Origin of the sequence: Streptomyces sp. NPDC005799 (genome assembly GCF_040630525.1) — a bacterium.
GTDB lineage: Bacteria > Actinomycetota > Actinomycetes > Streptomycetales > Streptomycetaceae > Streptomyces > Streptomyces griseorubiginosus_B.
Window position 1 is genome coordinate 56761 of record NZ_JBEXXQ010000024.1, and the last position, 47806, is coordinate 104566.

Below are 47806 nucleotides of genomic sequence, written 5' to 3' on the forward strand. Positions count from 1 at the left end.
TTTACCAGGTCGGGCAGTTCGGGTGCCCGGTCGGTCAGCGCCGTGTCGACCGACGCGAGCAGGGGGTCGATACGGGCGTGCTCGGCCTCCATGTCGTCGAGCAGGGCGAGGTCGCGGGGGCGCCCGGTGAGGCGTTCCCGTACCCGGGGCCACAGCTCGGCGTCCTCGGCGGTGTGGTGGATGTGCAGCTGCCGGGTGAAGTTCGCCCAGCCGGCCCGGACACCCGGCGTGTGCGCCCGGCCCTCGGCGACCGCCTGCGCGAGGCGCCCGAGATCGCGCCGGAAGGCGTCGTGCGAGGCGTACATGGCGGTGAAGTCGATGCTCATCGGGTCGCTCCTGTCGAATCGGTCTCCCGTGCGGGACTCGCGTTCAAGAGGGCGGACCGGCCGGCGAGTGTGACGTCGCTGAGACCTGCGTCACACACCTCCGGTCCGATGTCACATTCGGGCCCCCGGTTCGGGTCGAAGTAGTGAGCGCACCGACGGGGAGGTCCACGTATGTCCGAGAGTTCTGTCGATGAGGCGACCGATGTGTTCATCGGCCATCGCGAGCTGCTGTTCGGCCTGGTCTACAACATGCTGGGCAGCGTCGCCGACACCGAGGACGTGCTGCAGGAGACCTGGCTGTCCTGGACCGGCCGGGGCACCGCGGGCATCGACAACCCGCGCGCCTACCTGGTCCGCATCGCCGTCAACCACGCCCTCCAGCGCCGTGCCGTGATCACCCGCCGCCGCGAGACCTACATCGGCCCCTGGCTGCCCGAGCCCCTGGTCGCCGACGGTGACGGCGCCGAGGACCCGGCCCTGCGCACCGAGTCGGTGTCACTGGCGATGCTGGTCGTCCTGGAGTCGCTGACGCCACTGGAACGCGCGGTGTTCGTACTGAACGAGGTCTTCGGGTACGCCCACACCGAGATCGCGGAGATCATCGACCGCACCCCGGCCGCCGTACGCCAGCTCGCGCACCGCGCCCGGGGGCATGTGCACGCCCGAAGGCCGCTGTACCGGGCGCATCCACGGGTACGGCGGGAGGCGACCGAGCGGTTCGTGCGGGCGGCGCTCGGCGGGGACATCGCGGAGCTGATGGAGATCCTCGCGCCCGATGTCACGGTGTGGACGGACGGCGGCGGCAGGCGCAGGCCGGTGGGCCTGAAGCCGGTGCACGGCCGGGACAAGGCGGTCCGGCTGATCAACTCCTTCACCACCCGGGGACGCGGCCCCAGCGACCTCGACCTGCGCTACCGCCGTGTCAACGGCGACGACGCCGCCGTGCTGTTCCAGGGCGACTCCCCGTACGCGGTGATGGTCATGGATCTCACGCCCGACGGCGACCGGGTCAGCGACGTCTACATCGTGACCAACCCCGACAAGCTCACGCACGTGCACAGGGACGAGGAGGCCGGGTGAACGCCACCAAGACCCCCGGCAAGGGCGAGCGCGTCGCCGACTGGCTCGACGGCCGCCTCGGCATCCACTCGCTGGGCCGCAAGTACCTGCGCAAGGTCTTCCCGGACCACTGGTCCTTCCTGCTGGGGGAGATCTGCCTGTACAGCTTCGTCGTCCTGGTCCTGACCGGGATCTTCCTGACCTTCTTCTTCCATCCGTCGATGAACGAGGTGACGTACCACGGCGGTTACCTGCCGCTGAACGGCGTGCGGATGTCGGAGGCCTACGCCTCCACGGTGCGCCTCAGCTTCGACGTGCGCGGCGGTCTGCTGATCCGGCAGCTGCACCACTGGGCGGCGCTGGTCTTCGTCGCCGGGATGCTGACGCACATGATGCGGCACTTCTTCACCGGGTCGTTCCGCAGACCCCGGGAGATCAACTGGCTGTTCGGCTGGGCTCTGCTGTTCCTCGGCCTGTTCGAGGGCCTGTTCGGCTACTCGCTGCCGGACGACCTGTTGTCGGGGACGGGGCTGCGCTTCGTCAACGGCGCGCTGCTGTCGGTGCCGATCGTCGGGACGTATCTGTCGATGTTCCTGTTCGGCGGCGAGTTCCCGGGCCACGACATCGTGGCGCGGTTCTACTCGCTGCACATCCTGATCATCCCAGGCATCATGGCCGCGCTCGTCGTGGCCCATCTCATCCTGGTCGTGTACCACAAGCACACGCAGTTCGCGGGGCCCGGGCGGACCGAGCGCAATGTCGTCGGCACCCCGTTCATGCCGGTGTACCTGGCGAAGGCGGGCGGCTTCTTCTTCCTGGTCTTCGGCGCCCTCACGCTGGTCGCGGCGGTGGCGACGATCAACCCGGTCTGGGTCTACGGCCCCTTCCGCCCCGACCAGGTCTCCACGGGTGCCCAGCCCGACTGGTATCTGGGGTTCGCGGAGGGTCTGGTCCGGGTGATGCCGGGGTGGGAGATCACCCTGTGGGGTCACACGCTGGTCCTGGGCGTCCTGATCCCGGTCGTGGTCTTCCCGCTCCTGCTCGTCTTCATCGGGGTGTACCCGTTCCTGGAGGCGCGGGTGACCGGCGACCGGCGCGAACACCACCTTCTCGACCGCCCGCGCAACCGTCCCGTCCGTACCGGGATCGGCGCGGGCTGGATCAGCCTCTACCTGGTCCTGCTGGCCGGTGGCGGCAACGACATCGTCGCCACCCGCCTCCATCTCTCCATCAACACCGTGACCTGGACGGTCCGCGTCGCGGTGTTCGTCCTCCCGGCGATCGTCTTCGTCGTCACCCGCCGGGTCTGCCTCGGCCTCCAACTCCGCGACAGGGAGCTGGTGCTGCACGGCCGGGAGACCGGCGTGATCAAGCGGATGCCGAACGGCGAGTACGTCGAGGTCCATCAGCCCCTCACCCAGGCCGAGCTGCACACCCTGACCGCGCACAAGCGTCCCCGGGAACTGGTCGAGCACGAGCGGCAGTGACGGGGCCGCGGCCCCGTCGGGACGGCCTCCGGGGTCAGGCTGACGGAGGACGGGGTCGAGACCCTGGGCTCCGGGCGCGGATCGTCCTGGAGCGGGGCCGAGGTGCGGCGGATCGAGGCCGCCGACGTGACCGTGCGCTCCGGAGCACGGCGTCCGGTCTCGCCGGCGTGGGACTCGGTGGCCGTCCTGATGGCCGGGGACGGGGAACTTCCCCGCGGCCTTCGCCGTCCGGGTGGCTGTCGCCGACGGCGCCGAGGAGGTGGGTGTCCTCTCGGTCGCCGTCGGCGGCGTTCACGGTCGTCGGCGAACCGCCGCGCGCAGGGGCGCTCAGCCCTGGTCGGCGACGAAGGACGCCATGCGGGCCAGGGCCGCGTTCCAGTTGATCGCGGTCTCGTTGGTCGACCAGGACTGGATGTCGTCGATGTAGCAGAACTGGCCGACGCAGCCCTGGAGTTTGCTCTGTGCGTAGGGGTCCTGGATGGAGGAGTTCGGTCCGCCCGCGAGGGTCCCCCTGGGCGGGTTCGGCAGGTTCGGGTCGAGTTCGTGGGCGTACCAACGGCTGTGCTGGTTGTGCGAGGCGACCTCGCCGTAGCCGGTGACGTACGAGATGTTCAGGGCGTTGCGGCCGAGGATGTAGTCCATGCTCTGCGTCGCCCCGTCCCGGTACTTCGCGGCACCGGTGATGTCGTACGCCGTGGCCAGGACGACCGCGTTGTTCAGGACCTGGGCGCTGGAGCCCCAGTCGTAGACGTTGCCGTCGGGGGCGTAGGGCATCCCGTACGGCTGGGATGCGAGCGTGGCCAGATAGCGGTCGGCGCCCTGCACGACGGACTGGCGCACCTTGTCCCGGCCGGGGAGCTTGCTGGGCACCGTGGCCAGGTCGAGCCGCCCCGCCGCCGCCGTCCGGCCCCAGTCGAAGCCGGTCGGGCCGAAGATGTCGGCGGTGTTCACGGGCGAAGTGCGGACATAGTCGGCGAACTGCTTCTCCCCCGTGGTGAGATACAGCTCGGCCGCCGCCCAGTAGAACTCGTCGGTGGCGTTGGTGTCGTCGTAGGTGCCGCCTCCCGTGCCGTCGCTCGCGGAGGCGTACATCGCGGGATGGGCGAGCGCGGCGGTCCAGGCCCTGCGCGCGGCGGTCAGGGCCTTCGCCGCGAACGCGCGGTCGTAGGGCCGGTACAGGCGGGCCGCCTGCGCCGCGGTCGCCGCCAGGTTGAGGGTGGCCTGGGTGGACGGCGGGTGCAGCTCACGCTTCTGCGGGTCGTCGCTGGGCAGCAGTGGCAGGCCCGTCCACTGCTCGTCGTGGACCTTGTGGTGGGCCATCCCGGCCAGCGGCCGGCCGTCCGGCACCTGCATCTTCAGCAGGAACTCCAGCTCCCAGCGCGCCTCGTCGAGAACGTCCGGCACCTTGTTGCCGCTCTCCGGGATGGCGAGGGTACCGTCGCGCAGCCTGCCCGACTCGCCTGTGCGGGCCCGGAGTTCGCGTTCGTACGTGCTCAGCAGCTCCCAAGTGGCGATGCCGCCGTTGACGACGTACTTGCCGTGGTCGCCCGCGTCGTACCAGCCGCCGGTGACGTCGAGGGTGTAGTCGCAGACGCCGGGCTGACAGGGGACGTTCGAGTCGCCCTGGTTGGGCGGGACGTCGAGATGCCCGGCGGGCCTGCCGTAGCCCGGGCGCAGGTCGTCGCGGATCGCGATTCCGCTGCGCTGGGTGTAGTAGTACTTCAGCGAGTCCAGCCGCAGCTGCTCGTAGTCACCGGTGCCGATGTCGAACGGGCGGCTGGTCTCTCCGTCGGCCACCAGCGTGAAGCCCTTGCCCGGCTTGCGGTAGGCGCCGAAGTCGATGGAGTGGACGTTCTGCCCGGAGGAGACGTCGACCCCGCGCGGCACGCTCCAGCCGTGCGCCACGACGGTTCCGCCGGCGTTCTTCAGCTGCCAGGGCAGCCTGGCGGTGGCGTCGGTGACGAGGGTGGCGTTCTTCGGGCCGGAGGGCAGATAGCCGACCTGGTTGACGCGCACCCGCGGTCCCGTGTCGGGGTGGTACACCTCCGGCGGCACCCCGCCCAGCAGCGACACGTCGTCCATGCACATCCGCCACGCGTCCGCGCTGCCGCCGGCCTGGAAGGCGACCTGTGCCTGGGTGGTGTCGACGGGCGAGGTGAAGGTGTACGCGTAGGTGTCCCCGGAGACCGTCAGCTGCGGGCTGATCTCGAAGTAGGTGTCGTACGGCGACACCTGGAGCCCCACGATCGCCCGCACCACGTGCCCCTCGGGCGAACCGGAGGCCTTGAAGGCGAACCGGTACGACTCCCCCTTCACCAGGGTGACGTCGTTCTGGCCGACGGCCGCGTCCCAGCGGTTGGCGGTGCCGCCGGGGACGTCCGCGCAGAGCTGTCCGTCGGACAGGCCCGCGGTGACGTTGCTCGTCGTCCACCACGGGGCGGTGGTGGTGTCGAAGGTGCCGTTCCTCAGCTGCTCCACCTCGTCGGCCGCCGCCGGGCCGGCGGGCAGCGCGGTGAGGGTCGCGCCCAGCAGGGCGGCCAGGGTCAGCAGGACGGTTCTGCGTCGTTTCACGTCTGGGCTCCTCGGGTGGAGGGGCGGGTGACGCTCCGGAATCAGGTGGGAGCGCTCCCAGATGCGGACGCAGCTCATGTTTGTTCGCGCCATGACACTCCGTCAACGGTCCGGACGGGACGGGTTCCCGTCCGGACCGTTGCCCGGGGTCAGCCGACCGGTACCTCCAGCTTGCTGATGCGCACCGCGCCCGCGGCGGTACCCGGGTGCGCGCTGGTCATCGTCAGCCGCAGCCGGGAGCCACCGGTCGCGTCGAAGGTGATGACGGTGGGCGCGTCCGAGGCGGTGGCCCAGTCGGTCGACGCCCCGGTCACCGGCGCATACGTGTGCCCGTTCCACACGGCGACCTCGACGGAGGCGGGCAGGCCGTGGGTGGCGTCGACGGTGAAGGACACCTCCACCCGGCCGAGGTTCCGGGTGCGTCCGAAGTCGACGGAGACCCAGTCGCGCGTCCGGGCCCCGCTGAAGGCGGGCAGCAGGGCGGTGGCCGACTTGGCGAAGGCGTTGGACCAGCCGGTGGCGGGGTCGCCGTCCAGCATCGCCGCGGGGAGGGTGTCCGGGCGGCCGGAGTAACTGGCGTCCGCGTACGGGTAGTTCGGGGCCGCCGGATAGTCGGGCTCGAACACGGCGGCCGGTGTGGCCGCGACCGAGCGGGCGGGCGTGGTACGCACGGTCGCCGTACCGGTCCGCAGACCCGCCGCCCGAGCGGTCACCTTCAGGGAGCCGGGCCCGGTCCCGGAGCGGACGATCGCGAGGGCCTTGCCGTGGAAGGCGGTCCGGGTGGTGGCCTGGTAGCGCTCGGCACTTTCCTCGCGGCCGTTGTCGAGCCCGGCCAGCGAGCCGCCCTTCACGTCGAAGGTGATCAGATGCTCGGCGTCGGGCACCACCACGCCCCGCGCGTCGACGATCTCCGCGGTCACGAACACCAGGGAACGCCCGTCGGCGGCGAGCGACGTACGGTCGGCGGTGAGGCGTACCGCGCGCGCCTCACCCGCGGTGCGCAGCACGTCGGTGGCCACCGCCTTGCCGTTCCGCCGCGCCACCGCCTTCAGCTCGCCCGGCGCGTACGGCACCTTCCAGGTCAGGTGGAGCTTGCCCGCGCTGCCGTTCGGGCTGGTGTAACTGCCCGGATAGGGACCGCCGGTGACGGTCTTGTCGTCGCCGGTGGCCTCGGTGGTCTCCAGATAGGCGCGGCCGTCGGTGGTCGTCTTGGTGTCGAAGCTCCGGGTGCCGAGGGATGTCCCGTTGAGGAAGAGCTCGACGGTCTCCACGTTGGAGTACGCCCAGACCTCGACCGTGTCGCCCTCCTCGTGGTTCCAGGTCATCGGCAGCAGATGGACCATTGGCTCCTGGACCCACTGGCTGCGGAAGAGGTGGTACATGTCCTTGGGGAAGCCGGCCGTGTCGACCGCTCCGAAGAAGGAGGCCTTCACCGGGAAGACGTCGTACGGGGTCGGCTCCCCGATGTAGTCGATGCCGGACCACAGGAACTGCCCGGCGAACCACCTGCGGTCACGGTCCTTCTTGTGGCCGTACTCGCCGCTCATGGTCCAGGAGGCGAGGTTGTTGTCGTAGGAGGAGACCTCCCGCCTGCCCGGCGTGTGGTTCTCGCCGGTGTTGAGATGCTCGGGCTCCTGGTAGGTGCCGCGTGTCGAGGTCTCCGAGGAGGACTCCGACTCGAAGAGGAACAGCTTCGGGTACCTCGCGTGCAGGGCGTCCACCGACTTGGCGGTGTTGTAGTTGAGTCCGAGGCCGTCCAGCTTGGTGAGCATGAGGTCGGCCGCGGAACCGGCGGCGGGCACGGAGTGGTACTTGTTGGAGCCGATGACGACCGGCCGGGTGTCGTCGGCCGCCTTGATCGCGCCGATGATCCGGTCGGCCATCGCCAGCCCCGCGGTGGAGGTGGAGTCGGGAATCTCGTTGCCGATGGACCACAGCACCACGGCCGGTGAGTTGCGGTGTGCGAGGACCATCTCGGTGGCGTCCCTCTCGCACCACTCGTCGAAGAAGCGCCCGTAGTCGTACTTCGTCTTGCCGGTCCTCCAGCAGTCGAAGGCCTCCACCATCATCACGATGCCCAGTTCCTCGCAGACCTGGACGATCTCGGGCGAGGGCGGGTTGTGGGAGGTGCGGAAGGCGTTGACGCCCATCGACTTCATGATGGTCAGCTGTCTGCGCACCGCGTCGATGCTGATCGCGGAGCCGAGGGCGCCCTGGTCGTGGTGGAGGTCGACGCCCTTGATCTTGGTGTGGGTACCGTTGAGGGAGAAGCCCTCGTCGGGGTCGAAGCGGTACTCGCGGATGCCGAAGGTGGTGCGGCAGGTGTCGACGGTCCTGCCGCCGACGCGCAGTTCGGTCTCCAGGGTGTAGCGGTGGTGCGGGGTCGCGAAGTCCCACAACTTCGGCTTCGGGACGGTGAGTTCATGCGTCTCGGCGACCTTGTCGGTGACGGTGGCCGTGCTGGCCGCGCGGGCGACCGTACGGCCGGAGGGGTCCTTCACCGTCGAGCGGATCTCCACCTGGCTCGTGGCGCCGGACTCGTCGACCACCGAGGTCCGGGCCCGTACGACGGCCCGCTCGCCGCTGATGTCCGGCGTGGTGACGTACGTGCCCCAGCGCTCCACGTGCACCGGCTCGGTGATGACCAGGCGGGCCTCGCGGTAGATGCCGCTGCCGGAGTACCAGCGGCTGCTGGGCAGCTGGTTCTGCACCTTGACCGCGAGCACGTTCTCGGTACTGCCGTCGGTGTGCACGAGACCGCTCAGATCGAGGGCGAAGCCGGTGTAGCCGTAGGGGTGGCGGCCGACCTGGGTGCCGTTGCAGTAGACGTAGGAGTCCATGTAGACGCCGTCGAACTCCACCGAGATCCGCTTGCCGGCGAAGGCGGGCGGCAGGGTGAAGGCCAGCCGGTACCAGCCGAGGCCGCCGGGGAAGAATCCGGTGCCGCTGGTGGTGCCGTACTGGGTGGTGGGGGTCTGTTCGATGCTCCAGTCGTGCGGAACGGCCACCTCGCGCCAGGCCGAGTCGTCGTAGCGGGGGTCGGGGGCGTTCGTGTAGGCACCGGTCGGATCGGCGATGCCGCCCGGATCGACCAGCGCGAAGCGCCAGCCGTCGCGCAGGGCGACCGTGTGCCGTCCGGACGCGCCCCCGGCCGCCACGGCGGCACGGGCCGCCGGGGTGGCCAGGAGCACACCGGCCGCGGGTGCTGCGGTGGAGGCGAGCAGAACCGATCTGCGAGTGACCGTCATGGCGGCTCTCCCTCATCAGGGCCCAGAAGTACTCACAACTGATCGTGAACAAACAGATTCTGACGGGCTGCCACGCGCGCCCGTCAAGGGTGCGGGGCGGCCGTTCTGCCCCACAGGCCACAACGGCCGGAAATGGCCCTTGACGATCGCGCGCCCACCGGCCGGGGGGTTCCCGTCCGCGGCGGACGGCGACGGACTAGGCTGGAACTCAAGTGACTCACCGGTTCACTGTGAGTGTTCGCGATGGAGTGGCGGCGATGGACCCGGAGTATCCGTTCGACGATGCCGCGACGGCGCGGGTCGTCGTCGACGACTCCGGCACGCTGATCTCCTGGAACGCCGGCGCGGAGCGGCTGCTGGGCTGGCCGGCCGGCGAGGTACTGGGCCGCCCCGCCCGGAATCTGCTGGCCGACGGCACGGACGTGCCGTTGCCGCCCGACGGGCCTCGCTGGGACGGCACCGTCACTTTGCGCCACCGGGACGGACACGACATCTCCAGATGGCTGGTCGCCCACCATCGCCGGGTCCAGGACGGCAGCCCGGGCCGCTGGCTCGTCTTCAGCCCGCTGAACGGCGGTGGCCCGCCCTCCCCCGACGACCCGTTGGCCACGGCCGCCCTCATCCAGTCACCCTGTGCGGTCGCCGTCTACGACGAACGCCTGCGGCTGCGCCGGATCAACGACGCCATGGCCGAGGTCATCGGGCTGCCCGAGGAGCGCATCCAGGGGCTGCGTCTGTCCGAGATCGGCGGAAGACCGGAGAGCGACCGGCTCGAGGCCGACATGGCGCGGGTGCTCGCCTCCGGCCGGGCGGCCGACATCCAGATCTACATGCGCACCGGCGGCGAGGCCACCGCGCACGCGTGGCTCGCCCGCATGGCGCCCGTCACGGACGCCGAGGGCCGGGTGCGGGGCGTGTGTCTGGCGGCACATGACTTCACCGACAACTACCTCGCCCGGGAACGGCTGCAGTTGGTCAACGAGGCCAGCGTGCGCATCGGCACCACCCTCGACGTCACTCGGACGGCTCAGGAACTGGCGGACGTCTTCGTGCCCGCGCTGGCCGACCTGGTCAGCGTCGACCTGCTGGACCTCCAGGAGCACGGCGGTGAGCCCCCGCCCCGGCTCAGCGCGCCGATCGCCCTGCGCCGGGCCGCGCACGGCTCGGTCAACCCCGGCACACCCGAGGCCGTTCTCAAGCCCGGGCAGACGGAGCACTACCCCGCAGGCTCGCCCCAGGCCGACTCACTGGTCGCGGGCCGCACCATCGTCGCCTCGGTCTCCGAGCTCGACCAGTGGCTGAGCTGGCACAAGGCGCGCGCCGACCGGGTCAGGGAGTACGGCATCCACTCCACGATGGCCGTGCCGATGCGGGCCCGCGGACTGCCCCTGGGCGTCGCGGTCCTCACCCGTTTCCGGCGGCCGGACCCCTTCACGGCCGACGACGTGCTGCTGGCCGAGGAGATCACCACCCGGGCCGCCGTCTGCATCGACAACGCCCGCCGTTTCTCCCGCGAGCGCGAGACCGCCCTCGCCCTGCAGCGCAGCCTGCTGCCCCGCTCACTTCCGCACACGGCCGCCGTGGACGCCGCCTCCCGCTATCTGCCCGCCGCACGCGCCGGGGTGGGCGGTGACTGGTTCGACGTGATCCCGCTGTCGGGGATGCGGGTCGCCATGGTCGTCGGGGACGTCGTCGGCCACGGCATCCAGGCCTCGGCCACGATGGGACGGCTGCGCACCGCCGTACGCACCCTCGCCGACATCGACCTGGCCCCGGACGAGCTGCTCACCCATCTGGACGACCTGGTGGTGCGGTTGTCCGCGGAGTCCGGCAGCGACGGCACCGGCGAGGTCGGGGCGACCTGTCTGTACGCGGTCTACGACCCGGTGTCACGGCGCTGCACGCTGGCCCGGGCCGGGCATCCCCCGCCGGTCGTGCTGTCGCCCGGCGGCGAGCCGCAGCAGGTCGAGCTGCCGGCCGGACCGCCGCTGGGCCTGGGCGGGCTGCCGTTCGAGTCCACGGAGCTGGAGCTGCGCGAGGGCAGCGTGCTGTCGTTCTTCACCGACGGCCTGATCGAGACCCGCGAGCGGGACGTCGACGTCAGTCACCAGCTGCTGTGCGACGCCCTGTCCGGGCACGTGGACTCGCTGGACGAGACGTGCGACCGGATCCTGCACGCCCTGCTGCCCCCGGGCGGCGCGCCGGACGACGTGGCCCTGCTGCTGGCCCGTACCCGGGGGCTGCCCGCCACCCGGGTGGCGACCTGGCACATCCCCGCCGACCCGTCGCTGGTGGCGCCCATCCGCAAGCAGGTCGTCGAGCAGCTGGACACCTGGGAGCTGCAGGAGGCGGCGTTCACCGCCGAGCTGGTGGTGAGCGAGCTGGTCACCAACGCGATCCGCTACGGCGCCCACCCCATCCGGCTGCGGCTGATCCACGACGAGTCCACGCTGATCTGCGAGGTGTCCGACACCAGCCACACGGCCCCGCATCTGCGCCGCGCCAAGACGTGGGACGAGGGCGGCCGGGGTCTGCTGCTGGTCGCCCAGCTCACCCAGCGCTGGGGCAGCCGGCACACCGGCGAGGGCAAGACGATCTGGGCGGAGATCGGCCTGCTCGAGCAGGACTGAGCGCTCAGGCCCGGTCCGCCAGCCAGGGGCGGACCTGGCGGCGGGCCTCGTGCAGGCGGGACTTGAAGGTGCCGAGGGGGATCCCGGCGCGCTCCGCGGCCTCCGCGTACTCCAGCTGGCAGATGTCCCGGTAGACCAACGGCTCGACCAGCTGCGGGTGTTCGCGCTCCAGCCGCTCCAGGGCCTCCAGCAGGTCGATCCGGGAGCCGGCGATCACGCTCGTGGTGCGGGGGTCGACGGACCGGTCGGCGTCGAGAGGAGCCGGCTGCTCGGCGGCCCGTCGCTTGAGCTCCCGGTACTTCTGGCGGCAGCAGTTGGCGACGACCGTGTGCAGCCAGGTGCTGAAGCGGCTGCGTCCCTCGAAGGTGCCGATCTTCCGGGACAGCTGCAGCAGGACGTCCTGGGCCGCCTCCTCGGCGTCCTCGCGGCAGGGCAGGAAGCGGCCGCAGCGCCTGAGGATCTCGGGCCGGAGCGTCTGGAGCAGTTCCTCCAGCGCCGCCGGGTCGCCCGTGGCGGCCAGACGGGCGACTTCCTCGGTGGGCACGACCAGGTGCTCGGCTCGGGATCGATCCACGTCCAGGCATGATAGTCGTATGCACTCCGTGGAGCGGATCGGGCGCTACCGCCTCGAACGACGCCTGGGCACGGGCGCGTTCGGCACGGTCTGGCTCGCCCACGACGACGTGCTGCGAGCGCCCGTGGCGGTCAAGGTCCTCGCCGACAACTGGGCCCACCGCCTCGATGTGCGCGAGCGCTTCCTGGAGGAGGCGCGCATGCTGCGCCGGGCCGGCTCCGAGCGGGTGGTGCAGGTCTACGACATCGGTGAACTGCCCGACGAGCGGCCGTACTTCGTCATGGAGTACGCCGACGGCGGCACCCTCGCCGACCTGGTCGCCGACGGTCCGCTGCCGGTCCCCGAGGCGCTGCGGCTGACGGCGCTGGCCGCCCGGGGCGCGGCGGCGCTGCACGAGGCGGGGATCGTGCACCGGGACATCAAGCCGACCAACGTACTGCTGTCCGGGAGCGGTCCGCGGGTGCTGCTCGCCGACCTGGGGCTGGCCAAGAGCCTGGCCCAGGCGTCCGGACTCACCCTGGCCGCGGGCTCGGCCGGCTACCGTCCGCCGGAGCAGGCCGAAGCCGGTGCGGGGATCGACGAACGGGCCGACGTGTACAGCCTGGGCGCGGTCGGCTACCACCTGGTCACCGGCACGGTGCCGGGCGAGCCCGGCAAGGTCGTACCGCCCGACCGGCTGCGCCCGGACCTGGACCCGGCGGTGCGGCGCGCCCTGATGCGGGCGCTGGAGCCGGACCGGGAACGGCGCTGGCCCACCGCGCGGGCCTTCGCCCAGGAGCTGGAAGGGCTCACCTCGACGGGTCGACGGCCGCGGCGGCACGGCCGGGCCCTCGCGGTCACCGGGGTGGTGGCGGTGGCCGCGGCCATCGGTGTGATTCCGGCGCTCGTCCACCGGTCCGCGCCGGCGTCCACCGTGCGGGTCGCCGACACCGGCGGGCGGGTCACGGCCGAGGTGCCCGCCTCCTGGGACCGCCAGCTGCGCGACTCGGGCTGGGATCCGCGGGCACTCGGCCTGCCCGGCGGGCACGAGCCGGGGTTCGCCGTCGCGGACGATCTGGCGCGGTGGCCGGACCTCGCGGCACCGGTGAACGGCGCCTTCGTCGGCCTGAGCGAGCACGGAGACCTCACGGCCGCGGTCGACGCCCTGAACCACCCCGGCTGCCACTACGACGGCGGCCACACCTACACCGGCACGGCGTGGCGCGGAAGGGTCCGCGTCTGGAGCGACTGCTCCGGCCGGCCGGGGACGGTCACGGAGGCCGCGCTGGCACCGGCGGACGGTGCCGGGCAGCCCCAGGTGTACGTCCAGATCCGTACCCACGGCAAGGCCTCCGCCGCCGACCGCGTGCTGGCCTCCGTGCGCGTGACGCACCGGCAGGGCGCACCCTGAACACGCGCGAACTTTTTCGTCCGGGCGCGCATCGGACATGTATGACGGGGCACAGAGCGCCGTACGCACGCGCTGTGGCGTGTGCGGGCAAACTCCGGGAGTGTTGAGGACCATGGCGAACAAGTCCCCCTCCGTCCACCGGGCGGCCCTGGTGGCGGGCGCGGCCCTGCTGCTGGGCACGCTGACGGCCTGCGGCAGTGGCGGTGACAGCGGCGCGAGCTCTCCACAGACGTTGAGCGGCACGGCCGCGCCGGCCACCGGCGGCGCCACCACCGGCTCGGCGAGCGCGTCCGTCACCGCCTCGGCCTCCGCGCCGGGCAGCACGGCCGGAAAGGCCACTCTCACCGCGGGCAAGCCACCGTCGCAGACGGCGTCGGCCGCCTCCAGGAGCCGCTGTCACACCTCCGAGCTGCGGGCGAGCGTCGGGCGCAACGACCCCGGTGCCGGGCAGGAGAACTTCCCGATCGTGCTGACCAACACGTCCTCGCGCACCTGCACGGTGCGCGGCTATCCGGGTGCCGCCTTCCTCGACGCGTCGGGCAAGCAGCTCGGCCCGGACCCGGTGCGCGAGCCGGGGACACCCACGACCGTGACGCTGGCGCCCGGCAGGAGCGCCTGGGCCGGGATGACGTTCTCCAACCCCGGCGTCAGCGGCGCGCACGCCGCCACCCCCGCGGCGCTGCTGGTGACCCCGCCGGACGAGCGGGACCCGTTGAAGGTGACGTGGACGGGCGGTCCGGTGCCGGTCTCCGGTAACGCGTCCTCCGTACGCCTGATGGTGTTCGCCCCCGGGACGGGCCCCTGAACAGCGGGGTCCTGACGGGCCTCTTACCGGGGCCTGATTTCATGGAGCCCTCCCGCCTCGCGTCGCCCTGAAGGACCCTGCCCTGAACACCCCGCTCGCCGAAGCCCTGTCCGTCGCTCTGCTCGCCGCCGTCCTCGGCTTCGCCGTCGTCCGCCCGAAGGGGCTGCCTGAGGCGGTGCTGGCCGTGCCGGCGGCGGGGATCGTGATCGCCACCGGCGCGATCCCGCTCGCCCACGCCAGGGAGGAGGCGGCGCGGCTCGGCCCGGTCGTCGGCTTTCTGGCGGCGGTGCTGGTGCTGGCCCACTTCTGTGACGTCGAGGGGCTGTTCCAGGCGTGCGGGGCGTGGATGGCCCGCTGGGCGGCCGGGTCGCCCGGGCGGCTGCTGACCGCGGTGTTCGCGCTGGCCTCGGTGATCACCGCGGTGCTCAGCCTGGACGCCACGGTGGTGCTGCTGACGCCGGTGGTGTTCGCGACGGCCGCCAGGGCGGGCGTACGGGCCAGGCCGCACCTGTACGCGTGCGCCCATCTGTCGAACACCGCCTCGCTGCTGCTTCCGGTGTCCAACCTCACCAACCTGCTGGCGTTCGAGACGAGCGGGCTGAGCTTCACCCGGTTCGCCGCGCTCATGGCGCTGCCGTGGGTGGTGGCGATCGGCGTCGAGTACCTGGTCTTCCGGCGCTTCTTCCGTGACGACCTGAGCGCCGCCGCCCACTCCCCCGAGCCCGGCGAGACGCCCGGGCTGCCGCTGTTCGCGCTGATCACCGTCGGCTGCACGCTGGCCGGGTTCGTGGTCGCCTCGACGCTCGGCGTGGAGCCGGCGTGGGTGGCCGCCGCGGGCGCGCTGGTGCTGGCCGGCCGGGCGCTGGTACGGCGGCGCGCCACCCCGCTGGCGGTGGTGAAGGCCGCCTCGCCCGCGTTCCTGGCGTTCGTGCTGGCGCTCGGCGTCGTGGTGCGGGCGGTGGTGGACAACGGGCTCGCCGACGCGCTCGGCCATGTGGTGCCCAGCGGTTCGGGGCTGCTCGCGCTGCTCGGGATCGCCGCGCTGGCCGCCGTCCTCGCCAACCTGATCAACAATCTGCCGGCCGTGCTGGTCCTGCTGCCGCTGTCCGCCGCGGCCGGACCCGGCGCGGTGCTGGCGGTGCTGCTCGGGGTGAACATCGGCCCGAACCTGACCTACGCCGGGTCCCTGGCGACGCTGCTGTGGCGGCGCATCGTGCATGGGCACGGGCAGGACGTGCACCTCGGGCACTTCACCCGGCTCGGCCTGATCGCCACCCCGGCCGCGCTGGTGTCGGCCGTTGCGGCGCTGTGGCTGTCGCTGCAGGTGATCTGAGGCCGAGCGGGCCCGGGCCCGGCGGTCAGTGGCGGCCGCCTCCGTAGCCGCCCCAGCCGTAGCCGCCGCCCGCGCCGCCGTAGCCGGGCGGGCCTTGGCAGTAGGCGGGGTTGTAGGAGCAGTAAGGGTTCGAGGGGTACGGGTTCGACGGCGTCGGCCGGGCGGTGGTCGGCTTCGCGCTCGGTGTCGGTGTGGCGGTCGGCGTGGTCGAGGCCTTGGGTGCGGCCTTCTTGACGGAAGGCGACGGCTCGGCCCCGGTGTCCGCGTCCCAGTTGACGACCTGCATCTGCAGGTCGGCGCGGGAGGTGTCGAACGCCCAGCGCTGGGCGTCGGTGTCGTCGCGGGTCTTGACGACGAGCGCGCCCGAACCGTCGGTGGCCGCGGGGCTCAGTGCCAGGTTCTGGTTCCAGCGCGGCACGACGGTGCCCTGCAGGGTGAAGTCGTAGCGGATGTTCTTCGGGTTGCCGGCCGTGCACGGGGCGAGCTGCACCGAGTAGGCGAGGTGGGAGTCGAGGCAGAGCTCCGGGTCGGCGACACTGCGCAGCCGGCCGTCCGTCTCGTACGCCCACTGCTGGCCGGTGGCCGAGGAGCAGGTGGCGAGTTCGGTCTCGGCGCCCTGGACGACCTTCTTGCCGACGACGGCGATGCACAGACCCGAGTCGAGGTTGTGCAGTCGGCCCTGGACGTCGCCCTGCGCGGCCTCGGCGGCGCTGATCCAGGAAGGGTGCTCGGCGGCGGTGCTCCGGCCGGGCTCGGGGGTCGGGGAGGCGTGGCCCCCGGCGGTCGGGGCGGGGTCGTCGCCCGAGCCGAGGACGGACCACAGGACCACCGGCAGGACGACCAGTCCGCTCACGGTCAGCACGGCCGCCGTGAGGTTGCGGCGGCGGGCCGCGGCACGCCGTGCGGCCTTGTGCGCCGAGCGGCGGGAGGCGGGACGGGCACCCGGCGCGGTGTCGGCGGGGGCGCCGGCCGCCGGGAAGGCCTCACGCGTCCGCATGAACGGCGTGCCCGGCGTCGTGAAGGGTTCGCCCGCCATGGTGAACGACTCGCCCACGATCCCCTGGGGCTTGGGCGGCCGGGCCTCGGCGGGCGGCGGGGTGCCGTCCCGCAGGGGGCCCGCGATCCGGGACTGCACATAGGCCTGGGCGCCCCAGCCCAGGACCGCCTCGGCCAGCGCCAGGCCGAGGCCGTGGTTGAACTGGGCCAGCTGGTCCGCGGTGTGCCGGCAGTGCGTGCAGCGCGCGAGGTGCTCGGCGAGGTCGGGGTCGACGTCGATGCCGCCGCGCCGATAGGTGACGTCCAGCATCCGCAAGTAGCGTCGGCACTCCTGCTCGGGCGCGAGTTCGCGGTGGACCTGCAGGCACTCCTCGCGCAGCCGGTCGCGGGCCCGCCCCAGCTCGACGCGCGCGTCCTCCACCTCCAGACCGAGCAGCCCGCCGGGTATCTCCAGCGGTTCGGCCTCCACCTCCACGTGCCACAGCACGCAGCGGAGCGACTGGGGCAGCCGTTGGAACGCCCCCGACAGCAGGCGCCGTTCGGCCGAGGGCAGCAGATGGGCGACGACCCGGTCGCCGCCCTCGGCCGCGGAGCGCAGTTCGGGGTGGAGGTGTTCGCGGCGGTGGTCGTTGTCCCACTCGGCCGCGATCCGGCGCACGGTGACGAGGAGTTGGGGCCGCCAGGCGGAGGTGGGGCCGTTCTGCCGCAGGGTCTCGCCGAAGAGGCGGGTGAACGCCGCGGTGGTCAGCATGCCCGCGGCGGGAGTGCCGTCGGTGCACAGCCGCGCGTAGGCGAACCCGGCCTCCCAGTGCCGGTCGAGGAGCTCACCGACGGGCTGCAGCGCGGGCGTCGTTCCCGTCCACTTCTTGAGTTCGGCACTCAGTTGCTCGTCCGTCACCTCGAACCGACGGGCAGATGTGGGGGAATTCGACAGGCCGACGTCTTTCACGGCTGCATTCCTCTCGGGGCATGCGCATAAAGTCCATACCAATTGGCATGGGGACCCGTCGGCAAGGCGACGAGTCCACTCGTACGGGTTCGGCATCTCGAACGTCCGCCGGAGACAGCTCTTTTGAAGCTCGGGAACGAACGGGAGTGGCCTCGCGCGCACAGTGAAAACGTGCATTTTCTGTGCGCCGACGACGCACACCTTTTCACAGGTCAGCGAACCGGAACAAGGGATCCCGCGGTTTTGTGCATTGCGCGCGGGGCGCCGGAGTTTGACGAATCGTCAATCCACGGGAAGAAATTTCCCGCCGCCGGGCCGGGACGCCGGACGAAAACCATTGAGCGACCTCCCCCACCAGACGCGCTGCCGGTCGCGCCGGCGTACGCCGGTTCACTCCCCAACCATTGAGCCGTTCGCCCGGTACACGCCGGGCGGCACCCCGTAGCGGGCGCGGAAGACGCGATTGAAGTGGAACGGGCTCGCGAACCCCGAACCCGCGGCCACCCGCTCGACCGAGAGGTCGCTGCCCTCCAGCAGCCGGGCGGCGTGCCGCAGCCGCGCCTCGCGCAGGGCGCGCATCGGGGACTGGCCGAGTTGCTCGGTGAACAGATGGGCGAGGCGGGAGGGCGAGAGGGAAACGCTCGCGGCCAATGAGCGGACGGTGTGCGGGGCGGCCGGGTCGGCGGCGATCAGCGCCTCGGCCCGGCGTACCCGGGTGTCGACACCCGCGACGGGCGGGGCCGGGCACGCGCCGGCGGCCGTGAGCAGGACGACCTCCTCCAGCGCCGTCTGGGCGAGTTCCCGGGCTGCGGCGCCGTGCGCCACGGCGACCCGGTCGTCGTCCGACGCGGCGGCGGGCGGCGCCTCGGTTCCCGTCCAACGGGCGTCGGCGAGCATCCGGCGGAACGCCGCCTCGACGCGGCCGTGCAGTGCGGCCGGGGTCGGTGTGACGGTGTACAGCCCGTCCCCGGCGCCGTACGGGCGCAGCCACGGCGTCCAGGAGGGCCGTGCCTGGCAGTGCGCCCACCAGAACCGCCAGCCGGGGGCGCCCGGTTCGACGCCGTACTGGTGCCCGACGCCCGGGGCGAGCACCACCAGGTCCCCGGCGCGGGCGCCCGCCTCCGCGTCGCCCTGGCGCAGCCGGCCCCGGCCGCCGGTCGTCCAGGTGAACAGCCAGCTCCGCGCGCCGCGAGGCCGGTTGATGACATAGCCCGGGCCTTCGTCGTAGTGGCCGATCACGACCAGACCGGGCGGCGGCGCAGCAGTCCCGGGCAAGTGGTCAGCGTTCACGGGCATCCTCCTGGTGAAGGCCGCAGCCTAGCGTGACCAGGGGGAGGAACCCGACCGAGGAGGAGACTGATGACAGTCACGGACAAGGGCGCGTCCGGCGCGGAGATCCTGACCCAGGACGGGCTGCGGCGGTTCGCGGAGGACGGCTTCACTGTGGTGCGCGGACTGTTCGGGTACGACGAGATCGAGCGGCTGTGTGAGCGGTTCGCGGCGCTGCACGCGGGCGGGCCGGTGCCGGGACACTTCGAGCCGCGGGAGTCGGAGGATCCGCTCGCCGCGTACCCGAGGGTGATGCACCCGCACGAGATCGACGGCCTCGCGCGGAGCGTGCTGCTCGACGCGCGGCTGCGGACGGTGCTGCAGGCCCTGCTGGGCGAGGAGGTGCTGGCCGCGCAGAGCATGTTCTACTTCAAGCCGCCAGGAGCCCGGGGGCAGGCGCTGCACCAGGACAACTTCTATCTGCGGGTGGAGCCGGGCACCTGTGTGGCGGCGTGGGTGGCCTGTGACGTGATCGACCGGGACAACGGCGGCCTCGAGGTGGTACCCGGCACTCACCTCATGGATCTGTTCTGTCCGGAGGAGGCGGACCGCGAGGTGTCGTTCGCCCGGGAATACGTCCCTGCGCCGCCGGGTCTCGCGGCCGTGCCCGTCGACATGGCGCCGGGGGACGTCCTGTTCTTCAACGGCAGCCTGGTGCACGGCTCCGAGCCCAACCGCACGGCCGACCGGTTCCGCCGCTCGTTCATCGGCCACTACGTGGGCCGCTCGGCCGAGCGCATCGGCGTCTACTACCGCACGCTGACCATGAGCGGCGAGCCCGTGCGGCTCGCCGAGAGCGAGGGAGCGGGCCCCTGCGGCACGGAGTTCGCACCTCAGGGGCCCCACTAGGCGAATCCCACGGAGCGGACCCGCACCGGTCAGCTGTGCCCGACGATCGGGTGCGGGGTGTAGGGCTGCTGGAGTTCCTCGATCTCCTTGTCGCTGAGTTCGAGGTCGACCGCGGCCACCGCGTCCTCGATGTGGTGCGGCTTGGCGGCGCCGACGATCGGGGCCGCCACCGTCTCCTGGTGCAGCAGCCAGGCCAGGGCGACCTGGGCGCGCGGCACGCCCCGGTCGTCCGCGATCCGGGTCACGGCCTCGACGACGGTGCGGTCGCTGTCCGGGTACAGACGGCTGCCGAAGTTGTCGCCCGAGCTGCGCTCGGTGACCGTGCCCCAGTCCCGGGTGAGCCGGCCACGGGCCAGCGGGCTCCAGGGCAGCACGCCGACACCCTGGTCGGCGCAGAGGGGCAGCATCTCGCGCTCCTCCTCGCGGTAGAGGAGGTTGTAGTGGTTCTGCATGGACACGAACCTGGTCCAGCCGTGCCGCTCGGCGACGTACTGCATCTTGGAGAACTGCCAGGCGAACATCGAACTGGCCCCGATGTAGCGGACCTTGCCCGCCTTGACCACGTCGTGCAGGGCCTCCATGGTCTCCTCGACCGGGGTGTGCGGGTCGAAGCGGTGGATCTGGTACAGGTCGACGTAGTCGGTGCCGAGCCGGCTGAGGCTGTGGTCGAGCTCGCTCAGGATCGCCTTGCGGGACAGGCCGGCGCCGTTGGGGCCGGGCCGGGTCCGGCCGTGCACCTTCGTGGCGAGCACGATCTCGTCGCGGTTCGCGAAGTCGCGCAGCGCCTTGCCGACGATCTCCTCGCTGGTGCCGTCCGAGTAGACGTTGGCCGTGTCGAAGAAGTTGATCCCGGCGTCGAGCGCCTGCCGGATCAACGGCCGGGACGCCTCCTCGTCGAGCGTCCACTCGTGCGTGCCTCGGTCGGGCAGGCCGTAGGTCATGCAGCCCAGACAGATCCTCGATACGTCCAGGCCCGTCGAACCGAGCTTCACGTACTGCATCGTTGCCGCTCCTGCCTTCGGTATGGGGGTATCCGAGGGGAGCGTACGTCCTCGTGCCGGAGGGCTGAACGTCATCGCCGCCCGAGCAGGTCCAGCGCCGTCTCCCAGCCGAACTCCGGTCGCGCGCCGTCCGCTCCCACCTCGCCGGAGTACGGCTCGCCGAACCGGACGCCCATGCCGCGCAGCCGGGTCAGGCTGTCCCGGTAGGCGGGATGGGTGGCCAGGGAGTCGGCGACGCACGGGAGGACGGCGACCGGGACGCCGAGGCCGTAGGACTCGCAGAGGGTGGCCACGGCGAGGGTGTCGGCGAGGCCGGCCGCCCACTTGTTGACCGTGTTGAAGGTGGCCGGCGCGACCACGACCGCGTCCGGGGGCGGAAAGGGACGCGGGTCGCCGGGGCTGCGCCAGGCGGAGCGTATGGGGCGGCCGGTGCGCGCCTCGACGGCCGCGGTGTCGAAGAAGCCGTTCATGGCGACCGGGGTGGCGATGACGCCGACCTCCCAGTCCCGTTCCTGCGCGGCGGTGATCAGCCTGCCCACGTCCGCGGCGATCCCGGCGGCGCAGACGACGACGTAGAGGAAGGGCTTCCCGGCCTGTTCGGTCATCCCGAGACCCTACTGAACGGGAGCCCTGCTGAACCGGCAGCCCTACTGAAGCGGGAAGCTCTCCCCGCGTTCGGCATCGGGGCGCGGGCCGTGGATGCGGCGCTCCTTCTCCTCGATGGGGACGTCGTTGATGCTGGCCTCGCGCCGGGTCATCAGGCCGTGCTCGTCGAACTCCCAGAGCTCGTTGCCGTAGGAGCGCCACCACTGGCCGGCGGTGTCCCGGCACTCGTACTGGAAGCGGACCGCGATGCGGTTGCCGTCGAAGGCCCACAGGTCCTTGCGCAGGGCGTAGTCCAGCTCGCGCTCCCACTTCGCGGCGAGGAAGCCGACGATCTCGGCGCGTCCGGTGACGAAGGTGTCGCGGTTGCGCCAGACCGAGTCCGGCGAGTAGGCGAGCGCCACCTTGTGCGGGTCGCGGGTGTTCCAGGCGTCCTCGGCGGCCTGGACCTTCCGTACCGCGGTCTCGCGGGTGAACGGGGGCAGGGGCGGGCGGTCGGCGGCCATGGGTTCCTCCTCGGCGGATGGGCGGGCAGTGACAGAGAACGAGCGTTCTCCATCTTGGCTGCTACCGTAGGAGAACGCTCGTTCTCACGTCAAGGAACGCCGCGCACGAGGAGGTCGTACACCGCATGGCCGTCATGGACAGCGCAGTCGCGCGGGAGCAGGCGCTGGACGCCGCCGAGGAGTTGTTCTACGGACGGGGCGTCCAGGCCGTCGGCATGGACGACATCCGGGGCGCCTCCGGGGTCTCCCTCAAGCGGCTCTACCAGCTGTTCCCGACGAAGGAGCAGTTGCTGGAGGCGTATCTGGAGCGGCGGGACGTGCGCTGGCGGGATCGACTGGCCGCGTTCGTGGCGCGGCGCGAGGATCCCCGGGAGCGGATCCTCGCGGTGTTCGACTGGCTGGAGGAGTGGTTCGGCGAGGACGGCTTCCGCGGGTGCGCGTGGATCAACTCCTACGGCGAGCTGGGCGCCACGTCGACCCGGGTGGCGGCCCAGGCACGAGCGCACAAACAGGCGTTCCGCGGCTACCTCGCCGGGCTGGTGGCGGACGCGGGGCTGCCCGGCACGCTGGCCGGGCAGCTGTTCCTGCTGGCGGAGGGCGCCATGGTCACCGCGGGCATCACCGGGGAGAGCGAGCCCGCGCGCGAGGCCCGTGAGGCCGCGCGGGTGCTGGTGCGGGCCGGCTGAGCCTCACCCCTCGGCCACGGTGATCGCGCTCACCGGGCAGGCGCGGGCGGCCTCCCGGACCATCGGGTCGCCGCCGCCTTCCTCCCGGCCCGGCAGCAGCGTGCTGAAGCCGTCGTCGTCCTGGGCGAAGACCTTCGGGGCGGCGAGGGCACACTGGCCGGCGCCGATACAGACGTCCCTGTCGATCTCGATACGGGTGTCGGTGTCCATGGCCTCGAGCCTCTTACCAGGTCACGGGGAGTTCCAGCATCCCCTGGATGGTGTCGCCGGGCTTGAAGGGGATCTCCTCGGGCGGGGCGGCCAGGCGCAGTCCGGGCAGCCGGTCGAAGAGGGTGTGCAGGGCGATCTCCAGCTCGGCGCGGGCCAGGTTCTGGCCGAGGCACTGGTGGATGCCGAAGCCGAAGGCGACATGGTGACGGGCGGGGCGGTGCCAGTCGAGGGTGTCGGGGGCGGGGTAGACGTCCGCGTCGCGGTTGACGACCGAGGTGGAGAAGACCACGCCGTCACCGGCCCGGATGGTCGTGGAGCCGGCCTCGATGTCCTCCGTGGCCCTGCGCAGCAGCCCGTCCGCGATGGACAGCAGACGCAGCAACTCCTCGACGGCGTCCGGGAGCAGCCCCGGGTCGGCCCGCAACTCGGCCAGTTGCCGAGGGTGTTGGAGGAGGGTGAAGGTGCCCAGCGAGATCATGTTGGCGGTCGTCTCGTGACCCGCGACCAGCAGGATGGTCGCGAACGAGATGACTCCCCGGCGGTCCAGCACGCCCTCGCGCAGCTGCCCGTGGACGAGTTCGTCCAGCACCCCGTCGCCGGGCTCCGACTGCTTCTGCTTGCGGTCGATCAACTCCTCGAAGTAGCGGTCCAGTTGGTCGCGTGCCTCCTGGACGTCGGTGACCGCGGGGCCACGCAACAGCCGCCGTGACTGCGCCTCGAAGAAGTCGTGGTCCTCGTACGGGACGCCGAGCAGCTCGCAGATCACCATCGACGGCACGGGGAGCGCGAAGGCGTTCACCAGTTCGGCGGGCGGTCCCTTCTCGGTCATCGCGTCCAGCAGCCCGTCGACGATCCGCTGGATCCGCGGCCGCAGTTCGGCGGCGCGCCGGAGGGTGAAGCTGGGCACCATCATGCGTCGCTGGACATGGTGCTCGGGGTCGTCGACGGCGAGCAGCGCGACCCTCCGGTTCTTCACCGCCGCGAAGCGCTCGGTGGGCGCCGGGAAGCCGGGATGGCTGCGGTCGGTCGACAGGCGGGGATCGGCGAGCAGTTGGCGGGCCAGGGCGTGTCCGGTCACCAGCCAGGCGGGACGGCCGTCGTAGAGGGTGATGCGGGCGAGCGGGCGAGCGGCACGCAGGGCGTCGTAGCCGTTGGGCGGGTGGTAGGGACAGGTCCGGTCCTGGGGGAAGGCCACAGGTTCCGTTTCCGTCATGGAAGACCTCGCAGACGATGAGTGCGTCGTGCAGATCTTCATTAGATGCCCGGGGCATCTAATGGGACGACGAACAGTTCGGCCAGATCGGTGACGCGGGGATTCTGGCCGAGGATGCTCGCTCGGGCTCCGGCGGCCCGGCCGTGGTCGGGGACCGGTCGGCTCCTCAGCCGAACGCCCGGCTGACGGCGAGGCTGTCCTCGTAGACGTGGTGACGGGTGATACGGCCGTCCGCCGCCGTGAGGTGCAGCGCGAACCTGGCCTGATAGGGGCGTCCGGTGGGCCTGGCGGTCTGCCGGATCTCGCCGAGTACGACGGCGTGCTCGCCGTCGACCAGGATCCGCTCGATCCGCGTCGCCGCGCGCTCCGGGATGTGCTGGGCGGCCAGTTCCCGGAAATGGGCGGCGGCCTCGGCTCGGGTGGCACGGTGGCGGATCCAGGGCGTGGCGGCGCGGCCGTGCTCGTCCTCGGGCCAGTTCACCAGCCAGTCGACGTCGGGAGCGTACAACTCGGCGATGCGCTCCGGGTCCCCCTCGCCGATGCGGCGCAGCAGTTCCTCGACCACGGCCCGGGTCGTGACGGTCATGGGCGTTCCCTTCCGGTGGCTGTCGTCGACACTGTGCCGCGCCCGTGCGGGTGAACGCGATGACCCGCGGGGTAATGGTGTGGTTCCGCGGGCGGTGCGATAGGGATGAACCATGCGGGCACCTGTGTTGAAGCACGGTGCCAGTCGAGCACCAGAACACGACGATGGGACGGATGCCATGCCTCTCGAGGGCGAGTACGTACCGAGTCCGGAGCAGTGGGTTCGCGATCAGGTGGAGCTGTACGAGAGCTCCGGTGGCACGAAGGGCACGACCCTGATGGACACCGGGATGCCCGTCATCGTGCTGACCACCCGCGGCGCGAAGAGCGGCAAGATCCGCAAGACGCCGCTGATGCGTGTCGAGCACGACGGGCGGTACGCGGTGGTGGCTTCCAAGGGCGGCGCTCCCGAACATCCCGTCTGGTACCACAACGTCAAGGGCGATCCCCATGTGGAGCTCCAGGACGGGCCGGTGAAGCGGGACTACACGGCCCGCGAGGTGACCGGCGCTGAGAAGGACGAGTGGTGGGAGCGCGCGGTCGCGGCCTATCCGCCGTACGCCGACTACCAGAAGAAGACCGACCGGGAGATCCCGTTGTTCGTGCTGGAGCCGGACGACGCGAACGGATGATCCGGGCCCGGCCCGGTCGCTGGTGGACCGGGCCGGGAGAGAATCTCGGGGAAATTCTCCGGGAGAAGACGCATGTTCCGGTGAGTGCCGGGCACGCGTGGGTCAGGCCCCGCCGCGTTCCCCCGTCGCGGCGGGGCTTTCCAGTGCCTCCTCGGCCGGCCGGTCGGTGATGTCGAGGAAGATCTGGTCGGCCTCCGGCACGCTGCTCGCCACGGACCGCTTGATGCGTACGGCGACCTCCTCCACCCGCTCGCTGTCCAGTCCGGGGACCAGGTCGACCCGGGCGGCGACCAGGGCCTTGTCGAGGCCTGTCTTCATGGTGAACAGCGCCTCGACGCTGTCGATCTCGGGCTGTGCCTCCAGCACCTCCCGGATCCGGTCGGCCGCCTCCGGGTCGGCGGCCTCCCCGATCAGCTGGTCGCGTGCCTCACGGCCCAGGTGGTAGGCGACGTACACGAGCAGCGCGCCGATCACGATCGAGGCCGACGCCTCCCAGGCCACCTGCCCGGTGACCATGTGCAGCGCCATGCCGATGGCGGCCACCGTCACACCGAGCACGGCCGTGCCGTCCTCGGCGACCACCGTGCGCAGCGCCGGGTCGCGCAGCCCGCCCTTGCCGCCCTGCCGGCGCACCTGGTGCAGGGCCCGCAGCAGGGAGGCGCCCTCCGCGAGGAAGGCGACGCCGAGCACGACGAGGCCCGCCACATAGCCGCTGGTCTTCTCCTCGGCGCCGTTGCGGAACGCCTCGACGCCCTGGAAGAAGGAGAAGCAGCCACCCATCACGAAGATGCCGACGGCGGCCAGAAGGGACCAGAAGAAGCGCTCCTTGCCGTAGCCGAAGGGATGGCGCCGGTCGGCCGGCCTTCTGCTGCGGCGCAGCGCGGCCAGCAGGAAGACCTCATTGAGGCTGTCCGCCACCGAGTGCGCCGCCTCCGACAGCAGGGCCGGCGATCCGGCGATCAGGCCGCCCGCCGCCTTGGCCGCCGCGATCACGAGGTTGGCCGCGAGCGCCACGAGTACCGTGACGCGTGTCCTTCGATCCGCCTGGTTGTCCGAGGATGTCCTACTCACCTTCGCCGACTGCCCCTGACGGTTGGGATCACACCGTGCGGGCGGCGGAATTCGGGGAACGCGGTTGTCAGAGCACCGGCGACATGGGAGGACGAGGCATGGGCGGGGGCAACGAGGCGTACGGCAAGAAGGCCTTCAAGCGGTCGAAGAGCCATTTCACGGACCGCATCACCGCGGACGGCCGGGACGGCTGGCCCGTGGAGGCCGGCCGATACCGGCTGGTGGTCAGCCGTGCCTGTCCGTGGGCGAGCCGTGCGGTGATCTCGCGCCGGCTGCTGGGCCTGGAGGGCGCGCTGTCGATGGGCATCGCCGACCCGATCCAGGACGACCGCAGCTGGCGCTTCACCCTCGACCCCGACGGCCGTGACCCCGTCCTCGGTATCCACTTCCTCAGTGAGGCCTACGACCGGCGGGAGAGCGGGTACCCGGGCGGGGTCAGCGTGCCCGCGATCGTCGACGTACCCAGCGGGAAGCTGGTGACCAACGACTACCAGCAGCTCACCCTGGACCTCGCCACCGAGTGGACGGCCCTGCACCGCCCCGGCGCGCCCGACCTGTATCCGCACGCCCTGCGCGACGAGATCGACACGGTGATGGCGGACGTTTACGAGGACGTCAACAACGGTGTGTACCGGGCGGGTTTCGCCAACGGCCAGGAGGAGTACGAGGCCGCCTGCGCCGGTGTGTTCCGGCGGCTGGAGCTGCTGGTGCCGCGCCTTGAGCGGCAGCGGTACCTGGTCGGGGACACGATCACCGAGGCGGACATCCGGCTGTTCACCACGCTGGTGCGGTTCGACGCCGTCTACCACGGCCACTTCAAGTGCAACCGCTGGAAGCTGACGGAGAATCCGGTGCTGTGGGCCTACGCCCGCGACCTCTACCAGACGCCCGGCTTCGGGGACACCGTCGACTTCGATCACATCAAACGGCACTACTACCAGGTGCACACCGGTATCAACCCGACCCGGATCGTGCCCCTGGGCCCGGATCTGTCGGGCTGGCTGACGGTCCATCACCGGGAGGAGCTGGGCGGCCGGCCGTTCGGTGACGGCACCCCGCCGGGCCCCGTGCCGGCGGACGAGCGGGTCGCTGCGACCGGGCGCCCCTGACGACGAAGGAGTAGGACATGGCCAAGAAGAAGAAACTGAAACTGCCCCTCGCCTACAAGCCGCTCGGTTTCGCGCTCGGCTGGGTGAGCGGATCCCTCGCGGGGCTCGCCTTCCGCAAGACGTGGATGGCGATCCGGCACGAGGAGGACGCGCCCGACGCGCTGGACAAGGACCGCGGCTGGGGGGAGATCCTGCTGGCCGCCGCGGTGCAGGGCGCGATCTTCGCGGTGGTGCGCAGCGCGGTGGACCGCGGCGGGGCCAAGGCCATCGAGCGCTCGACCGGCGTCTGGCCGGCCGCCGACGACGGCGGCCGGGACTGACGCGGCCCCTGTGCCTCAGCCCTGCTTCGGGGCTGTCGGTGTGGTGCGGCGCAGGGTGAAGGAGTGGCCGGCCGGGTCGGCGTACCCGCGTTCCTCGTACGGCCCGGCGGCGTCCTTGGTCTCCAGTGGGCGCCCGCCGAGTTCCACCACCTTGCGCTCGGCCGCGTCCAGGTCCGTCACGACGAAGTCGAGATGGGCCTGGAGCGAGTTCTCCGGGCGCGGCCAGCTCGGCGGCGTGGCGTTCACATCGCGGCGGAAGGCCATCCGGGAGCCGTCGGCGCTCCTGATCTCCACGCGGTTGGCGGTCGCGTCCGTCTCCTCGGCCTCCAGCAGTTCCTTGTAGAACACGGCGAGCTTCTCGGGCTCGGCACAGTCGAGCACCACGTAACCCGCTTCGACCAGTGGCATGTCTCCTCCGAAGGGTCCCGGGCGCGGGGCAGGTCGTGTCCCGCCGCCCTCACCCTGTCGGATATCCCGCGCCCGCCGATTCAGTCGGCCACCAGCCACTCCCCGTCCCGCATCACCTCCCCGGACGCGGGTGGTGCTGACCTATGTGGCGGGGCGGGAGGTGTACGCGGCGCAGGACGCGTGAGCGCCGCGAGACGATCCAACGGGCTCGCGCCGGTCCGGGCCCGTTGTCGCGGGCCGACAATCCGCGGGTCCACGACTGTCCGCCGGTGATGAGCCCCGCCGTATTACCGGCGGGTATCGTCGCCGGATGCCGAAGAGAGCCGCTGTGACCGAGGACGATCCGGGCGGCCCGTTCAACGCCCTGCCACCGGACCTGCACCGCCATCTCAGACCCTTCTTCGCCGACATCACGCAGGAGGTCGTACGGGCGATCCAGACCGAGATCCCCGAGTACGCACGGCCCGCCGACGACGCGTATCTGCAGGGGGTGCACCGGGGTGTGGACCACGCGCTGCGGGGACTGCTGGAGCGGATGGCCGAGCCGGACACGGACTGGGAGCCGGTGAAGGCGACGTACCGGCGCATCGGTCGCGGGGAGGCGGAGGAGGGCCGCAGCCTCGACTCGTTCCAGTGGGCGCTGCGCCTCGGCGCCCGGGTCACCTGGCGGCGGGTGAACGCGCTGGTCGACGCGGACCTGCTGCCGCGCAACGTACTGGCGGCGTTCGGCGAGGCGCTGTTCCTGCACCTGGACGAGATGGCGGCCGCGACCACGGCGGGGTACACGGAGGCGCGGCTGCGCGAGGCCGGTGAGCTGCAGCAGCGCAGGTCGCGGCTGGTCGACCTGCTCACGGCCGATCCCCCGGCCTCCGCCGAGGCCATCGCCGAGCTGGCACACGGCGCGCGCTGGCCGGTGCCGCGGGCGCTGGCCCTCGTCGCGGTCGACCAGGGTCCGCGGCGCGGCCGGCAGCCGATCGTGGCGCCGGAGTTCCTGTCCCGCTTCGATGTCAGTCCGGCCGTGGTGGTCGTGCCGGATCCGGAAGGCCCGGGCCGGGCGCGGGCGGCGGCCGCGGCCCTGCACGGGCTGCGGGCGGCGATGGGGCCGACGGTGGCCCTGCACGAGGGTGCGCGGTCGCTGCGCTGGGCCACCCAGGCGCTGGACCTGGTCCGCCGGGGTGTGCTCACCGACGAGGGGATGGTGCGCTGTCAGGACCACCTGGCGACCCTGCTGCTCCTGCGCGACGACACCCTGATCGACGCCCTGGCCGCGCAGCGGCTGCGCCCGCTTGGCCGGGTCCGCCCACCGCAGCGCGAGCGTCTCGCCGAGACCCTGCTCAGCTGGCTGCAGTGCGGGCACAACGCGAGCGAGGTCGCGGTGCGGCTGGCCGTGCACCCGCAGACGGTGCGCTACCGGATGCGGCAGCTGGACGATCTCTTCGGCGCCCAACTGCACGACACGGCGGCCCAGTTCGAGATGCAGCTGGCGTTACGGGCACTGGAGCTGCGCGGGGACACCGTCACTTCCTGGACTTCCTGGACGGATGTCCAGCTATAGTGGACACCTGTCCAGGAAGTTGGTTCGGAGAACTCGGAGTCCAGCAATGCAGACGGTCGCGAACGTGCTGGTCGGTCTGGTGGCCGCCCTGCACGCCTACATCCTCGTGATGGAGATGTTCCTCTGGCAGAAGAAGCCCGGGCGGGCCCTGCACGGGTTCGACCGGGAGATGGCGCGGGCGACCGCTCCGATGGCCGCCAACCAGGGCCTCTACAACGGCTTTCTGGCCGCCGGGCTGGTCTGGGGCCTGATCGCGGCGGACCCGACGGGCTACCGTGCCCAGGTGTTCTTCCTCTCCTGCGTCGTGGTCGCGGGCGTCTTCGGCGCCGTCACGGCCAACCGCCGCATCCTGTTCGCCCAGGCCCTGCCCGGCGCGCTCGCCCTGGCCGCCGTGCTGATCGCGCGGTGACCCGGCCGGCGCCCGAGGACCCGCGGGCCGCGCGCACCCGGGCGCGGCTGAGGGAGGCCCTGCTCGCGGAGTGCGCCGAACGCCCGCTCGCGGAGGTGGGGGTGGCGGCGCTGGTGCGCCGGGCCGGGGTCGGCCGGGCCACGTTCTACGTCCACTACGCCGACCTGGAGGCGCTGGCGGTCGACGCCTGCGCGGATGTCGTACGCGAGGCCGTGGAGGCGCTGCACTCCTGGACGGGCCGCCCCGACCCGGTCCACGCGCCGCCCGCGCTCGGGGAGTTCTTCGCCTCGCTCGCCCCGCACGCCGGTCTGTACCGCGAGTTGCTGACCCCCGGCGGCGGCGGTCCGCTGGGCCGGGTGCTCCACCGGGATCTGCGCGCCTACAGCCTGCGCGAGCGTGAACGCGCGGGCACCGCGGACGCCCCGCTGGTCGCCTCGGCGGTGGCCGCCACCTTCGCCGGGGTACTGGCGGACTGGCTGCACGGCCTGCTGGACGCGGACGCGGCTGCCATCGCCGATCAGGTATGGCAATTGCTGGTGGCGCTGCACGCCAGCCGCTGAGCGCTGAGCCCGAGGCACCGCGACGTGCCGTCGATCCGCTGTCACCCCGCTCAGCCGACGGCCGCCGCCTGAAACGTGCGTCGGTACGTCTGCGGGGACACCCCGATCGCGGCGTGCAGATGCTGGCGCAGGGACGCGCCGGTGGCGAAGCCGACCTGGCCGGCGATCTGGTCGACGGGCAGATCGCTGGACTCCAGCAGGTGCCGGGCGCGGGCGACGCGCTGCTGGATCAGCCAGCGGCCGGGGCTCAGGCCCACCTCGTCGTTGAAGCGGCGGGCGAAGGTGCGCAGGCTCATCCGGGCGTTCGCGGCCAGGTCCGCCAGGGTGAGCGGTTCGTCGAGGTGCTCCAGGGCCCACGCGCGCGTGGCGGCCGTGCTCGCGGCGCCGCTCTCCGGCACCGGCTGCTCGATGTACTGGGCCTGGCCGCCGTCCCGGAACGGGGGGACGACGCAGCGCCGGGCCACGGCGTTCGCCAGTTCGCTGCCGTGGTCGGTGCGCACGATGTGCAGACAGACGTCGACACCGGAGGCCGCGCCGGCCGAGGTGAGGATGCGGCCGTCGTGCACGAAGAGGACGTCGGGGTCGAGGTCGACGTGCGGATAGCGGCGCCGGAAGGCGTCGGTGACCTGCCAGTGCGTGGTGGCCCTGCGGCCGTCGAGCAGGCCGGCCGCGGCGAGTACGAAGGCGGCGGTGCAGATGGAGACGATCCGGGCGTCCGGACGGATCCGGGCGAGCGCGGCGGTGACCTCGGCGGGCAGCTCCACGGGGATGTGCGAGGGCGTCATGGAGGCGACCACGACCGTGTCGGCCGTGGCCAGGATCTCGGGTCCGTGCTCCACGCCGATGGTGAAGTCGGCGCAGCTGCGCACCGGTCGACCGTCGACGCTGCACGTCAGCACCTCGTAGCGGCCGTCGGCCGCGCCGAAGATCCGGCTGGGGATGCCCAGCTCGAAGGGGTACACACCGTCCAGGGCCAGCACCACGACCCGTTCCACCCGCCGCTGATCACTCATGGCACGATTCTATCGAAGGTTGGCAATCGTGCCATTTTCCTGGCGGGCGGGCCCCGGCAGGCTGGTTCACCATGAGCGATGTGAAGACGATGCGAGCCATCAGCCAGGACGTCCTGGGCGGTCCCGAGGTCCTCAGGGAAGTGGAGTTGGAGCGGCCCGAGCCGCGTACGAACGAGGTGCTGGTGCGGGTGCGCGCGGCCGGCGTCAATCCGACCGACTGGAAGCACCGCGCGACCGGCGGATTCCTGGGCGAACCGCCCTTCGTCCTGGGCTGGGACGTGTCCGGCGTGGTCGAGGCGGTCGGGGTGGGCGTGGCCCGCTTCCAGCCCGGCGACGAGGTCTTCGGCATGCTGTCGTACCCGTTCGGCCACGGCTCGCACGCCGAGTACGTCACCGGTCCGGCGCGCTGGTTCACGCACAAGCCGGCCTCGATCGACCACGTCCAGGCGGGCGCGCTGCCGCTGGTGTCGCTGACCGCGTGGCAGGCCCTGGTGGAGTACGCGGACGTGCGACCGGGACAGCGGGTGCTGATCCACGCGGCGGCCGGCGGGGTCGGGCACGTGGCGGCGCAGATCGCCAAGGCGCGTGGCGCGTACGTGATCGGTACGGCCAGCGCGGGCAAGCACGAGTTCCTGCGCGGGATCGGCGTCGACGAGGCGATCGACTACCGGGAGACGGACTTCGCCGAGGCCGTGAAGGACGTGGACGTCGTCCTGGACACGATCGGCGGCGACACCTCGACGCGTTCACTGCGCGTACTGCGCCCGGGCGGCATCGTGGTGTCGATCCTGCCGGTCGGCTCGCCGGACTTCCACGAGGAGGCCGGGCGGCTGGGCGTGCGGTCGCTGCGGATGCTGGTCGACGCCTCGCACAGCGGTATGGCGGCGATCGCGGCGCTGGTGGAGGCGGGGAAGCTGAGCGCCACGATCGCCGGCACCTTCCCGCTGGCCGATGCCGCCGAGGCGCACAGGCTCGGCGACACCGGCCGGACCACGGGGAAGCTGGTCCTGACGGTCGACTGAGTCAGACCTTCGGCCCGGTCGGACGTCAGCCCGGTCAGAACGTCAGCACGGGCTTGATCGCCTTGCCCGCGCCCATGTCCCGCACCGCCTGGTCGATGTCCGCGAACGGATACGTGCTGATCAGGCGGTGCAGCGGCAGCCGGCCCTCCTTGACCAGGTGCACCAGGGAGGGGATGAAGGACTGGGTCTCGGCGTCGCCGAGGGTGAGGCCGACGACCTGCTTGCCGCCCAGCAGCCCGTTGACGTCCAGGGCGACCTCGGTGCCGAAGGGCGGGGCGCCCACGACGACCAGGGTGCCGCGGGCGGCGAGCGCGTCGACGCCCTGGCGCAGGACGGCGACGTTGCCGGTGGTCTCCACGATGCCGTCCGCGCCCTGTCCGCCGGTGATCTCGGCAAGCGCCTCGCCGAGGTCGCTCTCGCCGGCGTCCACGGTGTGGGTTGCGCCCAACTCCCTGGCCAGGGACAGCCGTTCGCCGACCCGGTCGACGGCGACGATCCGGGTGGCGGGGGTGAGGGCGGCGGCCATGACGGCGGAGAGGCCGACGGCGCCGGCACCGAGGACGACGATCGTGCTGCCGGTCACCGGCTTCAGCACGTTCCAGACGGCGCCGACTCCGGTCTGCACACCGCAGCCCAGCGGGGCGATGGACTCCAGCGGGACGTCCGCGTCGACCTTGACGAGGCTGCGCTCGTCCACCAGCGCCCGCTCCGCGAAGGAGGACTGGCCGAAGAAGTGGCCGCCCAGCGGCTCCCCGTCCCGGCTGATGGTGCTGCTGCCGTCGGCGCGGCGGCCGCCGATCAGGTTCAGCGGCAGCCAGGTCGCGCAGTACGCGGGGTGGCCGCCGTCGCAGTTGCGGCACTCACCGCAGGAGGTGAAGGAGAGCACCACGTGGTCTCCGGGTGCCACACCGGTGACCGCCGGGCCGACGGCCTCCACGACACCGGCGCCCTCGTGGCCGAGGACCCCGGGCAGCGGGAAGGGCAGGCCGCCGCTCGCGACGCCGAGGTCGGTGTGGCACAGGCCGGTCGCCACCATGCGGACCAGTGCCTCGTGCGGCCCGGGCTCGTCGAGCTCGACCTCGGAGAGCGTGAACGGCGCTCCGCCGGACTCGACGACCGCGGCGCGGGTGGAGATGGACATCGTACGGACTCCCTTTGCTTTCGGGCGCGTTCAGCGGGCTCAGTCGAGCGAGACGACGACGGACTTGACCTTGGTGTAGGCGTCGAGGGCCTCGCGGCCGTACTCGCGGCCGTATCCGGAGTCCTTCACACCGCCGAAGGGCACCGCGGGGTCGAGCATCGCCCAGTCGTTGATCCAGACGATGCCCGCCTGGAGGCGGCCGGCGATACGGTGGGCGCGGGCGAGGTTCTGCGTCTGGATGCCCGAGGCCAGGCCGTAGGGCGTGGAGTTGGCGAGCTCGACCGCCTCGTCCTCGGTGTCGAAGGGCTGCACGGTCAGGACGGGGCCGAAGATCTCCTCCTGGACCACGCGGGAGTCGTTCGACAGGTCGGCGACGACGGTCGGCTTGTAGTAGTAGCCGCCGTCGAGGTCGAGGCGCTCGCCGCCGCAGACGATGCGGCCGCCCTCCTTGCGCGCGAGGTCGATGTACTCCTCGACCTTCTTCAGGTGCTTCTCCCCCGCCATCGGTCCGACGACGGTCTCGGGCTGCCGGGGGTCGCCGACCGGCACGCCGGGCACGGCGTCGGCGAGGATGCCGAGCAGGGTGGCGTAGACCGGGCGGGAGACGAGCAGACGCGGGCCGCCCATGCAGAACTGGCCGGTGTTGAAGACGAACGCCTTGATGATCGCGCCGACCGCCTTCTCCAGGTCGGCGTCCTCGAAGACGATGTGGGCCGCGTTGCCGCCGAGCTCCATGGTCACGGGCTTGAGGGCCTCGCCGGCCACGCTCGCGACATGCCGGCCGATGGCGGTGGAGCCGGTGAAGGCGACCTTGTCGACCCCGCGGTGGCGCAGCAGTGCCTCACCGGCGACCGGGCCGGCACCGGTGACGACGTTGACCACGCCGTCGGGGACGCCCGCCTTCTGCAGCAGCCGGGCCATGTACAGGGCGCTGAGCGGGGTCTCGTCGGCCGGCTTGTGGACCACGGTGTTGCCGGCGGCGAGCGCGGGGCCGAGCTTCGAACCGGCCAGGATCAGCGGGAAGTTGAACGGGGTGATCGCGGCGACCACGCCGATCGCCTCGCGCCTGGTGTACGCGAGGGCGTTCATGGGGGTGTCGCGCACGGAGCCGTCCAGCGAGTGGGCCAGGGCGGCGAAGTGCTCGTAGTCGTTGGCCGCGTTGGTGATGTCGACGGCGTGGCACAGCGAGATGGGCTTGCCGACGTCCAGGCTCTCCAGCCGGGCGAGTTCGTCGGCGTTCTCGCGGATCAGCTCGGCCACCCGGTGCAGGATCCGGCCGCGCTCACGGCCGCTCAGCCCGGACCAGGTCCCGCTGTCGAATGCCTCGCGGGCCGCTCGTACGGCCGCGTCCACGTCGGCGGCGCCCGCCTCCGCGACGGTGGTGACGACCGCGCCCCGGGACGGGTCGACCACCTCGGTGCGCGCTCCGTCGGCGGCCTCGCGCCACTGCCCCCCGATGAACAGCCGTCCGGGTTCGATCTCGAAGGTGGTCATCACTACTCCTCAGCCTCTTCGCCAAGATTTCAACAAACAGGATTCCTGTTGGTTCGCAGTTTCATTACAGACAGGTTTCCTGTCAATGCTCTAGGCTGGATTCATGCTCGACACCCAGGCTACGAAGACTTCTCCTTCCCTGCTCTATATGGTCAAGCAGGTGGAGCTCGTGGTGCGCTCCCATCTGGACGAGCTGGTCAAGCCGTCCGGGATCACCGCGCTGCAGTACACCGCGCTGACCGTCCTGGAGCGGCACGACGGGCTGTCCGCCGCACAGCTCGCCCGGGACTCCTTCGTCACCGCGCAGTCCATCGCGGACCTCGTGCGGTCCCTGGAGAACCGCGGCCTCGTGCGCCGGGAGCGCAACCCCCACAACCGCCGCGAACTGCTGATCCTGCTGACCGACGCCGGGCGCGAGCTGCTCATCCAACACGCGGCTCCCGTAAGGGAGTTGGAGGAGCGAATGGTCCGGGAACTCACGGCACACCAGACCGAGCAGTTCCGCCAGGCACTGTCCAAGGCGTGGCACGCCCTGTCGTAGGCGTGCGCCGGCGCAACCCTTCCTCGCAATTGGAAGACATATGTCAATCGAACATGCTCAAATTCACTCGTTCGAGGGTAACTTGCAGGGCGGGGAAGGGATGTGCGCCCGCTCGGTACCCGGGGGCACCATCAGGAGCAGGTTGGAGGCGAGGTCGTCGTGCAGCAGGAGCCTGCGCCGTTCACCCGGCATCTGCGCGTCCACCAGGACCGGGGCCACACGGTGCTGGAGTTCCGGGGTGAAATCGACATCGCCGCAGCGACGGAGATCGCCCCGTACCTGGACGAGGTGACGGCGCAGCCATCGGCCCGGCTGGTGATCGACCTCCGCCGGACCGAGTTCTTCGACTGCTCCGGACTGCGCCTGCTCTACCGGGCCCGCAGCCGCTGTCTGGAGCACGGCGGCGAGCTGCGGCTCGTGTGCACCCACCCGCTCACCCTGCGGATCATGCGCGTCACCGGCCTGTCCCGGCTGCTGCCCGCCCATCCGACCCTGGACGCGGCCCTGGGGCAGCCCGAGGCCACGTCCGGGACGTTATGAGGCTCCCTGCTGGAGAATCCTCACTTCAGGATCTTCGTCACCTGCCCGGCGCCCACCGTGCGGCCGCCCTCGCGGATGGCGAACTTCAGGCCCTCCTCCATCGCGATGGGCTGAATCAGCTGCACCCGCATGCCGGTGTTGTCACCCGGCATCACCATCTCCGTGCCCCGGGGCAGCGTCACCACGCCCGTCACGTCCGTGGTGCGGAAGTAGAACTGGGGGCGGTAGTTCTCGAAGAACGGCGTGTGCCGGCCGCCCTCGTCCTTGGACAGGATGTACGCCTGGCCCTCGAACTCCGTGTGCGGGGTGACCGTCCCGGGCCTGATGACGACCTGTCCGCGCTCCACGTCCTCCCGCTTGACCCCGCGCAGCAGCAGTCCGACGTTCTCGCCGGCCCGGCCCTCGTCGAGCAGCTTGCGGAACATCTCGATACCGGTGACGGTGGTCCTCGTCCTGGTGTCGTGGATGCCGATGATCTCGACCTCGTTGTTGACGTGCAGCACCCCGCGCTCGATCCGTCCGGTGACGACGGTGCCGCGGCCGGTGATCGTGAAGACGTCCTCGATCGGCATCAGGAACGGTTTGTCGACGTCCCGTTCCGGCTCGGGGATCGCGGTGTCGACCGCGTCGAGCAGGTCGAGCACCGACTGCGTCCACCGCGGATCTCCTTCGAGTGCCCGGAGCGCGGAGACCTTGACCACCGGGACGTCGTCGCCGGGGAACTCGTACTCCGTCAGCAGCTCGCGCACCTCCAGCTCCACCAGCTCCAGGATCTCCTCGTCGTCGACCATGTCGGTCTTGTTGAGGGCGACGACGATGTACGGCACGCCCACCTGCCGGGCCAGCAGGACGTGCTCCTTGGTCTGCGGCATCGGCCCGTCCGTGGCGGCGACGACCAGGATCGCGCCGTCCATCTGGGCCGCGCCGGTGATCATGTTCTTGATGTAGTCCGCGTGTCCGGGGCAGTCGACGTGCGCGTAGTGGCGGCGCTCGGTCTGGTACTCGACATGGGCGATCGAGATCGTGATGCCGCGCTGCCGCTCCTCGGGAGCCTTGTCGATCTGGTCGAACGGCGTGAACGGGTTCAGGTCGGGAAACCTGTCGTGCAACACCTTGGTGATGGCCGCCGTGAGCGTGGTCTTCCCGTGGTCGATGTGACCGATGGTCCCGATGTTCACGTGCGGCTTGGTCCGCTCGAACTTCGCCTTCGCCACCGCAACCCCTCCTGCGCATCCCTGTGATGCCGAGCGTTGCTCCGTCACCTCATGTCTATTCGTTCCGCGGCGCGTCGAACAGGGCGCTGACGGACTCGCCGTTGTGAATGCGCCGTACGGCCTCGGCGAGCGCCGGGGCGACGGTCAGGATCCGCAGTTTCTCGGTGCGCTCCTCCTCCGGGATCGGCACGGTGTTGGTGCACACGATCTCCAGGACGTCCGGCTGCTCCCCGATCCGTTTCAGCGCACCGGCCGCGAACAGTCCGTGGGTGCAGGCGACCCGGATCGAACGCGGCCCCAACTCCCGCAGCCGCTCCAGGAGTTCGAGGACCGTACTGCCCTTGGCGATCTCGTCGTCCAGGATGATCACGTCCCGGTCGGCGACCTCGCCGATCACCGAACTGATGGTGACCCGGTCGTCCGCGTACCGCTGCTTGGCGCCGGCGGCGACCTGGGCGCCGATCATCCGGGCGAAGGCGGCGGCCTCCTTGGCGTTGCCGAGGTCGGGCGAGACGACGGTGGTGCGGGTCAGGTCGTACCGCCGGAAGTACGCGGCGAGCTCGCGCCGGGCGTGCAGATGGTCGACCGGAACGGAGAAGAAGCCGTGCACCTGCGGCGAGTGCAGGGTCATGGTCAGGACACGGCTCGCGCCCGCCGCCACCATCAGGTCGGCGACGAGCCGGCCGCCGAGGGAGATGCGCGGCGCGTCCTTCTTGTCGGAGCGGGCGTAGGAGTAGTGCGGCATGACGACGCTGATCCGGGCCGCCGAGGCCCCGCGCGCGGCGTCGCACATCATCAGCAGCTCGACGAGGTTCTCCTGGACCGGCTTGACCAGCGGCTGGATCAGGAAGACGTCGCGCTCGCGGCAGTTGGCCTGCAGCTGCACCTCGAGGCAGTCGTTGGCGAAGCGGCTGACCCGGGTGGGGCTGAGCGGCACGCCCAGATGCGCGCAGACCTCGGCGGCGAGCTCGGGGTGGGCGCTGCCGCTGAACACGGAGATGTCTCGCACGATCCGCTCCTCGCATGATCATGACGGGGGGACGGCATCATGCTACGGGCCCGCCTTCGGGCCGGATATTCGGTTGCGGACCGCCCCCGGCCGCGCGCCATGATGACGCCGTCCGTGTTCTCTCACGTCAGGATTCCTCGCATGCGCCGACTCCTCGGAATCAACCAGCGCCCCCACTGGCCCACGGTTCTCGAGGACTCGACCCCGCATGCACACCCTGAACATCGGAATTCTGGCCCACGTCGACGCCGGTAAGACCAGCCTGACCGAGCGGCTGCTGTTCGACCACGGAGCGATCGACCGGCTCGGCAGCGTCGACAAAGGTGACACCCGTACGGACGACGGGGAGATCGAGCGGCAGCGCGGCATCACCATCCGCTCCGCGGTCGCCGCGTTCACCGTCGGTGACACCCAGGTCAACCTGATCGACACACCCGGTCACTCCGACTTCATCGCCGAGGTCGAGCGTGCCCTGGAGGTCCTCGACGGCGCGATCCTGCTGCTGTCCGCCGTGGAGGGCGTGCAGGCGCAGACGCGGGTGCTGATGAGGACACTGCGGCGGCTGCGGCTGCCCACCCTGGTCTTCGTCAACAAGATCGACCGGGCGGGTGCCCGCGGTGAGGGCCTGCTCGCCGACATCCGCGGCAAGCTGACGCCGTACGTCGCCCTGCTCACGGACGTGACGGGCATCGGCACGCCCGACGCGCGCGTGACACCCCGCCCGGCCCGGGATCAGCGGCTGGCCGAGGGGCTCGCCGAGGTCGACCCAGGCATCCTCGCGGCGCTCGTCGACGGCCCCGAGCCGACCGCCGACGACCTCTCCAAGGCCCTCGCGGCGCACACGGCCGACGGCTCCTTCCACCCCGTCCTGTTCGGCTCGGCGCTCGGCGGCCAGGGCGTCGCCGGTCTCGTGGACACGATGATCCGCCTGATCCCCCCGGCCCCGACGTCCGGTGCCGCCGGACCACGCGGCACCGTGTTCGCCGTACGGCCCGGACCGGGGGGCGAGCGGACGGCGTACCTGCGGTTGTACGACGGTGAGGTGGCGCAGCGCCAGCGGCTGACGTTCCTGCGGCGCGAGGCCGACGGCCGGACCACCGAGGTCGCCGGTCGCGCCCACCGCCTGGACGTCGTCGGCCGGGAGGGGCCCCTGACCGCCGGGAACATCGCGACGATCGGCGGGCTGGGTGGAGTGCGGGTGGGTGACCGGCTCGGTGAACTCAGCGATCGCGCACCGCAGTTCGCGCCCCCGACACTGGAGAGCGTGGCCCGTGCCCGCCGGCCGGAGCAGGCGGCGCGACTGCGTGAGGCCCTCCTGGCCCTCGCCGACCAGGACCCGCTGATCCACGCCCGACCGGCGCCCGGGGGAGCCACCGCGCTGCTGCTGTACGGCGAGGTCCAGATGGAGGTGATCGCGGCGACGCTGGCCCAGGACTTCGGCGTCGAGGCGGACTTCGAGCCGGGCCGGGTGCGGTTCCTGGAGCGGCCGCGGGGCGTGGGCGAGGCCTGCGCGGAGATGCCGTGGCACCTGGGTACCCGCTACTGGGCGACGATCGGGCTGCGGGTGGCGCCGGGACCGCGCGACTCCGGCGGGGTGTTCACGTACGAGACGGAACTCGGCGCACTCCCCCGCGCCTTCCACCAGGCCATCGAGGACGCGGTGCACGCGGGCATGCTGACCGGGCTGTCGGGCGCGCCGGTCACCGACTACCGGGTGACGCTGATCCGCTCCGGCTACTGCTCGCCGATCAGCACGGCGGCCGACTTCCGGGGTCTCACCCCGGTCGTGCTGCGCCGTGCGCTTCATGAGGCGCGGACGCGGCTGTACGAGCCGTACCACGCGTTCGAGACGGAGGTTCCGCTCGACGCCCTGGCCCCGGTGACGGCCGAACTCGCCTCACACGGCGCGGAGTTCACCGGCACCACGCCCGGCCCGTCGTCCTGGCTGATCACCGGCGAGCTGCCGGCCCGCCGGGTGCGCGAGATCGAGCTGCGGCTGCCCGGCCTCACCCACGGCGAGGGGGTGTGGTGGTCCCGCCCGTCGGGCGACAGGGAGCTGCGCCCGCACTGACCCCTTTCGGCAGCTCCCGTCGTCAGCTCGGAGCGCGGGCCCCGCGGCGTCCTGGGGCCCCCACGCGCGGTTGTTCGAGCCTGGGGGAGCGTGCTCTCGGCGTGCCGGGTGCAAGCCCTCGTACTGGACGTACTCGGGGACGTGCCCGGTGCGGCGAGTGGGGGTGCCCCCTCAGGGGAGCGTGCCGGGCGTCGCGGGGCAGGCGGGACCTTCGCAACCGGCCCTAGCCCCTTTCGGCAGCTTCCGTCGTCAGCGCGGAGGGCGGGACCCGAGGTGGTCGGTGCCTGCCGGCGGGTCCTCTCCGGGGACTGCGTGCCGGGCGGCCCGGTGCGGGCGGAAGGTGTCGGCGGCCTCCGGGAGGTGGCCGGGCGGCGGATGTGCTGCCCGGCCGGCGTGCGCACCCCGGGGCGGCGCGGTGGCCGGTGACCTGGCCGGAGCGGTCGGGTCAGGGGCGGCCGACGCGGCCGCACCGGCTCACTCCCCCGAGCTTCACCACGACACCGGCAGGGTGCGTGGGCTCCGGGTCATCTGGCCCTCGCGCCAGTCGATCGTGTCCGGGGTGAACTCGGCGCGCAGGCCGGGGAAGCGGGAGGCGAGGCGGTGCAGGGCGAGGCCGAGTTCCAGGCGGGCGAGCCAGGCGCCGAGGCAGTGGTGGGGACCGGCGCCGAAGACGACGGTGGGCGCGGGCAGAGGGGTGAAGGGATCCGGCGGCCCGGGTGGGAAGACGGCGGTGTCGCGGCTGGCGGAGTTGGTCTGTACGGCGACCACGCTGCCCGCCGGGATGCTGACACCGCCGACCTCGGTGTCCTCGACAGCCCGCCGGAGCAGCCCGGGCAGGACGCGGCCCTCGCTGAGCGGAACGGCGCGCAGCAGCTGCTCGGCGGCGGTGGCGGCCGTCTCCTCGCCCTCGGCGAGAGGGGCGTAGACGTCCCGTCCGTCGGTGAGGAGGTAGACGACGAGATTGCCGAGCGCCGTCATGGTCGTCTCGTGCCCGGCCACCACCAGACCGCACACCAGCCGCACGAGCTGCCGTTCGTCGACACCGACGGCGTCGCCCGCCGCCACCAGTCCGCTGACCAGGTCGTCGCCGGGGGCCTCACGTCGTTCGGCGACCAGTCGGGCGCCGAACTCCGCGAACTCCGACATGGCGGCCACGACTTCCTCCCGCGTGTGCGCGCCCCCGGAGAGGGCGTGGTCGGCCCAGTGCCGGATGCGCTCGCGGTTGAGGTGGTCGAGGCCCATCAGCCGGCAGATCACCGAGACGGGCAGCGGACGGGTGAACCCCTCGACGATGTCGGCAGGTCGCTCCCCGGCCGCGAAGTCGTCGAGGAGGGTGTCGACGACCGAGGCCACCCAGGGCCGCCAGCGGGCGATCGCGCGGGGCGTGAACGCCCGCTGCACGGTGCCGCGCAGCCGCTGGTGCGGTTCGCCGTCGAGGTTGACCATCCCCTCCGGGTCCCCCAGCAGGTTCGGCACGACGAGCAGCGGCGGCGCGTCGTCCGCATGCAGCGAACGCCTGTCGAAGCGGTGGTCCATGAGCACCTGGCGGACGTCGGCGTAGCGGGTCACGAGCCAGACCGGGGTGCCGGTGGCCAGCGCGGTGCGCCGGGGCGGACCGGTCTCGGGGAGGTCGATGCGGTGCATGGGGCAGCGGGAGAGGGACGTGCTGTCTGTACTCATCCGGGACTCCAGGGGTGCCGGTACGGACAGTTCTCCCACGCTAGTGCGCCCCGTCTGCCCCCCACCAGATATCGATCGGCCAACGACACGGTCTGCCAAGGGATTTGGCGGGCATTCGTGGAAGTAGTCAGGAAGGAGGACCGCCGCCATGACGACTCCCATCAGGCGCGTGTCCAGGCGCATGCCCGGCTGGGCGAAGGCGGTGAGCGCCGTCGTGCTGGTGCTCGTGGTGTTCTTCGCCGGGATCCGGCTGAGTGTGCTGCCCGGTCTCAAGGACCTGTTCGGGACGCAGACGCACGACCGCACCGGTCCCGCGCTGCTGCAGTCCATTCAGGACATGAGCCGTTACGACGCCGCCTCCGGCAACTTCCAGGTCGTGGTGGACCTGGAGAAGGACACCAAGTATCTGCCCGACGCGATCCGCGGCAGCCGCACCCTGTACGTCGGGGCGGGCACCGTCGACGCCTATGTCGACCTGGGCAAGGTCGGCAAGGACGACGTGACGGTCAACGGCGACCGTACGTCCGCCACCATCCGGTTGCCGCACGCGGCGCTCGGCAAGCCGGCCCTCGACCCCGACCGCTCCTACGCCGTCTCCAAGCAGCGCGGTCTGCTGGACCGCCTCGGCGACTTCTTCTCGGACAACCCCAACGGTGAGCAGGCGGTGCAGAAGCTCGCGGTGAAGCACATCGGCGAGGCCGCCAAGGACAGCGGGCTGACCAAACGTGCCGAGACCAACACCGTCGACATGCTCCAGGGGCTGCTGCACTCGCTCGGCTTCAAGGAGGTGCACGTCTCCTACCAGAGCTGATCAGCCGCCCAGCACTCCCGGCAACGCGAGCGCGCCGAGCAGGGCGGCCCCGACCAGCACCCATGCCACGTAGTCCCCGACGTGCCCGGACTGCAGGCGCCGCAGCGCCAGCGCCCAGTCCGGGCACGTCAGCAGTTTCGGGCGGACGGCGGCGAGGGCGGCGAGGCCCACGGCGAGCCCGGTCGACAGCAGGCCGAGCAGCACGCCCGGTCCGGTCCACTCCACGGAGCCGATCACCCCGCCGGACCCGGCCTCGTTCACCGAGCGCGCCACGACGTCGGCGAAGCCGGGGCCCACTCCCACGGCGAGCGCTGCGGCCAGCAGCACGGCCGGCACCGCCGTCATGGTGTCCGGGATCCGCCGGATGCGGTGTCCCGTCTCCGGCTGTTCGCCCGAGCCGGTCGTCTCGAAGTCGCCCTGGTCCGGCGGTGTGGGGCCGAGGCCGAGGAACACCCCGGCGGCGACGCGCAACACGGCCGCGGCGGTCACCGCGCCCCCCGCGACGTACAGCACGGTCAGCGGTCCGCCCCCCGCCTCCTCGGCGACGGACTTGCCGAGCGCGGTGCCGAACGGCGGCAGCCCCGCGAGGGCGAGGCCGCCGAGGACGTACATCACGGCCACCCCGCGCAACGCGCGGGCGCGCCCGTGCAGGGCGTGTTCGTCGACGCTGCCGTAGCGGTCGAGGAGGATGCCCGTGAGGGCGAACAGGGCGGCCTTCACGCCGGCGTGTCCGAGGACGTACAGCGCGACCCCGTCGTCGGCCTCGGGGGTCAGCACACCGATGCCGATGAGGAAGAGCCCGGTGTGGGCGACCGTGGAGTAGGCGAGCAGCCGTTTGATGTGCCGCTGGTACCAGCACATCACCGCGCCGATCACCACCGTGAGCACGCCGAGCACCACCAGAGCGCGCCGCAGGTCGTGGGACGGGACGCCGCCGGGGCCGGCGAAGACGGTGCCGTACACGCGCCAGACGCCGTAGGCGCCGAGTTCGACCATGACGCCGGACAGCAGCATGCACACGGGGGTGGGGGCGACGGCGTGCGCGTCCGGGAGCCAGAAGTGGAAGGGAACGGCGGCGGCCTTGACCAGCAGACCGGTCAGGACGAGGACGAAGCCGGCGAGGGTGAGCGCGTCCGGCGCGCCGTGCGCGTCGAGACCGCGCCCGATCTGCGTCAGCGCCAGCTCGCCGGTGCGCGCGTACAGCAGCCCGATGCCCATCAGCATGGCGTACGCGCCGAGGGAGTTGACCACGGCGAAACTCAGCGCGCCCTGCACGGCCCTGGGCTCCTCGACCCGGGTGCCGGTCAGCGCGTAGGCGACGACGCTCATCAGCTCGAACCAGACGAACATGTTGAACAGGTCGCCGGCGATCGCGAACCCGCACATGCCGCCCTGGAACAGCAGCATCAGCGCCGGGAAGGAGCCCGCGTGGCGGCGGGGCGGTTCGTCGAAGTAGTGCCAGGAGTAGACCAGGGCAGCCAGGGTCAGCAGCGAGGCGAGCGCGGCCATGCCGAGGCCGGGTCCGTCGCCGGTCAGGACGATGCCGACGCTGTGGCCGTCTACGGGCGTCCAGCCGCCCACCCATTCCGTCATCGGCGGCGAGGAGCCGAGCAGCAGCACGACGGCGAGTCCGGCCGTCGCGGCGGACACGGCGCAGCCCGCGGACTCGGCGGCGACCCGGGGCAGCCGGCGGCCGACGGCGACGAGCAGGGCGGCCCCGAGGAGGGGGACGGCGACCAGGAGCGGCAGCAGGTCGTTCATCAGCCGCGCAGTTCGGAGAGTTCGTCGGGGTCGACGGTGCCGTGGCGTTTGGCGATCTGGACGACGAGCGCGAGGAGCAGGGCGGTGACGGTGGCGCCGACGACGACGTCGGTGAGGGTCAGCGCCTGGACGACCGGGTCGACGACCGGGCGGGAGCCGGGCCTGATGTCGGAGAAGACGGGGGCGGTGGCCTTGTCCCGGTAGCCGACGGCCAGCAGCAGGACATAGGTGCCGGCCTGGCAGACGGACAGACAGCCCACGGCGTGGACGAGGTTGCGGCTGGTGGCCAGGCCGTAGCAGCCGGCCAGGAAGACCCATACGGCCACCAGGTACGGCAGCACGTCCATGACGTTTCTCATCTCCCGCTCTCCTCCTCGATCTCGACGGCCTGGTCCAGGAAGCGGGCGAGCAGGACGACGACCGCGCAGGCGACCTCCATGCCGATGGCCGCGTTCAGCAGCGGCACGGTGCCGCCGGAGGAGAGGGTGTTGAAGGTGCCGTACGGCAGGGTGTTGGCCAGGAAGGCCGTGCCGCCGATGAGGCCGGCGATGCCGGTGACGACGTAGGCGGAGGAGGCCAGCGCGTCGCCGACCTCGTATCTGCCGACCGGGCGGACGCGTTCCAGGGCTGCGTAGTCGGCGCCGAGGTAGAGCAGGTGCAGGGCGGTCGCGGCGACGACCCCGCCCTGGAAGCCGCCGCCGGGGCTGAGCTGGCCGTGGGCGACGATGTAGAGGCCGGTCAGCAGGGCGACGGGCAGGACGAGGAGGGCGTAGCGGCGCACCGGCCGGGCCACGTCGGCGGGTTCGGGGCGGGCGCGCCGCTCGTCCTGGGTCTGGCGCAGCAGGACCACGCAGCCCAGGACGGCCGCGAAGAGGATGGTCATCTCGCCGAGGGTGTCGAAGGCGCGCTGGTCGAAGTTGACGGAGGAGATGGTGTTGGCGGTGCGCCGGGCCAGGGAGGCGTGGACCGCGCGGTCGCCGTAGGGGTGCCGGTCGCCGCCGAAGTGCGGCAGTCTCAGGCAGGCGGCGACCAGCAGGACGGCCAGGCCCGCGCCGCCGGTCAGCAGGACCCACAGTCGGGCGTGCCGGGTCACCGCTCGCCCTCCTTCTCCCGGCCGCGTCGTCCGATCTTGCGGACGGCGAGCATCAGCAGCAGTGGGGTGAGGGCGGAGCCCACGGCGAGCTGGGACAGGCCGACGTCCGGTGCCTGCAGGACGGTGAACAGCACGGCGAGGACGACGCCGAGGACGGACAGGACGAGGGCCTGGCGCATCGGGTCGCGGGTCGCCACGGCCACCGTGGCGGACGCCGCGACCAGCAGCAGCGCGACGACGATCACCGCGTCAGCCACCGCGGACCCCCCGGAAGCCGCCGGACAGGGCACGGGAGGCGATGACGTTACCGCTGATCAGCAGGGCACCGATGACCAGCAGTTTGACCATCGCCCGGCTGGGTCCGGTCGCCACGCACAGGGCGGTCACCGCGGCCGCGCCGAGGCCGGCGACCGTCCAGGTCAGGCCCCAGGCGCGCGGCGGGTCCTCGGCCAGTTCGTCGGCGAGCAGCCGAGCGAAGACCAGGGTGCCGACCGGGCCGAGCAGGGCGAGGACCAGACCGAGGTCGACGTACGACGGCCGGTCGTAGGCCTGGGACAGGAGCAGCAGGCCCGGGCACGCGAGGGCGGTGGACAGGTTCTGCGCCACGACGCGGCGGCGCAGCGGGCCGGTGGCGACGCCCCACAGGGCCGCGCCCAGGCCGCCGGCGAGACCGACGGTCGCGGCGAGCAGCCAGCCGTTCACGATCCGCTCACCGCCCGTCGCGCGGCCCGCGCGGCGAGGGCGCCGACGAGGGCCGAGGCCGCGCCGACCGCGAGTTCGAGGGTGTCGACGGTGCTGATGAGGACCAGCCACAGCAGGGCGAGCGCGACCCACCAGCCCAGCAGTTCGGCCGCCGCGAGGAGCGCGGTCCGCGGGGTCATGCGCCACCTCCTCGGGCTCCGCTCGCACGCAGTCGCGGCGAGAGGTCCGGTCCGTCCTTCCGCGGCATCCAAGCATCGCGGCGGGCGCCGCGGGGGGCGGCGCGCTCGGCTCACCGCCCGGTTGCCCCGACAGCGGGAAGAAAAACCGCGCGGGCGCACCACCCCGGAACCGGGCATGGCGGCATCGTCGGCGGATGTGGGGGTAACCGCCTTACGACACAGGGAAGTTGAAGACTGGAGGACCGGATGGCCCGTGCAGCCTTGCGCCCACGTTCCGCATGGCGCCTGGGTGTCGCCAAATCCGACAAGGCCGCGAAGCCCGCGAAGAACGGCAGAGCGGAGAAGCCCGCGAAGAGCGGCGAACCGGTGAAGGGCGGCAAACCCTGGAGGAGGGCGAAGGCCGAGAAGGCCTCCCGTCCTGAGCCGCGCGAGCGGCATGTCCTGCCCCTGCCGATCCGGCTGCTGGCGATGCTGGTCGCCTTCGGGTTCATGGTGGCCTTCGCCGTGGTGCTGGCCAAGCTGACGCTGGAGCCCTCGCCCGCCTCGGCCTCGCTGGTGCACACCAATCTGCATCCGGGCCGCTCGATCCGGGCCTACATGGAACAGCCGGCGCTGCGCGACGCCGTGAAGCAGATCGGCGGCAACATCCTGCTGGGCGTCCCGTTCGGGGTTCTCATCCCCGTCGTCGCGCCGCGAGCACGCGGGCTGCTGCGCGTGCTGCTGCTGACCGCCGTGGTCATGCTGCTCGTGGAGTTCGCCCAGGGCGCGCTGGTCGACGGACGCGCCTTCGACATCGACGACGTCATCCTCAACACGAGCGGCGCGCTCATCGGCTGGATCGTCCTGGGGCGGCGGATGGGCAGGGTGCACGCACGGGAACGGGTCCCGCGCCGACCCGCCAAGGGGACAAAGAGCGCTTAGCAGGGCACGTCAACTCCTGGTCCGTACCAAGGTATTGACGCTCTCCTTATCTCACTCCTTAAATCAAGAGGCGACGCCTTCACCCCCCACCTCGGGGGGGGGGCGACCGTGGGCCCGCCCCCCCCCGGGGAGAAGATGGCGGGGGGCCCCCCCACAACAGCGCCAATTTGATTTAGGCGCCCCGGGCCCCCCGGGGGTGG

46 protein-coding genes (1 of these 46 cut by a window edge) are annotated in these 47806 nt (G+C 71.9%); 20 read left to right on the plus strand and 26 right to left on the minus strand.

Annotated features, from left to right (window positions below):
• A protein-coding gene (locus ABZ453_RS23780; protein WP_359017402.1) for a hemerythrin domain-containing protein crosses the window boundary here: on the minus strand, positions 1-326 show its 5' portion. The gene continues 298 nt to the left of window position 1, outside the view; the window shows 326 of its 624 coding nt (coding positions 1-326); the start codon lies at positions 324-326; the stop codon falls past the left edge of the window.
• 171 nt (positions 327-497) lie between these two features.
• On the opposite strand from ABZ453_RS23780, the gene sigJ reads away from it, so the two are divergent.
• Positions 498-1406, plus strand: a complete 909-nt coding sequence (gene sigJ / locus ABZ453_RS23785) for an RNA polymerase sigma factor SigJ (protein ID WP_359017404.1) — start codon at positions 498-500, stop codon at positions 1404-1406.
• Complete coding sequence (locus ABZ453_RS23790; RefSeq protein ID WP_359017406.1) at positions 1403-2872, plus strand: cytochrome bc complex cytochrome b subunit; 1470 nt, start codon at positions 1403-1405, stop codon at positions 2870-2872. The genes sigJ and ABZ453_RS23790 overlap by 4 nt, the downstream gene beginning before the upstream one ends.
• A 327-nt stretch (positions 2873-3199) precedes the next feature.
• On the opposite strand, the gene ABZ453_RS23795 is transcribed toward ABZ453_RS23790, so the two are convergent.
• Positions 3200-5443 carry a glycoside hydrolase family 9 protein gene (locus ABZ453_RS23795; protein WP_359017408.1) on the minus strand — a complete coding sequence of 748 codons (2244 nt, stop codon included), beginning with the start codon at positions 5441-5443 and terminating at the stop codon, positions 3200-3202.
• A gap of 149 nt (positions 5444-5592) precedes the next feature.
• Complete coding sequence (locus ABZ453_RS23800) at positions 5593-8691, minus strand: glycoside hydrolase family 2 TIM barrel-domain containing protein (RefSeq protein WP_359017410.1); 3099 nt, start codon at positions 8689-8691, stop codon at positions 5593-5595.
• A gap of 257 nt (positions 8692-8948) precedes the next feature.
• On the opposite strand from ABZ453_RS23800, the gene ABZ453_RS23805 reads away from it, so the two are divergent.
• Complete coding sequence (locus ABZ453_RS23805; RefSeq protein WP_359017412.1) at positions 8949-11321, plus strand: SpoIIE family protein phosphatase; 2373 nt, start codon at positions 8949-8951, stop codon at positions 11319-11321.
• A gap of 4 nt (positions 11322-11325) precedes the next feature.
• Here ABZ453_RS23805 and ABZ453_RS23810 read toward each other — a convergent pair whose 3' ends face one another.
• Entirely contained in the window at positions 11326-11895 is a 570-nt protein-coding gene (locus ABZ453_RS23810) for an RNA polymerase sigma factor (RefSeq protein WP_359017415.1), read from the minus strand.
• Positions 11896-11914: 19 nt separating this feature from the next.
• Between ABZ453_RS23810 and ABZ453_RS23815 the strand changes: the two genes are divergently transcribed.
• The 3 genes from ABZ453_RS23815 (at position 11915) to ABZ453_RS23825 (ending at position 15423) form a co-directional block, all read left to right on the plus strand.
• Complete coding sequence (locus ABZ453_RS23815; RefSeq protein ID WP_359017417.1) at positions 11915-13285, plus strand: serine/threonine-protein kinase; 1371 nt, start codon at positions 11915-11917, stop codon at positions 13283-13285.
• 112 nt (positions 13286-13397) lie between these two features.
• Entirely contained in the window at positions 13398-14090 is a 693-nt protein-coding gene (locus ABZ453_RS23820) for a DUF4232 domain-containing protein (RefSeq protein ID WP_359017419.1), read from the plus strand.
• A gap of 82 nt (positions 14091-14172) precedes the next feature.
• Positions 14173-15423 (plus strand): SLC13 family permease, encoded by a 1251-nt coding sequence (locus ABZ453_RS23825; RefSeq protein WP_359017567.1) that lies wholly within the window; start codon positions 14173-14175, stop codon positions 15421-15423.
• Positions 15424-15448: 25 nt separating this feature from the next.
• On the opposite strand, the gene ABZ453_RS23830 is transcribed toward ABZ453_RS23825, so the two are convergent.
• Positions 15449-17368 (minus strand): ricin-type beta-trefoil lectin domain protein, encoded by a 1920-nt coding sequence (locus tag ABZ453_RS23830; protein WP_359017421.1) that lies wholly within the window; start codon positions 17366-17368, stop codon positions 15449-15451.
• A gap of 390 nt (positions 17369-17758) precedes the next feature.
• Entirely contained in the window at positions 17759-18664 is a 906-nt protein-coding gene (locus ABZ453_RS23835; RefSeq protein WP_359017423.1) for a helix-turn-helix domain-containing protein, read from the minus strand.
• A 63-nt stretch (positions 18665-18727) separates the two neighbouring features.
• Here ABZ453_RS23835 and ABZ453_RS23840 point away from each other — a divergent pair, with 63 nt between their 5' ends.
• Positions 18728-19546 carry a phytanoyl-CoA dioxygenase family protein gene (locus tag ABZ453_RS23840; RefSeq protein WP_359017425.1) on the plus strand — a complete coding sequence of 273 codons (819 nt, stop codon included), beginning with the start codon at positions 18728-18730 and terminating at the stop codon, positions 19544-19546.
• Positions 19547-19575: 29 nt separating this feature from the next.
• On the opposite strand, the gene ABZ453_RS23845 is transcribed toward ABZ453_RS23840, so the two are convergent.
• From ABZ453_RS23845 to ABZ453_RS23855, 3 genes are all read right to left on the minus strand, one after another.
• On the minus strand, positions 19576-20547 hold the full coding sequence (locus ABZ453_RS23845; RefSeq protein WP_359017427.1) for an aldo/keto reductase: 972 nt from the start codon (positions 20545-20547) through the stop codon (positions 19576-19578).
• Positions 20548-20618: 71 nt separating this feature from the next.
• Complete coding sequence (locus tag ABZ453_RS23850; RefSeq protein ID WP_359017429.1) at positions 20619-21152, minus strand: flavoprotein; 534 nt, start codon at positions 21150-21152, stop codon at positions 20619-20621.
• A 42-nt stretch (positions 21153-21194) separates the two neighbouring features.
• A complete protein-coding gene (locus ABZ453_RS23855; protein ID WP_359017431.1) occupies positions 21195-21656 on the minus strand; it encodes a nuclear transport factor 2 family protein in 462 nt (153 codons plus the stop codon).
• 134 nt (positions 21657-21790) lie between these two features.
• Between ABZ453_RS23855 and ABZ453_RS23860 the strand changes: the two genes are divergently transcribed.
• Positions 21791-22342 carry a TetR/AcrR family transcriptional regulator gene (locus ABZ453_RS23860; RefSeq protein WP_359017433.1) on the plus strand — a complete coding sequence of 184 codons (552 nt, stop codon included), beginning with the start codon at positions 21791-21793 and terminating at the stop codon, positions 22340-22342.
• 3 nt (positions 22343-22345) lie between these two features.
• Here the strand turns inward: ABZ453_RS23860 and ABZ453_RS23865 are convergent, their stop codons facing one another.
• From ABZ453_RS23865 to ABZ453_RS23875, 3 genes are all read right to left on the minus strand, one after another.
• Positions 22346-22552: a ferredoxin gene (locus ABZ453_RS23865; RefSeq protein ID WP_359017435.1), complete on the minus strand. Its 207-nt coding sequence runs from the start codon at positions 22550-22552 to the stop codon at positions 22346-22348.
• A gap of 13 nt (positions 22553-22565) precedes the next feature.
• Entirely contained in the window at positions 22566-23765 is a 1200-nt protein-coding gene (locus ABZ453_RS23870) for a cytochrome P450 (RefSeq protein WP_359017437.1), read from the minus strand.
• A 166-nt stretch (positions 23766-23931) separates the two neighbouring features.
• Positions 23932-24351 (minus strand): nuclear transport factor 2 family protein, encoded by a 420-nt coding sequence (locus ABZ453_RS23875; protein ID WP_359017439.1) that lies wholly within the window; start codon positions 24349-24351, stop codon positions 23932-23934.
• Positions 24352-24529: 178 nt separating this feature from the next.
• Between ABZ453_RS23875 and ABZ453_RS23880 the strand changes: the two genes are divergently transcribed.
• Positions 24530-24982: a nitroreductase family deazaflavin-dependent oxidoreductase gene (locus tag ABZ453_RS23880; protein ID WP_359017441.1), complete on the plus strand. Its 453-nt coding sequence runs from the start codon at positions 24530-24532 to the stop codon at positions 24980-24982.
• Between the two features lie 102 nt (positions 24983-25084).
• On the opposite strand, the gene ABZ453_RS23885 is transcribed toward ABZ453_RS23880, so the two are convergent.
• Entirely contained in the window at positions 25085-26053 is a 969-nt protein-coding gene (locus tag ABZ453_RS23885; RefSeq protein WP_359017443.1) for a cation diffusion facilitator family transporter, read from the minus strand.
• A gap of 98 nt (positions 26054-26151) precedes the next feature.
• Between ABZ453_RS23885 and ABZ453_RS23890 the strand changes: the two genes are divergently transcribed.
• Both ABZ453_RS23890 and ABZ453_RS23895 read left to right on the plus strand, forming a co-directional pair.
• A complete protein-coding gene (locus tag ABZ453_RS23890; RefSeq protein ID WP_359017445.1) occupies positions 26152-27162 on the plus strand; it encodes a glutathione S-transferase C-terminal domain-containing protein in 1011 nt (336 codons plus the stop codon).
• Positions 27163-27179: 17 nt separating this feature from the next.
• Positions 27180-27482, plus strand: coding sequence for a DUF4235 domain-containing protein (locus tag ABZ453_RS23895; protein ID WP_133043615.1), 303 nt, complete (start codon positions 27180-27182; stop codon positions 27480-27482).
• Positions 27483-27497: 15 nt separating this feature from the next.
• Here ABZ453_RS23895 and ABZ453_RS23900 read toward each other — a convergent pair whose 3' ends face one another.
• The gene (locus ABZ453_RS23900) at positions 27498-27890 is read right to left on the minus strand and encodes a VOC family protein (protein WP_133043614.1); all 393 of its coding nucleotides are present in this window, start codon (positions 27888-27890) and stop codon (positions 27498-27500) included.
• A 310-nt stretch (positions 27891-28200) separates the two neighbouring features.
• Here ABZ453_RS23900 and ABZ453_RS23905 point away from each other — a divergent pair, with 310 nt between their 5' ends.
• The 3 genes from ABZ453_RS23905 to ABZ453_RS23915 are packed head-to-tail and all read left to right on the plus strand — an operon-like array spanning position 28201 to position 30414.
• Positions 28201-29445 (plus strand): helix-turn-helix domain-containing protein, encoded by a 1245-nt coding sequence (locus tag ABZ453_RS23905; RefSeq protein WP_359017448.1) that lies wholly within the window; start codon positions 28201-28203, stop codon positions 29443-29445.
• Positions 29446-29491: 46 nt separating this feature from the next.
• Positions 29492-29854, plus strand: coding sequence for a DUF1304 domain-containing protein (locus tag ABZ453_RS23910; RefSeq protein WP_240859411.1), 363 nt, complete (start codon positions 29492-29494; stop codon positions 29852-29854).
• Entirely contained in the window at positions 29851-30414 is a 564-nt protein-coding gene (locus ABZ453_RS23915) for a TetR/AcrR family transcriptional regulator (protein ID WP_359017451.1), read from the plus strand. Before ABZ453_RS23910 ends, ABZ453_RS23915 begins: the two co-directional genes overlap by 4 nt.
• A 50-nt stretch (positions 30415-30464) precedes the next feature.
• On the opposite strand, the gene ABZ453_RS23920 is transcribed toward ABZ453_RS23915, so the two are convergent.
• Entirely contained in the window at positions 30465-31427 is a 963-nt protein-coding gene (locus tag ABZ453_RS23920; RefSeq protein ID WP_359017453.1) for a helix-turn-helix domain-containing protein, read from the minus strand.
• A gap of 71 nt (positions 31428-31498) precedes the next feature.
• Between ABZ453_RS23920 and ABZ453_RS23925 the strand changes: the two genes are divergently transcribed.
• A complete protein-coding gene (locus ABZ453_RS23925) occupies positions 31499-32449 on the plus strand; it encodes an NADP-dependent oxidoreductase (RefSeq protein ID WP_359017455.1) in 951 nt (316 codons plus the stop codon).
• A gap of 34 nt (positions 32450-32483) precedes the next feature.
• On the opposite strand, the gene ABZ453_RS23930 is transcribed toward ABZ453_RS23925, so the two are convergent.
• Together ABZ453_RS23930 and ABZ453_RS23935 are read right to left on the minus strand one after the other, a co-directional pair.
• Positions 32484-33590, minus strand: a complete 1107-nt coding sequence (locus ABZ453_RS23930) for an NAD(P)-dependent alcohol dehydrogenase (RefSeq protein ID WP_359017457.1) — start codon at positions 33588-33590, stop codon at positions 32484-32486.
• 39 nt (positions 33591-33629) lie between these two features.
• A complete protein-coding gene (locus tag ABZ453_RS23935; protein ID WP_359017459.1) occupies positions 33630-35084 on the minus strand; it encodes an aldehyde dehydrogenase family protein in 1455 nt (484 codons plus the stop codon).
• Positions 35085-35187: 103 nt separating this feature from the next.
• Between ABZ453_RS23935 and ABZ453_RS23940 the strand changes: the two genes are divergently transcribed.
• Both ABZ453_RS23940 and ABZ453_RS23945 read left to right on the plus strand, forming a co-directional pair.
• A complete protein-coding gene (locus tag ABZ453_RS23940; protein ID WP_359017461.1) occupies positions 35188-35625 on the plus strand; it encodes a MarR family transcriptional regulator in 438 nt (145 codons plus the stop codon).
• A gap of 159 nt (positions 35626-35784) precedes the next feature.
• The gene (locus tag ABZ453_RS23945) at positions 35785-36165 is read left to right on the plus strand and encodes an anti-sigma factor antagonist (RefSeq protein WP_359017463.1); all 381 of its coding nucleotides are present in this window, start codon (positions 35785-35787) and stop codon (positions 36163-36165) included.
• A gap of 20 nt (positions 36166-36185) precedes the next feature.
• Here the strand turns inward: ABZ453_RS23945 and tuf are convergent, their stop codons facing one another.
• Together tuf and ABZ453_RS23955 are read right to left on the minus strand one after the other, a co-directional pair.
• Positions 36186-37379: an elongation factor Tu gene (gene tuf / locus ABZ453_RS23950; protein ID WP_359017465.1), complete on the minus strand. Its 1194-nt coding sequence runs from the start codon at positions 37377-37379 to the stop codon at positions 36186-36188.
• A gap of 55 nt (positions 37380-37434) precedes the next feature.
• Entirely contained in the window at positions 37435-38388 is a 954-nt protein-coding gene (locus tag ABZ453_RS23955) for a ribose-phosphate pyrophosphokinase (protein WP_359017467.1), read from the minus strand.
• A gap of 208 nt (positions 38389-38596) precedes the next feature.
• On the opposite strand from ABZ453_RS23955, the gene otr(A) reads away from it, so the two are divergent.
• Positions 38597-40459, plus strand: coding sequence for a tetracycline resistance ribosomal protection protein Otr(A) (gene otr(A), locus ABZ453_RS23960; protein WP_359017469.1), 1863 nt, complete (start codon positions 38597-38599; stop codon positions 40457-40459).
• 489 nt (positions 40460-40948) lie between these two features.
• Here the strand turns inward: otr(A) and ABZ453_RS23965 are convergent, their stop codons facing one another.
• The gene (locus tag ABZ453_RS23965) at positions 40949-42139 is read right to left on the minus strand and encodes a cytochrome P450 (RefSeq protein ID WP_359017471.1); all 1191 of its coding nucleotides are present in this window, start codon (positions 42137-42139) and stop codon (positions 40949-40951) included.
• Positions 42140-42287: 148 nt separating this feature from the next.
• Between ABZ453_RS23965 and ABZ453_RS23970 the strand changes: the two genes are divergently transcribed.
• On the plus strand, positions 42288-42950 hold the full coding sequence (locus ABZ453_RS23970) for a DUF4230 domain-containing protein (RefSeq protein WP_208778316.1): 663 nt from the start codon (positions 42288-42290) through the stop codon (positions 42948-42950).
• Here the strand turns inward: ABZ453_RS23970 and ABZ453_RS23975 are convergent, their stop codons facing one another.
• Genes ABZ453_RS23975 through ABZ453_RS24000 form a run of 6 tightly spaced genes read right to left on the minus strand, consistent with a single transcriptional unit; the run spans position 42951 to position 46685 of the window.
• Positions 42951-44711 (minus strand): complex I subunit 5 family protein, encoded by a 1761-nt coding sequence (locus ABZ453_RS23975; RefSeq protein ID WP_359017473.1) that lies wholly within the window; start codon positions 44709-44711, stop codon positions 42951-42953.
• On the minus strand, positions 44711-45058 hold the full coding sequence (locus tag ABZ453_RS23980; protein WP_359017569.1) for a sodium:proton antiporter: 348 nt from the start codon (positions 45056-45058) through the stop codon (positions 44711-44713). The genes ABZ453_RS23975 and ABZ453_RS23980 overlap by 1 nt, the downstream gene beginning before the upstream one ends.
• Before the next feature lie 8 nt (positions 45059-45066).
• Positions 45067-45804: an MnhB domain-containing protein gene (locus tag ABZ453_RS23985; protein WP_359017475.1), complete on the minus strand. Its 738-nt coding sequence runs from the start codon at positions 45802-45804 to the stop codon at positions 45067-45069.
• Positions 45801-46061 carry a hydrogenase subunit MbhD domain-containing protein gene (locus tag ABZ453_RS23990; protein ID WP_356771262.1) on the minus strand — a complete coding sequence of 87 codons (261 nt, stop codon included), beginning with the start codon at positions 46059-46061 and terminating at the stop codon, positions 45801-45803. The genes ABZ453_RS23985 and ABZ453_RS23990 overlap by 4 nt, the downstream gene beginning before the upstream one ends.
• The gene (locus ABZ453_RS23995; RefSeq protein ID WP_358599152.1) at positions 46054-46506 is read right to left on the minus strand and encodes an MrpF/PhaF family protein; all 453 of its coding nucleotides are present in this window, start codon (positions 46504-46506) and stop codon (positions 46054-46056) included. The genes ABZ453_RS23990 and ABZ453_RS23995 overlap by 8 nt, the downstream gene beginning before the upstream one ends.
• Positions 46503-46685, minus strand: coding sequence for a hypothetical protein (locus tag ABZ453_RS24000; protein WP_359017478.1), 183 nt, complete (start codon positions 46683-46685; stop codon positions 46503-46505). Before ABZ453_RS24000 ends, ABZ453_RS23995 begins: the two co-directional genes overlap by 4 nt.
• Before the next feature lie 246 nt (positions 46686-46931).
• Here ABZ453_RS24000 and ABZ453_RS24005 point away from each other — a divergent pair, with 246 nt between their 5' ends.
• Positions 46932-47606, plus strand: a complete 675-nt coding sequence (locus ABZ453_RS24005; RefSeq protein WP_359017480.1) for a VanZ family protein — start codon at positions 46932-46934, stop codon at positions 47604-47606.
• Positions 47607-47806: the final 200 nt, after the last annotated feature.

Coding starts and splice junctions, on each gene's coding strand:
- sigJ (WP_359017404.1), top strand. CDS start 498: ATGTCCGAGAGTTCTGTCGATGAGGCGACCGATGTGTTCATCGGCCAT.
- ABZ453_RS23800 (WP_359017410.1), bottom strand. CDS start 8,691: ATGACGGTCACTCGCAGATCGGTTCTGCTCGCCTCCACCGCAGCACCC.
- ABZ453_RS23805 (WP_359017412.1), top strand. CDS start 8,949: ATGGACCCGGAGTATCCGTTCGACGATGCCGCGACGGCGCGGGTCGTC.
- ABZ453_RS23815 (WP_359017417.1), top strand. CDS start 11,915: ATGCACTCCGTGGAGCGGATCGGGCGCTACCGCCTCGAACGACGCCTG.
- ABZ453_RS23820 (WP_359017419.1), top strand. CDS start 13,398: ATGGCGAACAAGTCCCCCTCCGTCCACCGGGCGGCCCTGGTGGCGGGC.
- ABZ453_RS23835 (WP_359017423.1), bottom strand. CDS start 18,664: ATGCCCGTGAACGCTGACCACTTGCCCGGGACTGCTGCGCCGCCGCCC.
- ABZ453_RS23840 (WP_359017425.1), top strand. CDS start 18,728: ATGACAGTCACGGACAAGGGCGCGTCCGGCGCGGAGATCCTGACCCAG.
- ABZ453_RS23845 (WP_359017427.1), bottom strand. CDS start 20,547: ATGCAGTACGTGAAGCTCGGTTCGACGGGCCTGGACGTATCGAGGATC.
- ABZ453_RS23850 (WP_359017429.1), bottom strand. CDS start 21,152: ATGACCGAACAGGCCGGGAAGCCCTTCCTCTACGTCGTCGTCTGCGCC.
- ABZ453_RS23855 (WP_359017431.1), bottom strand. CDS start 21,656: ATGGCCGCCGACCGCCCGCCCCTGCCCCCGTTCACCCGCGAGACCGCG.
- ABZ453_RS23860 (WP_359017433.1), top strand. CDS start 21,791: ATGGACAGCGCAGTCGCGCGGGAGCAGGCGCTGGACGCCGCCGAGGAG.
- ABZ453_RS23865 (WP_359017435.1), bottom strand. CDS start 22,552: ATGGACACCGACACCCGTATCGAGATCGACAGGGACGTCTGTATCGGC.
- ABZ453_RS23870 (WP_359017437.1), bottom strand. CDS start 23,765: ATGACGGAAACGGAACCTGTGGCCTTCCCCCAGGACCGGACCTGTCCC.
- ABZ453_RS23875 (WP_359017439.1), bottom strand. CDS start 24,351: ATGACCGTCACGACCCGGGCCGTGGTCGAGGAACTGCTGCGCCGCATC.
- ABZ453_RS23880 (WP_359017441.1), top strand. CDS start 24,530: ATGCCTCTCGAGGGCGAGTACGTACCGAGTCCGGAGCAGTGGGTTCGC.
- ABZ453_RS23890 (WP_359017445.1), top strand. CDS start 26,152: ATGGGCGGGGGCAACGAGGCGTACGGCAAGAAGGCCTTCAAGCGGTCG.
- ABZ453_RS23895 (WP_133043615.1), top strand. CDS start 27,180: ATGGCCAAGAAGAAGAAACTGAAACTGCCCCTCGCCTACAAGCCGCTC.
- ABZ453_RS23900 (WP_133043614.1), bottom strand. CDS start 27,890: ATGCCACTGGTCGAAGCGGGTTACGTGGTGCTCGACTGTGCCGAGCCC.
- ABZ453_RS23905 (WP_359017448.1), top strand. CDS start 28,201: ATGCCGAAGAGAGCCGCTGTGACCGAGGACGATCCGGGCGGCCCGTTC.
- ABZ453_RS23910 (WP_240859411.1), top strand. CDS start 29,492: ATGCAGACGGTCGCGAACGTGCTGGTCGGTCTGGTGGCCGCCCTGCAC.
- ABZ453_RS23920 (WP_359017453.1), bottom strand. CDS start 31,427: ATGAGTGATCAGCGGCGGGTGGAACGGGTCGTGGTGCTGGCCCTGGAC.
- ABZ453_RS23925 (WP_359017455.1), top strand. CDS start 31,499: ATGAGCGATGTGAAGACGATGCGAGCCATCAGCCAGGACGTCCTGGGC.
- ABZ453_RS23930 (WP_359017457.1), bottom strand. CDS start 33,590: ATGTCCATCTCCACCCGCGCCGCGGTCGTCGAGTCCGGCGGAGCGCCG.
- ABZ453_RS23935 (WP_359017459.1), bottom strand. CDS start 35,084: ATGACCACCTTCGAGATCGAACCCGGACGGCTGTTCATCGGGGGGCAG.
- ABZ453_RS23940 (WP_359017461.1), top strand. CDS start 35,188: ATGCTCGACACCCAGGCTACGAAGACTTCTCCTTCCCTGCTCTATATG.
- ABZ453_RS23965 (WP_359017471.1), bottom strand. CDS start 42,139: ATGAGTACAGACAGCACGTCCCTCTCCCGCTGCCCCATGCACCGCATC.
- ABZ453_RS23970 (WP_208778316.1), top strand. CDS start 42,288: ATGACGACTCCCATCAGGCGCGTGTCCAGGCGCATGCCCGGCTGGGCG.
- ABZ453_RS23975 (WP_359017473.1), bottom strand. CDS start 44,711: ATGAACGACCTGCTGCCGCTCCTGGTCGCCGTCCCCCTCCTCGGGGCC.
- ABZ453_RS23980 (WP_359017569.1), bottom strand. CDS start 45,058: ATGGACGTGCTGCCGTACCTGGTGGCCGTATGGGTCTTCCTGGCCGGC.
- ABZ453_RS24000 (WP_359017478.1), bottom strand. CDS start 46,685: ATGACCCCGCGGACCGCGCTCCTCGCGGCGGCCGAACTGCTGGGCTGG.
- ABZ453_RS24005 (WP_359017480.1), top strand. CDS start 46,932: ATGGCCCGTGCAGCCTTGCGCCCACGTTCCGCATGGCGCCTGGGTGTC.